Below are 44,526 nucleotides of genomic sequence, written 5' to 3' on the forward strand. Positions count from 1 at the left end.
GGCGGCCTGACGTTCGGCCTCGCGCCGTGCGGCGGCTTCGGCGGCCTGATGTTCAGCCTCGCGCCGTGCGGCGGCTTCGGCGGCCTGACGTTCGGCCTCGCGCCGTGCGGCGGCTTCGGCGGCCTGACGTTCGGCCTCGCGCCGTGCGGCGGCTTCGGCGGCCTGACGTTCGGCCTCGCGTCGTGCGGCGGCTTCGGCGGCCTGACGTTCGGCCTCGCGCCGTGCGGCGGCTTCGGCGGCCTGGCGTTCGGCCTCGCGTCGTGCGGCGGCTTCGGCGGCCTGACGTTCGGCCTCGCGCCGTGCGGCGGCTTCGGCCGCTTCGCGCTCGGCTTTTTCAGTCGCCTGGCGCTCGGCCAATCGACGTGCAGCGGCTGCCGCTGCCTGGCGTGCAGCATTGTCGGCAGCTTGACGTTCGGCTTCGCGGGCGGCTTGCGCACTCGCTTCCCGCTCAGCTCGCTCAGACGCTGAACGGCGAGCGACGAGAAAACGGATCAGAATAATACCCACTAATACAGCAACGGCGATCAACAGCAAGGTCTGAATCATGGTCATTGAACTGGTCCCTTCATCCTGGGCATTCACAAACATCGGCATCTGCCGATACACATTCGGCCGCTGTTCCATGCCTTGGCCGATGCGGCAACTTCATCCCTATCAACATGATAAAACGAATAACCAGGCAGTTGGGAGATCGATGGGCGATGAATCGGCAGACACCGATGAATAATACGGCCACATCTGTGCATGGCGGTGAGGCCCGGAAACTGAGAGAATCCGCCTTTGCGAAAAATATCAGCCAATCGGAAGCCATCGAATCGGCGCTGATCGACCCCAGTGAACATCTCGGGATGGGCAGCAAATCCCGGGTCATATACTGCTTTCGCACTCGACATACGAGTGCGGGCAGAGGAGGTATCAATGGCACCACAAAGCACTTCTGCCGACGTTTCACCGATCGACGAGATCATCGTCGAAATGCGCACCGGGCGTATGGTGGTTCTGGTGGACGAGGAAGATCGAGAAAATGAGGGCGACCTGGTGCTGGCTGCCGAGCATGTCACTCCCGAAGCGATCAACTTCATGGCCCGCTTTGGTCGTGGCCTGATCTGCCTGACGCTGACCGAGGCGCGCTGCCGGCAACTGGGCCTGGTGCCGATGGCACGCGACAACAAGAGTCCTTACAGCACGGCATTCACGGTTTCGATCGAAGCAGCCGAAGGCGTGACCACGGGTATCTCGGCACACGACCGCGCGCTGACCATTGTCGCCGCGGTGTCCCGCAACGCACGACCAGACGATATCGTGCAGCCAGGCCATGTCTTCCCGATCATGGCTCGCCCCGGCGGCGTCCTGGTGCGCGCCGGCCACACCGAAGCCGGCTGCGATCTGGCGCTGTTGGCCGGGCTCGAACCGGCGGCGGTGATCTGCGAAATCCTCAAGGAAGATGGCAGCATGGCTCGCCTTGACGATCTCGTCGCGTTTGCCCGTGCGCATGGCCTGAAGATTGGCACCATCGCCGATCTGATTCATTACCGGAGTCGGCACGAGACGCTGGTCGAGCGCACCCTCTCCAAACAGGTCGAGTCTGTGCACGGCGAATTCACCCTGCATGCCTATACTGACTGCACCTCGAACGAAGTGCACCTGGCACTGACCAAGGGAGAAATTCGCCCCGACAAGGAGACGCTGGTGCGCGTCCATGAACCGTTGTCGGTTGTCGATTTCCTCGATCCAAGGGGGGGGCGGCATACTTTTTCACTGCAGGTTGCACAGGCTGCGCTGGCGCGAGTGGACGCTGGCGTGATCGTGTTGCTGCATCGTCCCGAAAGCGGCCAGGACTTGCTCGCGCTACTCCGTGAACCGATCTCTGGAAAACCTCCGGCAACACGCTGGGACCCCCGCATCTACGGCATTGGCGCGCAGATTCTGCGCGACCTCGGCGTTGGCAAGATGAAACTCCTCTCAAGCCCGCGCCGGATGCCTAGCATGACCGGTTTTGACCTTGAAGTGACAGGTCACATCGCCACGCCGGCTGACCTTGAAAGACTCTAATGGGCACTCCGAAAAAACTTGCGAACATGCCTGCCATGGCACGTTACGAAAACATCTGTGAGTACGCCGCTTCGCTCAAGGGCGACGGACTGGCGATTGGCGTGGTCATGAGCCGCTTCAACCAGGACATCGGCGAAGGCCTGCTCAGCGCCTGTACGAGCGAACTGAAGCGTCTGGGTGTCGCCGAGGGCAGCATCCGCATCGCTACCGTCCCGGGCGCTCTGGAACTTCCTCTGGCTCTGCAGGGCATGGCAGGCAGCGGTCGTTTCCAGGCCCTGATCGCACTGGGTGCGGTGATTCGCGGCGAAACCTACCATTTCGAGATCGTCTCCAATGATTCCTGCCGGGCGCTGATGGAAGTGCAGTTGAAGAGCGGTATCCCGATTGCCAACGGTATTCTGACCTGTGAAGACGACGATCAGGCGCTCGCCCGCATGCAGCAGAAGGGGGTTGACTGCGCACAGGCCGCTGTCGAGATGGCCAATCTGCTGCGCGCACTCGGAGAATCCTCATGATGGCCGAGCAGTCGCCAACAACGCCAGCCGGCAAACCGGCTGTACCCAGGTCGCCACGCCGTCGGGCTCGTGAGTTCGTCCTGCAGGGACTCTATCAGTGGCGGGTGAGCGGTAACGACGAAGCTGCGATTGAAGCGCATCTGCGTGATATTGACGATTTCGACAAGGCCGACCGTGAATTCTTCGTCGGACTGCTGCGTGGCGTGCTCGCGCAGCGTCAGATTCTTGAGGAAAGACTGCAAGCCTATCTCGATCGTCCCTTCAACGACCTCTCACCGATCGAAGCCTGCGTTTTGCTGGCGGGTGCTTTCGAGTTGAGCAATTACCCGCAAACGCCGTATCGGGTGATCATCAACGAGTCGATCGAGTTGGCCAAAGGTTACGGTGGAACCGACGGCCACAAGTACGTGAACGGCGTCCTCGACAGACTCGCTGCCGGCTTGCGTCCGGCCGAGGTCGAAGCCAAGCGGACGGCGCGTGTCAAGGGCCGTCAAGTGGCGCGTTGAGGTACGGAATACCAGGCCCGGAAGCAGTGATGCCCAGCGAATTTGAACTGATCCGGAATCATTTCGTGCGACCGACGCCGCAAACAATTCTCGGTCCCGGCGACGACTGCGCGCTGATCGCTCCCGCACCGGGAATGCAGTTGGCGATCACCACTGACATGCTGATCACCGGCACCCATTTCCTGCCGGATACGGACCCCTGCCAGCTTGGCTGGAAAACTCTGGCAGTCAATCTCTCCGATCTTGCCGCGATGGGGGCCAGGCCACGCTGGGTCTTGCTTGCCGGTAGCCTGCCGGAAGTGAGCGAGCCATGGATCGCTGCCTTTGCCGACGGACTCTTTGCCTGCGCCAGGCACTACGGCGTCGATGTCATTGGGGGCGACACGACACGTGGCTCGCTCGCGTTCTGCCTGACGGCCATCGGGGAGATTCCCGCCGGCACGGCACTGCGCCGTGACCAGGCCTTGCTCGATGACGACCTCTGGGTTTCCGGGCAACCCGGCCTCGCGGCCCTGGGTCTGGCGCACCTGCAGGGGCGAACCATGCTCGCCGAACCACTGATCAAACCCTGCTTGGCTGCCCTGCAGCGGCCACTGGCGCGCGTCGAACTGGGGTTTGAGCTACGCCGGCGTGGTCTGGCGCATGCTGCCATCGATGTCTCCGATGGTCTGCTCGCCGATCTTGGCCACATCCTCGAAAGGTCGGCGGTTGCCGCCGAGCTTTTTTTGGCGCAATTACCACCGTTACCGGCGACAGCAGACCCCGTGCTGGCCCGCCAATGCCAGCTCGCCGGCGGTGACGATTACGAACTGGTGTTCTCCGCGGCACCCGCAAAGCGCGCCGAAATTACCGCCCTCGCCGACCAGCTGGCTTTGCCGCTCTGGCGTTGTGGCCGGGTCGTCGGCGCCGCCCCCGGCCAGTTGACGCTGTTCGACGACCAGGGACGGGTGGTGCCGATCAACGACAAGGGTTACGATCACTTTGGCTAGTCCGCCTTCACTTCAATTCCTGCTGGCACATCCCGCGCATTTGGTTGCCTGTGGTTTTGGCAGTGGCCTGTCGCCACTTGCGCCGGGAACGGTAGGCACCCTTTTCGCCTGGCTTGCATTCCCCTGGCTACGTTCGTCGATGAGCGATTTCGAACTGCTCGGGTTTCTCCTGCTCTGTTTCATCGGCGGCGTGCTGGCGGTTCACAAGACCGGTGTCGATCTCGGGGTCATTGATCACGGCAGTATCGTCTGGGACGAAATCGTTCCCTTCTGGCTGGTACTGTTGTTCTGCCCGCCGCACTGGCCATGGCAGGCTACCGCCTTCTGCCTGTTCCGCTTCTTCGACATCGTCAAACTACAACCGGCGCGCTACTTCGATGAGAAGGTCAAGAACGGCTTTGGTGTGATGTGTGACGACCTGATGGCGGCGGGATATACGCTGCTGGTTCTGGCCATCCTGCGCTTCGTACGTACATGAGCCGGCACGATCAAGCCTCCCTGGAAACGCTGGCCACTGCAGTCGGTCAGTTGCTGCTGGCGAATGGCGAGCGCCTGGCGACAGCCGAATCCTGTACCGGCGGCTGGCTGGGACAGTGCCTGACCGCGGTCGCCGGGAGTTCTGCTTGGTTCGAACGTGGTTTCATTACTTATTCCAATGACGCCAAGATCGAGCTTCTCGGTGTTACCGCAGACACCCTCGCTGCGCACGGCGCAGTCAGCGAAGCAACTGCCATGGCGATGGCCCTGGGCACACTACAGCGCAGCCGTGCCGACTGGGCGCTGGCCATCACGGGCGTCGCAGGTCCGGGCGGGGGAGGGCCAGGCCGTCCAGTCGGTACCGTCTGCTTTGCCTGGGCCGGGCCGGATGGGCATGTTGTTTCATCTACTCGTCATTTTCAGGGTAACCGCGAGTCGGTGCGGGCGCAATCGGTTGCGCATGCCCTGCTCGGGCTTCTCGAACAGGCCGGGAGCCGTCTGGTCTGACGATTTCGACAGCGGTCTGCCGCTTCGCCTGGATGAGCCACTGCACCTGTCATTTCGGTGAATCAACTCCGCCATATAATAAGAGGATTCACCCGAATGTGCCTTCCCCTCAAGCCCAATGCGCGCAGGCATCATGAACGCATCTGTTTTCCGGTTATTGCGACTCCCTTGGCTCCTGCCGATCCTGCTTTGTCCTGCCGGAATGGTCGAGGCGGTGGCGCTTGGCAAGATGACCGTGCTGTCAAGCCTTGGATCGCGCTTCGAAGCCGAGGTACCCCTTCTTGATGTATCGGCCGACAAGCAACCGCTGGCCGAATGTTTCCATCTTGGCCAGAAGAGCCAGGCCGGCGAGAGCGTGGGGGTGCCGCTGCTGGTTCGCGGTCGCCTTACCATTGAGCAGCGCGGCGCTGGGCTGCATTTGCATATTGTTTCCGACCAGGTCGTCAACGAACCGGTATTGCAGGTCAATGTGCATGCCGGTTGCGGCGCCGAGGTGGTACGCAAGTATCTGCTGCTGATCGATCCTCCCCTGGCCAGGAAACCTGCGGTGGGCCTGCCGGCCATTCGTGCGGCAGCGGTCCCTGAGCCGGAGCCGGTTTTCCGATCGCGGCCGGCCGCCGGCCTGCAGCCCGGCAACAGCCGGCAAGTGCTGTCGGCAGTGCGGCCTGTCGCGAATCCCGGCGCAGGCGCTGCGGGCGATACGCCATCCAGCTTGCGACCGGAACGGCCACTTTCCCGGAAACCCTCCTCTGGTTCTGGCGCAATCGACCGCCTGCTCCTTTCCGGCGGTACCGACCGCCATCTGTCCGGGATCGCCGACGACCTGCCCTTGCGTTTGAGTACCAGACTATCGGTTCAACTACTGAACAAGATGACTGAGAGTCAGCGTTCGATGTTGCGTATCGAGTACCAGCTCTTGTCGGCACTGCACACGCAAGCCGAACAGCAACTGGCTGTTGCGGAACAGGTTCGGCGGCTGGATGCGACGCTCAACGATCTGCAGAGGAAGAACCTGGGTCAGGGCGGGCAGCAGACACTCGTCGCCGCGGCGATACCGGCCAGCGCGCCCGTGCAGTCGGCCACCGCGCCAACCCGGATGACGGCACTGCCGGTAGCGCAAGTGACCGAGAAAACGGATTGGTGGCTTGAGGGCGGGCTGCTGTTCGGGCTGGTTGTCGGTTTGACCTGGTTCCTTCGCCGCCGCTCCGGCAACGCTTCCCGCTTGTCGGAAGTAGCTGACCCGACGCTTCCGCCGGGCGATTTCAGTGCAGCTGTCGACAGAAATCGCCCACCCATTCGGCTCGCAGAGCACCCGGTGATTGTTGCCGAGGGCAAGCCCAGGATGGATGCTCCACTGATTCCGGATGGTGTTACGAGCGACTTGGTGGCACGCGACGACGATGAAGTGACGGCGGTACTGCAACTTGCCGAAATCATGATCTCTTTCGGACGCGTCACGGGCGCTGCACAGGTTTTGGAAGAGTTCATCGAACAAAAGCCGACGCTCGCAGTGACTCCCTGGTTGAAACTGCTCGAGGTTTACCGGCAAAACGAGCAGCGTGAGGCCTTCGAAGTGCTCGGAGTGCGGCTCAAACGCCACTTCAATGTCGCTGCAGCGGATTGGGAAAGTGCTGGGGAACTCGTTGAACCGGTCTTCGCTGCCAGCGATGAACAGCCCGGGTCGATTGATCAACTGCTGGCGCGCCTTCCCAGGGTCGGGCAATTGCCGCATATCAGGGTCGCGGTGACACGTACCTGGGGTTCTTCCGAGTGCCTGGCCTACCTGCACGGACTCTTGCGCGACAACCGCGATGGCGAGCGCAGAGGCTTTCCTCTGGGTACCGCGCGTGAATTGCTGTTTCTGATCGACCTTCTCGAAAAGCATCTCGCGCGCCAGACCTGATGCTCGCAGGCAGAATGACCGCGTACGCTGGTCATTTTCATAGGGCTGTATATAATCACATATTTTTTCGGCGATGCGGATGTGGACATGATCTGCGTGGTCGAACGTGGGATAATCCCTCTCATTCAAGAAAAAGGACAGGCAACAATGAACGACAACAAGTCGAAGGCGCTGGCTGCTGCGTTGGCCCAGATCGAAAAGCAGTTTGGCAAGGGTTCGATCATGAAGATGGGCGAGGGGAGCGTCGTAACCGACCTCTCGGTGGTTTCCACCGGCTCACTGGGACTCGATATCGCACTGGGCATCGGCGGTTTGCCGCGTGGCCGCGTGGTCGAGATTTATGGCCCGGAATCCTCGGGCAAGACGACCCTGGCCCTGCAGGTGATTGCCGAAATGCAGAAACTCGGAGGAACGGCCGCCTTCATCGATGCCGAGCATGCGCTCGATCCGGGCTATGCCCAGAAATTGGGTGTGGATCTTGATGAGCTGCTGATCTCCCAGCCGGACACCGGCGAACAGGCTCTGGAAATCGCCGACATGCTGGTGCGCTCGGCCAGTGTCGATGTGGTGGTGATCGATTCGGTTGCAGCACTCGTACCGAAAGCAGAGATCGACGGCGAAATGGGCGACTCACTGCCTGGTCTGCAAGCTCGTCTGATGAGTCAGGCGCTGCGCAAGCTGACGGCCAACATCAACCGCACCAATACCCTGGTCATTTTCATCAACCAGATTCGGATGAAAATCGGCGTCATGTTCGGCAGTCCGGAAGTGACCACCGGCGGCAACGCCCTCAAGTTTTACGCTTCGGTACGCCTCGACATCCGCCGCATTGGCAGCATCAAGAAGGGGGATGAAGTCATTGGCAACGAAACCCGGGTCAAGGTCGTCAAGAACAAGGTTGCTCCCCCTTTCCGCGAAGCCATATTCGATATCCTTTACGGCGAAGGAACCTCGCGCGAAGGCGAGATCATCGAACTTGGGGTACTGCATAAACTGGTCGACAAATCGGGATCCTGGTACGCCTACAATGGCGAGAAGATTGGCCAGGGCAAGGACAATGCCCGCGAATATCTCAAGAGCAGGCCGCAAATCGCGGAAGAAATCGAGGCCAGAATCCGTGCCGCGGTGAAAGTCCCATCCCCTGTAGCGGCTATCGCTTCATAAGGGTTCGACGATGCGGGACGCTTTGCGCGAACGGGCTCTGCGCTTGCTCGCCCGCCGTGAATACACGCGTCAGGAACTGTCGCACAAGATTACCCTCTTTGCTGAATCGGCGGAGCAGCTGGAGGCCCTGCTCGACGATCTGACGAACAGGCATCTGCTTTCCGATCAACGTTACGCGGAAGCGCGGCGCAATTCGCGAGCGCCGCACCTGGGTGACGCGCGTCTGGCGTACGAACTCCGTTCCAAAGGAGTGGCTGCTGAACTGGTGTGCGCGACACTGGCCGCTGGAGAAGACGAATTGACGCGCGCACGCCGAGTCTGGCAGCGGCGCTTTGGCAGTCTGGCTGATGTGGGGGATGCTGCCGGGCAAGCTCGGCAAATACGCTTTCTGGCCGGGCGGGGATTTTCAGGCGAGACCATTCGGCGCTTGCTGAGCAGCAGCGCCACTCTTGAAGACGATTGAGCCATGTCAGACCAACAGAGCACACTGTCGACCCATCACCTTCACAAGCGCTACAAGTCCCGTACGGTGGTCCATGATGTTTCCTTCGAAGTGGTCAGCGGAGAGGTGGTCGGGTTGCTCGGTCCGAACGGTGCAGGCAAGACGACGTGTTTCTATATGGTGGTCGGCCTGGTCGCGTGTGATGGCGGCGACGTTCATCTCGACAACGAAAAGCTGACTCACTTGCCGATACACCAGCGCGCTCGCCTGGGTGTTTCTTATCTTCCGCAGGAGGCTTCCGTCTTTCGCAAGCTGACGGTCAGTGAGAACATCCGCGCTGTGCTCGAATTACAAAAGTTGTCAGCAGATGAAATCGCAGGCCGTACGGATGATCTGCTCGAAGAGTTGCACATCAGTCACCTGCACGCCAGTCCCTCAACTTCCTTGTCCGGAGGGGAGCGGAGGCGAGTTGAAATCGCACGTGCACTGGCCAGTAGTCCACGTTTCATTCTGCTCGACGAGCCTTTCGCCGGCGTCGACCCGATCGCTGTGCTCGACATCCAGAAGATCATCCGCTTCCTCAAGGAACGCGGGATCGGGGTGCTGATTACCGACCACAACGTTCGCGAAACGCTGGGGATCTGTGACCACGCGTACATCATCAACGAAGGGAGTGTCCTTGCCGCTGGCCGGCCCGACGAAATCATTTATAATGAAAACGTTCGAAAGGTGTACCTGGGTGAGAATTTTCGCCTCTGAACCCGACGCCCTTCAGCCATAATTCGAGAACCAGACGGGCAACTCCCTTGCCAATGCGGTGGCTTACCCGGTTCCGTGCATGAAACCATCCCTCCAGCTCAGGCTTTCGCAGCATCTTGCGTTGACCCCGCAACTGCAGCAATCGATCCGATTGCTGCAGTTGTCGACGATCGAACTCGAACACGAACTGGAAAAGTACCTGCTTGATAACCCGCTGCTCGAACGGGCAGAGGAATACCCTACGCTTGCGGCGGCGCATGGCGAAAGTGGTGAGGGCGTTTTTCCAGAAACGGAAGGGGGCGACACGCCAGGTGAGCGCCCCTCTGCTGAAGACGAAGGCTGGCTGGACGACCATCCTGCCTCCTTTGGTTCCTCTGGTTCCTTCGATGACGAAGATGGCGAGAGCGACTATCAGGACATCCAGGCAAGCACGCTCTCGCTGCGCGAGCACTTGTTGTGGCAGCTTGGTCTGATGACGCTCTCCGACCGTGACCGTGTGCTGGTTCGCTGCCTGGTGGAAGCACTGGACGATGACGGCTACCTGACCCAGTCGCTCGATGAACTGGTTGAAGTCATGCCCGTCGAACTGGAGATTGCACCGGAAGAACTGCGGATCGCGCTCAATCATCTGCAGTGCTTTGATCCAACCGGCGTCGGCGCGCGCAGCGCGCAGGAGTGCCTGCTGCTGCAACTCGAGGCACTGCCAATGGATGGCACCTGTACGCTGGCACAGGAGATCGTGCGCACACATCTGGAACTGCTGGCCAGCCATGATTTTGCCAAGATCAAAAAGCTGACGGGTTGTGAGGATGATGCCCTGCGCGCAGCACACTTGCTGATCTGCAGCCTGAATCCACGGCCTGGAGCCGCATACGCTTGTCCTGAAACCCGTTACATCACCCCTGATGTGGTAGTCCGCAAAGTCCGCGGACAGTGGTCGGTCAATGTCAATGCCGACGCCTTTCCGCGATTGCGGATCAACAGTCTCTACGCCCAGATTCTATCCAGGCAGCGTGGATCGGGCCTCGCCGGGCAACTCCAGGAAGCGCGCTGGCTGATCAGGAACGTACAGCAACGGTTTGACACAATCCTGCGTGTAGCGCAGGCTATTGTGGAACGTCAGCGCCAATTTCTCGATCACGGAGAAGTCGCGATGCGGCCGCTGGTCCTGCGCGAAATTGCCGAAGCCCTGGGTCTGCATGAATCAACCATCTCGCGGGTGACGACTCAGAAGTACATGGCGACCCCGCGCGGGATTTTTGAATTGAAATATTTTTTTGGCAGCCACGTCAGCACGGAAGCTGGCGGGGCCTGTTCGGCAACGGCCATTCGTGCATTGATCAAGCAGATGATCAGCGCTGAAGAGCCTAGCAAGCCTCTCTCGGATAGCCAGATATCCGAGGTTCTTGGTCAGCAGGGCATTGTCGTGGCACGGCGCACAATTGCAAAATACCGTGAAGCGCTCAGTATCCCGCCGGTCAATTTACGCAAGTCCATTTAGAAGAAGGAGTCACATCATGAATCTGCAAGTCAGTGGACACCGCCTCGAGATCACCCCGGCCCTACGCGATTACGTCACCGGCAAGCTCGAACGAATCATTCGTCATTTTGATAACCTGATAGACGTAAACGTGATTCTGTCGGTGGATAAACTGAACCAGAAAGCCGAAGTGACAGTTCATCTCGCTGGCAAGGATGTCTACGTGGAGTCGGTGGACGAAGACCTTTATGCAGCCGTGGATGGTCTGGTCGACAAGCTGGAGCGTCAGGTCCAGAAGTACAAGCAGAAGTTGCAGGACCACCATCGCGGAAACAAGATTACCGATCACATCGTCGCCGAGTGATGTGAGTGTAGTTTGCCCACGGACTAGGCGGCAAGCCCGCTCGTCCGTGCGCTTCCTTTTTTATTAATCCACGTCCGCTTTTTCGGGTTTTTGTCGCATGAGCCAGATCACCCAACTACTCCCCCTCGAAAACATCATTCTTGATCTCGACGCGAGCAGCAAGAAACGCGTCTTTGAACACGCGGGGCTTCTTTTCGAAAATTATCTGGGCATTGCCCGCAGTACGGTGTTCGACAGTCTGTTTGCACGCGAGAAGCTCGGCTCGACCGGTCTCGGTCAGGGAGTGGCCATCCCTCATGGCCGGATCAAGGGATTGAAAGATGCCACGGGCGCTTTCCTGCGACTTGCTGCACCGGTACCCTTTGATTCTCCCGATGGCAAGCCGGTCTCACTGCTCTTTATCCTGCTTGTCCCGGAAGTGGCGACCGAGCAACACCTGCAAATCCTCTCCGAACTGGCACAACACTTTTCCGACCGCAATTGCCGCGAAGCCCTTTCCAAGGCCGCCAACCCGAGTAGCATTCTTCAGCTCTTTGCCGACTGAGCATGAACGCCCGGCGTCAATCCAGCGTAGCCCAGCTTTATGAGGATCATCGCGACAAACTAAAGCTTTCCTGGGTCATTGCCGTCGGCATTGACCGAGCGATCGAACTCAAGGAACAGGGCTATTTTGGCGCTGACGTCGTTGGCCACCTCAACCTGATTCATCCGGAGCGGCTACAAGTAATCGGTCGCGCCGAACAAGCCTGGGGCTACCGTGTGACCCCGGAGCGTCTGCGCTCGCAGGTGAAGGAACTGATGGCTGCCAAGCCCCCGGCGCTGATTATCGCTGACGATCTTGAGATCCTGCCGGCGATTCATGAAGCCTGCGAGGCTACGCAGACCCCCCTGTTTGTCAGTCCGAAGCCCTGCTCGGCGGTAATCGAGCTGTTGCGTATCTATCTTTCCCGTCGGTTGGCCGGTTCGACATCAGTGCACGGCGTGCTGATGGATGTTTTCGGGATGGGGGTTCTGATTACCGGCGATTCTGGAGTCGGCAAAAGCGAACTCGCTCTGGAACTGATCTCGCGCGGTCACGGTCTGGTTGCTGATGATGTCGTCGAGCTGGCCTGTATCGCACCGACCACGATCGAGGGGCGCTGTCCGAGCATGCTGCGGGACTATCTTGAAGTCCGTGGTCTAGGCCTCCTCAACATTCGCACCATCTTCGGGGAAACTGCTTCGCGCCGGAAGATGAAACTGAAGCTGATCGCCCACTTGCAAAAGCAGATCAGTGGTTCGGATGGTCCGCGTCTGCCTCTGGACGCGCAAAACCAGGAAATTCTTGGCGTGCCCATACGCAAAGTGGTCATTCCCGTCGCTGCCGGGAGAAACATTGCGGTTCTCCTCGAGGCGGCGGTACGCAATAGCATTCTTCAGCTTCGCGGCATCGACAGCATGGGAGATTTCATTAACCGCCAGCAGCAGGCGCTTCTTGACGACGACTTGTAGCAATGGCTTAATCACCAGCTTGCTCACCCCCAAGGAGAGCCATGCCCGGCCTGTGATCTGCAGCCGAATCCATCAGCCAAAGGCAAGCCACGTAACCATGGTGGTGGCGCTTGAGCCGCTTGGCCAGACGCTGCTCGGCTTCCCGATGCGTGGCGCAGAGATCGTTCAGGAACGCATGGCAGGCTGCCCAGCGACCTTCCGGTGTGCGCAACACGACGACCGGGCGACCGCCGTCAAGAGTGGCGACCAGGCAAGGCCAATCACTTTCCACCCAGGAGGCGGTAACCAGATCCATCGCCTCGTGGCGTGGTATGCATAAAGCGACCAAGGCATCTATGGGGGAATCACGTTCGATACAAACGATCGCTGGAAAATAGCCGTGACCAGATCGGTGGGTGGATGTGTTCATGATGGTGAACTTCTAGCATCCTTGGCTACACTTGTAAATTCCCGACCGTGCACAGAAGCATTCTTCAATTACCTGGGTTTCACCGCATGCAAGTCACGGATTTCGATGTTCTTATCGTTGGTGGCGGCCTCGCCGGTCTTTCTCTGGCCTGCGCACTGCGCGACACGCGCCTCGGGGTTGCCTTGGTCGAACAGCGCCCGCCACGGCCTGCTCCAGGCTGGGATGCGCGTGTTTACGCGATTTCTCCGGCCAATGCTGACTTCCTGCGGGCAATCGGGGTCTGGAAGCACCTGCCGACAGAGCGCATGGCGCCAATTTCAGCCATGAAAATCTTTGGCGACAGTCATGCAGAACTCGATTTTTCGGCTTATGAGACCGGTGTTCCAGAACTCGGCTGGATTCTTGAATCATCGCTGATGGCCTGCGAACTCTGGGAAAGCATCAAACGTCAGGGCAACCTTACCCTGCTTTGCCCGGCCTCGCCCAAAGTCCTGGAAATGAGTTCTGGGGCCGCTCAACTGACTCTTGCTGACGGTCGATCATTATCTGCCCGGCTGCTCGTCGGCGCTGATGGGCGAGATTCCTGGGTCCGTGAAGTTCTGGGCGTGCGGACGATCAATACGCCCTACGGCGAGATGGGACTGGTTGCCAATTTCGAGTGCCAGCGTCCGCATCACGGCATTGCACGCCAATGGTTTCGCCACGACGGGGTGCTGGCCTGGTTGCCGATGGCGGGTCATCGCCTTTCCATCGTCTGGTCTACGCCTGACGAAAACGCGCTGGCCATGCTGGCACTGCCAGCCGAGGAACTATGCGCCCAGGTTGCCGCCGCCGGCAATCACGAACTGGGTGCTTTCCGGTTACTGACTCCCGCGACAGCCTTTCCGTTACGTCTGATGCAGGTGCCCCGGATCGTTGCCCCGCGGCTGGCACTGCTTGGCGACGCGGCACATGGCATTCACCCGCTTTCCGGGCACGGTATCAATCTCGGCTACCAGGATGCGAAGGCTCTGGCCGGTCTGCTGGTGGCCACGCCGGATTGGCAGGACATCGGGAGCGAGCGCCTGCTGGCTCGCTATCAACGACAAAGGCGCGAGGAAACGCTGCTCCTGCAGACCATTACGCATGCCCTGCACCAACTCTTCCGGCAGACCTTGCCCGGACTCAAGCCTTTGCGCAATTTCGGAATGAACCTGACCAATGCTTTACCCGTCCTAAAAAATCTACTTGTGCGCTACGCCATTGGCGCATTCTGATGCCTTCCCTTTACCCGGAGAAATTACCGATGTATAAACGATTCGTACCGTTTGCGCTCGCCTCAGTTCTCAGCCTGTCTGCTCTCGCGGACGAAGCCAGCGTCAAGAAAGCGGTGGAAGGCAAGCTCGAACGTGCGGTGAGCAGCGTCACCAAGACCCCGTACCTGGGTCTCTACGAAGTCTACGTCGATGGCCAGATTGTCTATACCGACGAGAAGGTTTCAGCGCTGCTCCTGGGGGCTCTGATCGATGCCAAGACGATGAAGAACGTGACCGACGAGCGGATGCAGAAGCTGAACGCAATCAAGTTTTCTGACTTGCCGTTGACGCTGGCGGTGAAGCAGGTGCGTGGTGATGGCAAACGTGTTTTCGCCACTTTCGAGGATCCGAACTGCGGTTACTGCAAGAAATTGGCCAGGGATATCGCCCGGCTCGACAATGTGACGATTTACACTTTTCTTTATCCGATCCTCTCGCCGGATTCACTGGAGAAATCGAATCAGATCTGGTGTGCCGCAGACAAGGCCAAGGCCTGGAATGACTGGATGATCGATGGCAAGGCTCCCACAGGCAAAGGGGATTGCGATACCAGCGCGGTCAGGAAAACCATCGAGACCGGCCGCAAGTTGGCGATCAATGGTACGCCGACGGTTTTCTTCGCGGATGGGGAGCGGATCCCCGGAGCTGTGCCGCTGGCCAGGATTGAACAGAAACTCTCACAAGTCCAGGCCCAGGGCAAATAGCGCATATACGACCGTTGGAGGCACGGGGGACCGGCGCTTGCAGAAAACGGTATTCAGTGACCTCTAACAGGAAAAACCTGCCGACCGTAGTTGATCGAAAGGGAACTGATCAACGGGTATTCCGCCAACTGCCTGGCAATCTCGCGCTCAGCCTTGCTGACTCCGGCAGGGTCACCAAGGGACTGGCGAGGCAGGAGTAACTCGGCTTCGATGCGGCCATTGAGATAGTGCAGGATGACTCGCCGGGGTTCCGGAAGATCGGTGAGGATGGGGGCCAGCTCCATCATCAGTTCGCTGCGGTCGGGCATGCTCTGGAGTCGGCTGTCGTGGTTCAGATCGTCCTCGACGTCGACATGAACGAGCACATCTGAAACTGAAGAGTGGCTGTCGAGGACGCGCTTGCGGGTCATTTCGGCGATACGGTGACCTTCCGAAACACTGATGCGTGCGTCGACACAGACATGTGCATCGACCAGTGAGCGATGCGCCATGCGACGGGTGCGCAGTTCGTGGAGATTTCTGACACCGGGGGTGTCAATGATCACTTGGCGGATGCTGTCGACTTCCTCGACCGACAAGCCGGTGTCGATCAGTTCCAGGACGGCATCCCAGGCGAATACTACGCCCATCCGGACGATCATGAAGCCGACGATGACTGCGGCCACCGAGTCGGCAAAGTTGTAGCCCATCAGATTGCCGACGATTCCCAGGGCCACCACCAGTGACGAAGCGGCGTCGGAGCGGGCATGCCAGGCGTTGGCGATCAGCATCGGTGAGCGCAGGCGCTCACCGACATGCAGCATGTAGCGGAACAGACCCTCCTTCGCCGCCAGCGCAAGGATCGCCGTCCATAACGCCAGTTGCTGTACCGGCGGCAAGTTGTCGAGGTTTTGCAGTTTGACCCCGGCGCCCCAGATGATGCCGGCGCCAGTGACTGCCAGAATCGCGCCAAGCGCAAACGATGCCGCCGTTTCAATGCGGGCATGGCCGTAGGGATGGCGTTCGTCGGCAGGATCCTTGCTGTGGTGAGCGGCGAAGAGCACCAGGAAATCACAGACCAGATCGGACAGCGAATGCAGGCCATCGGCGATCAAACCTTGGGAATGGGCAACGATGCCGGCGACAACCTGCGCGCTGGTCAGGAAAATATTCACGACCACGCTGATCCAGGTGACACGCTGTGTCATACCGTGCCGCCCTGGGTCGTCGAATGAGATTTCAGGCGTGTCGTGACGGTTGCCCATGACTTGGCTCCTTTCTGATCAACCGCTCGGCAGCCAGTCCCGAGCGAGTGGTGCACTGTTCAATGGCCGAGCGAACTCACTACCTGCGAGAAGGTTTGTGCGATTTCCGCTGACTGTGCAAGTCCCATCTCACGTTCGATCCTGGACAGGGAAAAGATGCCACAGAGGATGTGATTGTCTTCTTCATCGTGGTCTACGACCAGACAATAAGGCGTTCCCAATTCCTTCAGGGTCGCCACGACGTTGCCGACTCTGGCCGTGTGCACATCCCTGAGATGCATCACTTCGACTTCATCATGTTGTTTGATCATCACATCGCCGACCACCAGTTCGCCGGGACGGACACCCATCGTATGGGCTATGGCCAGCGGCCGGTGGCCCCTGGTCCCGGCTTCGGTGACGATCCCCTGCAACTGCCGCTGCCCGTCGGCCACCAGCAGATAATGCACATGGCACAGCGCCATGATTTTGTTGGCATCGTCAAGCGAGGCATCGCGTGCAATCGTGATCGGCGTCATGTGCTGAAAATCGGTCATGACTCGCTGCGCCGGAGAATTGGCATCAACCGGAGCGACCGTTGTTGCCATTCTCGGGAGGTAACAGGGGACGCCTCTCTTGAGCCGGGTCCAGGGTAAGGGCTTGAAACGAGTATCTGGCATTTCCGGACTCCTTCTGATCAATGGTAATTCGAGGATTAAAGCACTGTGCCGGATTTCTGACAAGCACTGGCTGTGCTGGCAGCGGGTGCTTGCGGTTTGGCGTCGACGGCCGGTCGGGCGTTGCCGCGGCCGGCTTCGAATTGCCCAAAAAGAGGGGTCTTTCCGGTATAATCCTGCGGCTTGCAAAGAACCAAGCGGGAGGGCTGTGTGCTCGTCCCGCTTTTGCGTATCTACAGCTTGGACTGGCGGCAAACTCAACCGCAGCCACCACAGGAGTCCTTCGTGTCCTTGTTACCCACTCTTCCGCCGGCGATTCTCGCACTGGCCGACGGCACGATTTTCCGCGGCCTGGCGATCGGCGCCGGAGGCTGTACCAGCGGTGAAGTCGTGTTCAACACGGCGATGACGGGCTATCAGGAAATACTGACCGATCCCTCGTACTGTCGTCAGATCGTCACCCTAACCTACCCGCATATCGGCAACGTTGGCTGCAATGCCGAGGACTTCGAATCGCTTGGTAACCATGCTGCCGGGCTGGTGATTCGTGACCTGCCGGTTCGGGCAGCGAATTGGCGGCTGCAGGAGACGCTGTCAGAGTATCTGCAGAAACATGGCATCGTTGCGATTGCCGGTATCGACACGCGCAAGCTGACCCGTTTGCTGCGGGAAAAGGGCGCGCAGGCGGGCTGCATCATGGCCGTCGAGGTCGATGACCGGCGCGCGCTTGCCGAAGCAGTTGCTTTCCCCGGTCTCGCCGGAATGGACCTTGCCAGGGTGGTCAGTGTTCAGTCGTCCTACGATTGGACAGGCGGGCAATGGCGCCTGGGTGGCTATGGCGCTGCGCCGTCGCCGCTGTGGCATGTCGTTGCCTACGATTTTGGTGTCAAACACAACATTCTGCGTTTGCTGGCGGCACGTGGCTGTCGGGTGACGGTGGTGCCAGCCCAGACTACGGCGGCAGAAGTTCTCGGGCTGCAGCCGAACGGGGTGTTCCTTTCGAATGGACCCGGTGACCCTGAGCCTTGCGATTACGCGATCACTGCGATTCGTGAAATCCTGGCCAGACGCGTACCGACTTTCGGGATCTGCCTGGGTCACCAGTTGCTGGCGCTCGCTTCGGGTGCCAGGACGATGAAAATGAAGTTTGGCCATCACGGCGCCAACCACCCGGTCAAGGATCTCCAGACAGGGCAGGTCCTGATTACCAGCCAGAATCATGGCTTTGCGGTGGACGTCGAGACCCTGCCGGCCAACCTGCTGGCAACGCACGTGTCGCTGTTTGACGGATCCCTGCAGGGCCTGGCGCGTAGCGATCTGCCGGCCTTTTCCTTTCAGGGCCACCCGGAAGCCAGTCCAGGGCCGCACGATATCGCCTACCTGTTCGATCGCTTTATCAAGATGATGCAAGACGAAAAGGCGAAACATGCCCAAACGCACTGACCTCAAGAGCATTCTGATCATCGGCGCTGGTCCGATCGTCATCGGACAGGCCTGTGAGTTTGATTATTCCGGTGCACAAGCCTGCAAGGCACTGCGCGAGGAAGGCTACCGGGTGATTCTGGTGAACTCCAATCCGGCCACGATCATGACCGATCCGGAAATGGCGGATGTCACCTATATCGAGCCGATCAACTGGAGAGTCGTCGAGAAAATCATCAGCAAGGAGCGTCCTGATGCGCTGCTGCCGACCATGGGTGGGCAAACAGCGCTGAATTGTGCGCTTGATCTGGCCAGGCATGGCGTTCTCGAACGCTTTGGCGTCGAGATGATCGGGGCCACCAGGGAAGCCATCGACAAGGCCGAGGACCGTGAAAAATTCAAGGCGGCGATGACCCGCATTGGTCTCGGGTCGGCTCGTTCGGCGATGGCGCATTCGCTGGAGGAGGCACTGCAGGTGCAGGCGATGATCGGCTATCCGGCAATCATCCGGCCATCGTTCACCATGGGCGGTTCGGGTGGCGGCATTGCCTACAACCAGGAAGAATTCGTCGAAATCTGCAAACGCGGACTTGAAGCCAGCCCGACCAGCGAGTTGCTGATCGAGGAGTCACTGATCGGCTGGAAAGAGTTCGAGATGGAAGTGGTGCGCGATCGCAAGGACAACTGCATCATCGTCTGTGCGATCGAGAACCTCGACCCGATGGGGGTGCACACCGGGGACTCGATTACCGTGGCACCGGCGCAGACGCTGACCGACAAGGAATACCAGATCATGCGCAACGCCTCGGTAGCGGTGTTGCGCGAAGTGGGCGTCGATACCGGCGGCTCGAACGTCCAGTTCGCAATCTGCCCTCAGACCGGGCGGATGATCGTCATCGAGATGAACCCGCGTGTTTCGCGTTCTTCGGCACTGGCGTCAAAGGCCACCGGCTTCCCGATTGCCAAGGTGGCGGCAAAGTTGGCGGTGGGCCATACGCTCGATGAACTGGCTAACGACATCACTGGTGGCAAGACCCCGGCCTCTTTCGAGCCGTCGATCGATTATGTGGTCACCAAGGTGCCCCGTTTCGCCTTCGAAAAATTCCCCGAGGCCGATTCGCGGCTGACCACACAGATGAAATCGGTGGGTGAGGTCATGGCCATCGGGCGAACTTTCCAGGAATCGTTGCAAAAAGCCTTGCGCGGCCTCGAGATCGGCGTCGACGGCTTCGATGAACGCAGTGTCGACCGCGAAGAAATCGAGATGGCACTCAGCGAGGCGCGCCCGGAACGTCTCTGGTACGTTGCCGATGCCTTCCGGATCGGTCTGAACCTGAACGAAATTCATCGGCTGACGGCCATCGATCCGTGGTTTCTGGCGCAGATCGAAGATCTTTACAAGAAAGCGGAACGTATCCGCGGCAGGCCGCTCGCTTCCCTGTCGCGCGACGAATTGTGGTATCTCAAACGTGCCGGTTTTTCGGACAAACGGCTGGCGACCCTGATGCGGACGACGCAGACGGCCGTTCGTGAGCGCCGCCATGCGTTGCAAATCCGCCCGGTCTTCAAGCGTGTCGATACCTGCGCGGCCGAGTTTGCCACCGATACCGCTTATCTTTACTCCACCTATGAGGAAGAGTGCGAGGCGAATCCCGGCGATCGGAAAAAAATCATGGTTCTCGGGGGCGGCCCGAATCGCATCGGCCAGGGAATCGAGTTCGACTATTGCTGCGTGCATGCGGCGCTCGCGCTGCGTGCCGACGGTTACGAGACGATCATGGTCAACTGCAATCCGGAAACGGTATCCACGGACTATGATACTTCCGACCGCCTTTACTTCGAACCGCTGACGCTCGAGGACGTGCTGGAAATCGTCGCCGTGGAGAAACCGCTGGGGGTCATCGTTCAGTATGGCGGACAGACGCCGCTGAAGCTGGCGCGTGACCTTGAAGCCAACGGCGTACCGATCATCGGCACTAGCCCGGACATGATCGACGCGGCCGAAGATCGCGAGCGATTCCAGAAGCTGCTTCAGGATCTTGGCCTCAGACAACCGGCCAACCGGACTGCCCGCACCGAACCCGAGGCGTTGCGCCTGGCAGCCGAAATCGGCTATCCCCTGGTGGTTCGTCCCTCGTATGTACTCGGTGGCCGGGCAATGGAAATCGTCCATGAGGAGCGCGACCTTGAACGCTACATGCGTGAAGCCGTCAAGGTTTCCAACGATTCACCGGTATTGCTCGACCGTTTCCTGAACGATGCCTGCGAGGTGGACGTCGATGCCCTTTGCGACGGCCAGGAAGTTCTCATCGGTGGAGTGATGGAGCATATCGAACAGGCCGGCGTGCATTCCGGTGATTCTGCGTGTTCGCTGCCTCCCTATTCGCTGTCCACCGAGTTGCAGGATGAACTGCGCCGGCAGACGCGGCTGATGGCCATGGGGCTGAAGGTCTGTGGTCTGATGAATGTCCAGTTCGCGATCCAGAGAGGGAGGGTTTTTGTCCTTGAAGTCAACCCTCGCGCATCGCGTACGGTCCCTTTTGTTTCCAAGGCCACTGGGCTACAGCTCGCAAAGATCGCTGCCCGCTGCATGGTCGGGCAATCGCTTGCCAGCCAGGGGCTCTTTCAGGAAATCGTCCCGAATTATTTCTCGGTCAAGGAAGCCGTTTTTCCCTTCGCCAAGTTCCGCGGCGTCGATACCATTCTTGGCCCCGAAATGAAGTCGACAGGGGAGGTGATGGGAGTTGGACTCAGCTTTTCCGAAGCCTTTGTCAAGAGCCAGTCGGCGGCCAGCGTCCGCCTCCCGAGTTCGGGGCAGGTGTTCATCAGCGTCAAGGAGTCGGACAAGCCGAAGGCGGTGAATATTGCCCGTGAACTGCAGGCGGCAGGGTTCACGCTGATTGCCACACGCGGTACGGCGGCGGCCATTGCGGCAGCGGGAATTGCCGTAACGCCGGTAAACAAAGTGACCGAAGGGCGTCCACATGTGGTCGACATGATCAAGAACAACGAGATTGTCCTGATCATCAATACCGTGGACGAAAAGCGCAAGGCCATCAGCGACTCTCGCTCGATCCGCACCTCTGGCCTGGCGGCACGGGTGACGATCTATACGACGATCTGGGGTGCGGAAGCGGCTGCAGATGGAATCAGGAATCGTGGCGAACTGGTCGTCTATCCGATACAGGATTTGCACGCACAACTGAATCAGATTGGTTAACCGATGGAACCGTCGAATCCGCCGATCAGGTGGGTGCCGGCAGTTTGGCAGTGAATGAGATGAGCAAAATACCTGTAACCGTCAATGGCGCCGAGAAACTCCGCGCCGAACTGCATAAGCTGAAAACCGTCGAACGGCCACGCGCCATCGCGGCGATTGCCGAGGCGCGTTCGCACGGCGATCTCTCGGAGAATGCCGAGTACGATGCCGCCAAGGAGCGGCAGGGATTCGTCGAAGGCCGCATCAAGGAAATCGAGAGCAAACTCGCGAATGCACAGATCATCGATCCGAAGCTGCTCGACGCCGATGGACGTTGCGTTTTCGGGGCAACGCTCGATCTCGAGGACCAGGAAACCGGCCTCAGCGTCAGTTATCAGATTGTGGGTGAGGACGAGGCCGACATCAAGGCGGGCAAAATTTCGATCAACTCACCGATCGCCCGTGCGCTGATCGGTAAATTTGCCGGTGACATCGCTGAGGTGCAGGCTCCCGGTGGTATTCGCGAGTACGAAATCGTCGAAGTACGCTACGAGTAGGCGACCCCATGCGACGCCTCGCAGATGCCCTGTACGACGTGATGCTGACCCTCTGGGTGGGTGGCCTGTGGGCGATCGGCTATCTCGTGGCGCCGACGCTGTTCGTCGTGCTGGGTAGCGACCGTCAAACGGCAGGCATGCTTGCCGGCAAGCTCTTCGAACTGATGGGCTGGGTGGGCTTGGCCTGTGCAAGCTACCTGTTGTTGTTCATGTTGCTGCGTAGTGGCAGCGCGGTCATGCGGCGCTGGCGCTTCTGGTTGTTGCTGTTGATGCTCGTGCTTACCGCGGTCAGTCTGTTCGGACTGCAACCGCTGTTGGCGCAGCTCAAAGCCGACGCCTTGCCGCGCGAAGTGATGGAGAGCGTGTTGCGGAACCGTTTCGCCGCCTGGCATGGCGTGTCGAGCATCCTCTACCTCGTTCAGAGCGTACTTGGCTTGCTGCTCGTGACCAGTGCCGGGCGTGGCGCCCGGTAAGGTCGTGTGCTGGAAGAAAGACTCGCGCTGTTCCGGAGACGCTTTCTCTGGCGACTTCCAGTGGCAGCGGGATCAGCGCTGCGAACCCTCCTGGAGGCTGCGTTTTCTGGAGCGCTGATCAATGGGTCTTGAGCGCGCTCTGGTCGCTTGGGCTGATTTGTCTGCCGGCGGACGCCAGATTACCAGAAGTTTTCCAATATGCTGGACTGGCGCTGCGTCGAGCTGGTCACAAAGTATCGAAAGAAATTGCTCTCGGACTTCCCGGTCATCGTGATAGACCCGGATCTTGATCAGTCCGTGGCTGGCGAGACTGACATTGATCTCCTTGACGACCGACTCGGAGAGACCCCTGTGGCTGATCGAGACCACGGGATGCAGGGAATGCGTACGGGCACGCAAGGCGCGGCGCTCGTCGGAACTGAGGTTGAGCATGCAGGATACCTTTTTTGAAGTCTCCATTTTAACGGTTTTCGGCGAATGAATCGAAGTCGATCGAGCAATGCCTGGCTGCGTGAGCACGTCAACGACGCCTATGTGCAGCGGGCGAGGGCTGAAGGCTTCCGCTCGCGCGCCGCTTACAAGCTGGTCGAGATCGATGACAAGGACCATCTGATCCATCCTGGCGACGTCATCGTCGACCTGGGGGCAACTCCTGGAGGCTGGTCGCAGGTCGCAGCGAAGAGAATACAGGGCCAAGGTCGTGTCATCGCCGTCGATCTGCTGGAGATGGTGCCTTTGCGCGGCGTGACCTTTGTTCGGGGTGATTTCCGCGAGCAGGAAGTGCTCGATATTCTCGGAAATCTGCTGGGGACTGAAAAAGTCGGGCTTGTTCTTTCCGACATGTCGCCTAATATATCTGGCGTCTCGGCCTGCGACCAGGCCCGCGGCATGTACCTCGCCGAGCTGGCTCTGGAGTTCGCTCGTAACTGGCTGAAACCAGACGGCGCTTTTCTGGTCAAATTTTTTCAGGGTCATCACTTTGCCGATTTCCTGTCGGAGATGCGCAAGAACTTTAAATTGGTATCCGCGCGCAAGCCGGACGCATCACGCGATCGCAGTCCGGAAGTCTATTTGCTGGGCAGGATCCTGAAAGCGTGAACGTGTCATCGATGTCGCTTGTACTTCAGCAGGCGCGAATCGGTTTAGAATGTATAAGTGTGAACTTGTGGAATGGCAAGGTTTCGCGAGAAATCCCGGACCAGGCAACGTGGAAGAGGTGAAGCATTGAATAACATGTTCAAGAATCTGGCAGTCTGGCTGGTGATCGGTCTCGTTTTGATGACGGTGTTCAACCAGTTCAACAATCGCCAGGTAACCCAGTCGTCGATGGAGTACTCACAGTTTATCGAGGAAGTGGGCAAGGGAACGATCGCCAAGGTGGTCATCGAGGGTCGTGTGCTCAAGGCAACGACGACTGACGGCCGCAAACTGACCAGCTACGCGCCACCCGATCTGTGGATGGTTTCCGATCTGCTCAAACATGGGGTCAAGATCGAGGCCAAGCCCGAGGAAGAGCAATCGTTCCTGATGAGCATCTTCGTCAGCTGGTTCCCGATGTTGCTCTTGATCGGCGTGTGGATTTTCTTCATGCGCCAGATGCAGGGCGGCGGACGCGGCGGTGCCTTTTCGTTCGGCAAGAGCAAGGCACGGCTGCTCGACGAGTCGACCAATACGATCACGTTTGCTGACGTCGCCGGGTGTGACGAGGCCAAGGAAGAAGTATCGGAACTCGTTGATTTTCTGCGCGATCCGTCGAAATTCCAGAAACTCGGCGGGCGTATCCCGAAGGGCGTGTTGCTGGTTGGCAACCCCGGTACTGGCAAGACCTTGCTTGCCAAGGCGATTGCCGGCGAGGCCAAGGTGCCTTTCTTCTCGATTTCTGGTTCCGACTTCGTCGAGATGTTCGTCGGTGTCGGTGCGGCGCGCGTTCGCGACATGTTCGAGAACGCCAAAAAACATGCTCCCTGCATCATCTTCATCGATGAGCTGGATGCGGTGGGTCGTCAGCGCGGTGCCGGACTTGGCGGTGGCAATGACGAACGCGAGCAGACGCTCAACCAGATGCTGGTCGAGATGGACGGCTTCGAGGCCAGTGTCGGGGTCATCGTGATCGCTGCCACCAACCGTCCCGACGTACTCGACCCGGCGCTGATGCGTCCGGGACGTTTCGACCGTCAGGTGGTCGTCCCGCTTCCCGATATCCGTGGGCGCGAACAGATTCTCGTGGTGCATATGCGCAAGGTGCCGCTGTCCCCCGACGTCAAGGCGGACATCATCGCCCGCGGGACACCCGGATTTTCCGGGGCTGACCTGGCCAACCTAGTTAACGAAGCGGCCCTGTTCGCGGCGCGTGGCAACAAGCGCCTGGTCGACATGGAAGACTTCGAAAAGGCCAAGGACAAGATCATGATGGGTGCCGAGCGCCGCAGCATGGTCATGAACGAAGACGAGAGACGCAATACGGCTTATCACGAATCCGGGCACGCAGTGGTTGCCAAGCTGATGCCGAAATCCGATCCCGTACATAAGGTGACCATCATCCCGCGCGGTCGTGCGCTCGGCCTGACCATGCAATTGCCGGAAGAGGATCGCTACGCTTACGACCGCGTCTATCTGATGAGTCGGATTGCCGTGCTGTTCGGTGGGCGCATCGCTGAAGAGCTGTTCATGAACCAGATGACCACTGGTGCTTCGAACGACTTTGAACGGGCAACACAAATGGCCCGTGATATGGTCACCCGTTATGGTATGTCCGATGCACTGGGTCCGATGGTTTATGGGGAAAACGATGGTGAAGTTTTCCTCGGGCGCTCGGTCACCACGCACAAGAACATGTCCGAAGCGACGATGGAGAAGGTCGACGCGGAAATCCGCCGGATCATCGACGAGCAGTATGCTCTGGCACGTCGATTGCTCGATAGTCATCGCGACAAGGTCGAAGCGATGGCTGCGGCATTGCTCGAACTGGAAACGATCGACGCCGACCAGATCAACGACATCATGGAAGGCAAGCCGCCAAGACCACCCAAACAGCCACCGGCGCCGTCGTCGAACAAGCCGGATCACAATGCGCCGGACGCTGCCCCCAGCGCAACCGCTCCGGCCTGAGTGGCGTAGCGGGAGGAAGCCACTGGCCCGCCAACGGCAAGTTGATCTGACACCTGTTCCGCTTTTCCGATGCTGCTTCGCTGCGGGAATCATAGACTCTCTCTTGCCCGCCCGCTGGTGATGGGAATCGTCAATCTGACAGAGGATTCGTTGTCCGGTGACGGTTTGGCGAACGATACTGCCAGGGCCATCGAGCACGCTCACCGACAGATTGGCGAAGGTGCGGATATCCTCGATATCGGGGCCGAATCGTCGCGTCCAGGTGCCGTGCCGACAAGTGTTGAAGATGAACTCGGTCGCCTGCTGCCGGTGCTGGACGCCCTGGCTGGCTGTGGCGTGCCGATTTCGGTCGACACCTATAAGCCTGAGGTGATGCGCGCGGCGCTGCTGCACGGCGCTTCGATGATCAATGACATTTACGCGCTGCGTATGCCCGGCGCACTCGCAGCGGTAGCCGATAGCGATTGTGCAATCTGCCTGATGCACATGCGCGGCGAGCCATTGACGATGCAGGAGAATCCCGTCTACACCGACGTCGTTACCGAGGTCCGGGACTTCCTACATAGCCGCCTTACCCTGGCCAGAACAGCCGGGATCGCGAGTGATCGTCTGGTCCTTGATCCGGGCTTTGGCTTTGGCAAGACATTGCACCACAACCTCGAAATGCTGCGTCGCTTCGCCGAGTTGACGCTGACCGGACTGCCTGTGCTGGCGGGCATATCACGCAAATCGATGCTCGGCGCCATCACTGCGCGGATGGTCGAAGACCGCCTGGCGGCCAGCGTCGCCGCCGCTTTGCTGGCCGCGCAACGCGGTGCGCGCCTGTTGCGTGTTCACGATGTCGCGCAGACACGCGACGCCCTGGCCGTCTGGCTCGCGGTGGAAAATCAATAATCCGTGCAGTGCTTGTGCCTTACTTGACAGTCGGTTCTCCAGTGTTTGCGTAGAATAGCGATGATTCAACAGACGTCGACTCATCTGCGCTCAGAGGGAGAGAAAATCGTGACAAGAAAGTATTTTGGAACTGACGGCGTGCGCGGTCGTGTTGGGGAAATCCCGATCACGCCGGATTTTGTCATGCGTCTCGGACATGCGACAGGACGGGTGCTCGCCGCACGCGACACTGCGCGCAGTCATGTCAAGGCGGGAGAGCGTCCGGCGATCCTGATCGGGAAGGATACGCGTATTTCCGGTTACATGCTGGAGGCGGCGCTGGAAGCCGGATTTTCTGCGGCGGGTGTCGATGTCTGCCTGGTTGGGCCAATGCCCACGCCGGCGATTGCTTACCTCACTCGTGCACTGCGCTTGCAGGCGGGAATCGTCATTTCCGCTTCACACAACCCATATTACGACAACGGTATTAAATTCTTCTCGGCAGCGGGCACCAAGCTGCCCGATGACATGGAATCGGAGATTGAAGCTGCGCTCGACGAACCGCTGACTTGTGTACCTTCGGCCGGTCTTGGCCGGGCACGGAGAATCGATGATGCGGATGGCCGCTATATCGAGTTCTGCAAGAGCACTTTTCCGTTTGAGATGGACCTGCGAGGGTTGAAAATCGTGGTCGACTGCGCAAACGGTGCGGCTTACCACATCGCACCGCATGTCTTCCACGAATTGGGCGCCGAGGTGACCAGCATCGGCAGCGAACCGAATGGCCTTAACATCAACCAGGAAGTCGGTGCGACGGCACCTGCTGCCTTGCGTGACGCTGTCGTGGCTCAAGGTGCCGACCTCGGGATTGCTCTGGACGGAGATGCAGACCGGGTGATGATGGTTGACGCAGTCGGCAATCTCTACGATGGCGATCAACTCCTGTTTGCGGTGGTGCGGGGCCGGCTACGTCAAGGCCACGTCGCGGGTGTCGTCGGTACCCTGATGAGCAATCTTGCGCTTGAGCATGCGCTGGCTGAGTTCAAGGTGCCTTTCGTTCGTGCCAATGTCGGCGACCGATACGTGATGGACATGCTGCGGCAGAAAGGCTGGCTTTATGGTGGGGAGAATTCGGGGCACATTCTCTGTCTCGACCGGCATACCACCGGCGATGGCATCGTTTCCGCCCTGCAGGTGCTTTCTGTCTTGCGCGAAGAGGGCTGCGATCTCCAACAACTTCTCGGGAATCTGAAGCTCTATCCACAAAAGCTGATCAATGTGGCGTTGAGCAAGGGCTTCCCCTGGAAAGACCACCCGTTGATCGGATCGACGCAGCGCGAGGTGGAGAGTGAACTCAATGGCTGTGGGCGGGTACTTCTGCGTGCTTCAGGGACTGAACCGCTGCTGCGCGTGATGGTGGAGGGTCAGGACTCGGCAACCGTCTGCCGAGCGGCTGAGAAGCTGGCGGCCGCCGTGCGGGAAGCCGTCTCCTCGTGAACGGGTCGGGTTGCAACGCGTGCGCCTGGAGACAGTTGGCCTGAAACAGGGTATCGAGATGGCCATTTTTCAAAGGGTGCGAATGAAAGTGTTGATCGAGATGCCTTGTTCGATCAAGATGCGTTGGCATCGGTGATCACTCCTCACCCGCGAGAGGGAGGGCATATCGGGAACTCCCAACACTTTCATTCACACCCGCGCGGCACAGCCGACAAGTTTGCTAAACTCCGCGACGGGTAGCGTGCTGGTTTGGATCTGCGCGGATGCTGCCGTGGTCGGTTGCTGTACGGCCCTTCTCCGAAGAACAGGAGTGGATGATGAGTTCAGTGCGTCAGTGGTGGATCGTGCTGCTCGCCTTGTTGCTGGCGGGAACGGCTCGCGCCGAGGATCTGGTGATCCCCGGCAGCGGCAATCCGGAATATGTGCTCGACCAACTGGCCAGGGCGTTCAATGCACGACAGGCGCAGCACCGCATCGTCATCCCGCCGTCCACGGGCACCGCCGGCGCGCTGCGCGATGTCGGCGAGGGCATTTCCAGTGTCGGGCGCGTCGGACGGCTCCTCAAGGACGAAGAACGCAAACAGGGTTTCGTTTTTATTTCCCTCGGGCGTGACCCGGTGGTCATCGTCGGCGGCGCTGGCGTGACCGTTCGAAGCCTCAGCGCAGCGCAATTGGTCGACATCTACAGCGGCAGGATCACCAACTGGGGCGAATTGGGGGGCAAGGCCGCTCCGATTCGTGCCGTCGGACGCGAAAACTCCGACGCCAGCCGCCAGGCGATCGCCAAGGTCATCAAACCCTTCCAGGAAATCACTTTCGGGCCGGGAGTCAAGACCGTGCACCTGGACCCCCAGTTGATCGCGCTGCTCGACCGTTACCCGAGCAGCCTGGGTATGCTCAATCGATCGGCGCTGGCCGCGTGCACCACCCGGGTCGTACACCTGGCGCTCGACGGCGTCGATCCGACCCCGGAAAATCTCGAGAAGGGAAGCTACCCGGCCTGGGTCGAACTCGGCCTGATTCACAAGCCCAACGGATTGACACCTGCCGCCAGGGCTTTCCTGGATTTCATTCGCTCGCCCGAGGGCCAGCGCATCGTGCGCCAGCACGGCATCCTGCCGCCGGGGATGGCGGGCTGAGCGAAGACCCGTCGAACGCTCCGGATGCAACGCGGCCTCTTTTCCCGTTTCTCTCTCCACTTCACGCTGGTGCTGATTTTCGCCTTGCTGGCGGGACTGGCGCAGTGGACGGCTTTCCGGGTTTCCGGGGATACCCTGCAGGCCACGGTGGACGCTCAGGAGATCGAGGAGATTCAGACCGTCGGCCGCGTTCTCCAGGAACTCCTGGCCGAGCATGCACAGCGCGCCCGCTTGACGGCCCGGCTGATCGCGCGTGGGGACAGTCTGGGAAGGCATTTTTCCAGCTCACAGGGTGGAGACGCTGCCAAGACGCTTCGTCAGTCTCTGGATAACGCCAGGGTGGTCAGCGAGCTTGGCCTCATCGAGGTGACCGATGATCGGGAAATCGTCCTCTACCGGAGCGATGACGCGGGATCGGGTGGCGATCGATCGTCAGCCTGGGGGGTCTTCGAAGCCTTGCAAGGCGAGAGCATTTTGGCCAGCGAACTCGAAGCCGGTACCTTGACGGTACGCGCGATCGAACCGATCCGCTCGCAAGGGCAGGTGGTCGGTACGATCGGCGTGGGTGTCCAGGTCGACTCGGCGCTGTTTCAGAAGCTCGGCCGGGAACTCGCCACCGAGCTTTTTCTGGTCGCCCGAACCGGGCAAGTGCTGGCTGCTTCGACGACCCGGCCGCGCAGTCTTGACCCCTCCCTGGTCCAGGAGGCACTGACCCAGAAGATCCCGGTCTTTCGCCAGTCCCGTGAGTCGCACGAGACGGTCGGCTACCTGCCGCTGATGATCGTCGACAGTGCCTATGTGGTGGTGGCCGTCCTGGACGGTTCGACGGCCTACCAGCGGCTGGACGAGGGCCAGGAACGCGCCGTCATCTACACCCTGGTCATCTTCATGGGTTGCAGTTTGCTGGCAATTCTGTTGCTGCGTTGGACATTGCACCCCCTGTACGCGCTGCGCGACAAGGCAGAAGGACTGGCGCGGGAACTCACCGGCAGCGGCATCACTGCGAAATCGGGGAACGAGGTGCAGGTCGTGGTCAATGTTCTTGAAACCCTGACCAGTCGCCTGGTGGCACGCAACACCGAATTGCTGGAAGCCAAACAGGTCGCCGAGGCCGCGAGCCACGCCAAGTCGAAGTTTCTCTCGAACATGAGCCACGAAATCCGCACACCGCTCAACGGGATTCTGGGGATGGCCGAGATTCTCGAGCGTACGCCGCTCAACGCCGAGCAGGACCGCTATGTGCGCGCCATCGGCAGCGCCGGACGGGCACTGCATGAGTTGCTGGGCGACATTCTCGACCTGGCGAAGATCGAGGCGGGTAGGTTGGTCATCGAACAGACCGATTTCGACCTCCAGGCCCTGCTTGGCCAGCTTGTCGACATCTTCCGGGAACTCGCGTCGACCCGCGGCAACATCCTGGTCACCGATTTTCGTCTCCCCGACCGGTTGGCCCTGAACGGCGACCCGACGCGTCTGCGCCAGATTCTGTCCAACCTGATCAGCAACGCCATCAAGTTCAGCGAAGGAGGAACGATCACCCTCGGCGTTTCCCCGCTCAACCCGCGTCCCGACGACGACCGACTCTGGTTGCGCTGCAGTGTCCGCGATACCGGCATCGGTATTGCTCCCGAGGCGATCGCCGGCCTGTTCCAGCCTTTCGTCCAGGCCGACCAGTCGACGACCCGTCGCTTTGGCGGCAGCGGGCTTGGCCTGGTGATCTGCAGGCACTTTGTCGAATTGATGGGGGGCACGATCCGTGTAGACAGCACCCTCGGGCAGGGCAGCACCTTTACCATCGACCTGCCTTTTGCCAGGGCGGTGGCGCCGCTGGCCGAACCGACGACCGCCGCCCGGAGCGTCGACAAGATCAGGGCCCGCATTCTGGTGGCAGAGGACAACCCGGTCAATCAGGTCGTGATCGAGGCCATTCTGGGGCAGCTTGGCGCTACCGTCACGATCGCCGAAAATGGCGCGCTGGCGGTGGAGGCTTTGCAGCAGTCGGCGTTCGATCTGGTCCTGATGGACTGTCAGATGCCGGTCATGGACGGTTACGGGGCGACGGCAGCGATCCGCGCTCTGCCGCCGCCATGGTCGCGGGTGCCGATCGTCGCGCTCACCGCCAACGCCCTGCCCGAGGATCGCCAGCGCTGCCTCGACGCCGGCATGAACGACTATCTCAGCAAGCCGGTTCGCATCCAGCCATTGCTGGCCTGTCTGCTGCACTGGCTGCCTGCCGGCGCCAGTGCTTCGGTGGCGGCTTCGCCGCCGCCTGCCACACTGCCGGCTTCGCCGTCGCCTGCCGCGTTGCCGGTTCAGACCAGCTCAGCCCCGACATCCTTGCTCGACCGCAGCGCCCTGGTCGACAATCCGAGCTTCAACCATCCCGGCACGGGCAAGCTGGTGGAGCGGGTGATCGCCCTGTATCTGGATGACACCCCGAAGCTCATCGCCACCCTCCGCACGCGTCTGCCGGAGCCGGCCTGGCCGGAAGTCACGCGCGCTGCCCACAGTCTGAAGTCGTCGAGTGCCGCGATTGGCCTCGCGAGTATTTCAGCCCGCGCCGCCCACATCGAAGCCCTCGCTCGCCAGCAGGACGCAGCCGAAGTGGCCACAGCACTGCCCGGACTCGAAGCGGAGTTTGCGCAGGCCGTCCCGGAACTGCGCGCCGAACTCGAACGACTGACCGGCAAATCGCCAGTCACCTAACGGTCAGCTCTCCTCCAGACCCCGATCATGAAAGTCATGACCGTTGCCCTCTCCCCCGACTCCTCCCCCGCAAGTGGGGAGGGGAGATTCGTGAGCCGCTGACGCGACTTTCCTTAACGGTTGAAAGTATGAAGATCCTGATCACCCCCCTCACCGCAGCCGATGTCGATGCCGTCTCTGCACTGGCACGCCGGATCTGGCAGCAGACCTACCCTGGGATCATCAGCCAGGCGCAGATCGACTTCATGCTCGAACAGCGCTACCACCGGCAGCGCCTGCTCGACGAGTTGACCATGCCGGATCTCTGGTGGGATCAGCTCCGGGTCGATGGCCAACTGGCCGGTTTTTCGTCCTGCCTGCGGGTCGACGGCGGCAAGGAAATGAAACTCGACAAGATCTACGTCGATCCGGCAAGGCAGCGCCTGGGCCTCGGCGCCCGGCTCATTGCGCAGGTGGCCGAGCGCGCGCTGGCGCTTGGTTGTGGGACACTGATTCTGGCGGTCAACAAGCGGAATCAGGCCGCCATCGCTGCTTATCGCAAGCATGGCTTTGCCGTTCGCGAATCAGTGTGCGTCGATATTGGCCAGGGATTCGTCATGGACGACTTTATAATGGCGAAACCGTTGCTTGGGCACCCTGCCGAATCCTGAACCAACGGTCATGGCGAATAAAACGCCCCCCAATGATGAAAGCTTTGACGCCATGACCGTTTCCCTCTCCCCCAACCCTCTCCCGCTGGCGGGAGAGGGGAGCGTTATGAGTCGCTGCGCAACTTTCACGGTAAGATGAAACTGAACTTCACCAAGATGCAGGGGCTCGGCAATGACTTTGTCGTGCTCGACGGGATTCGCCAGGCGCTCGAACTGACGCGCGAGCAACTGCGCTTCCTGGCCGACCGCCATTTCGGCATTGGCTGCGACCAGGTGCTGCTGGTCGAAGCGGGCACGCGGCCCGATGTCGATTTCCGCTATCGCATCTTCAATGGCGATGGTGGCGAGGTCGAGCAGTGCGGCAACGGCGCACGCTGCTTCGCCCACTTTGTCCATCAACAGGGGCTGACGAGGAAACGCGAGATCCGCGTCGAAACGATGCGCGGCGTGATCGTTCCGCGCCTCGAGGAGGACGGTTCGGTGACCGTCGACATGGGGGTGCCGGTATTTGCCCCCGACAAGATTCCCTTCGTCAGCGACCGCGACGATCTTTTGCAGCCACTCCGGGTCGCCGACGAGGAATGGGCCGTGACCGCTGTCGGCATGGGCAATCCGCACGCCGTGCAAGTGGTTGCCGACGTCGACAGCGCACCAGTCGAGCGGCTGGGGCCACTGATCGAATCGCACCCGCGTTTCCCGCAACGCGTCAACGCCGGTTTCATGCAGGTGCTCGACCGGCACGCGATTCGCCTGCGGGTTTTCGAACGTGGCGCGGGTGAAACGCTGGCCTGCGGCAGCGGCGCCTGCGCTGCCGTGGTCGCCGGTATCGCGCGCGGCCTGCTCGATTCGCCGGTGCGCGTCGAAACCCGCGGTGGCGATCTGAGCATCGTCTGGAATGGCCAGGGAACACCGGTATCGATGACCGGTCCTGCGCTTACTGTATTCAACGGAGAAATCGAGTTATGAGGTCGGAAGAAGTCGCGCGTTACCTGCAGGACAATCCCAAGTTTTTCGAGGAACACGCTGATCTGGTCTCCAACATGGTGGTTCCGCACCCGTATGCGGGGCGGACGATCTCGATCACCGAACGTCAGATGCTGGCGCTGCGCGACAAGAACCGGCACCTCGAAGGCAAGATGGGCGAGTTGCTGCAGTTTGCCGAGGAAAACGACGCGATCAGCGAGAAAATGCACCGGCTGGCGGTGGGTCTGATCATCGCCAGGAGTTTTCAGGCGGTGCTGCACACCCTGAATTTCCACCTGCGTGACGATTTTGCCGTCCCGCACGTGGCTCTGCGCCTCTGGCATCGTCCGGAAGGCAGCGACGAGCTGCCCGAATTCGCCGAGGTCAGCCAGGAACTGCAGGCGTTTGCAGAAACGCTGACGCAACCCTACTGTGGTTCGACGGCGGGTTTCGAAACCTCATCGTGGTTCGGTGAGGCGTCGCTGCATGTCCGTTCACAAGGCCTGATCGCGATGCACCACGGGAGCGCCACGATCGGCATGATTGCCCTCGGCAGCGAAGATCACGAGCGTTTCTACGCAGGCATGGGGACTGTCTACCTCGTGCGTCTCGGTGAAATGTCGGCGGCGGCGCTGACGCGTGTCCTGCGCTGAAACGACCTCGATGGCTGCCCGCGCGCGCGCGGCCAGCGTCAGCGCCTACCTTGACGAACTGGCGCAGCAGCGGCGGCTGTCGGCGCACACGGTCAGGAATTATCGGCGTGATCTCGATCTGCTCTGCGACCTGAGCAACGGCTTGCCGAAGGATTTGCCGGGCGAATCGCCCACCGGTTCGCGCGCTGAATGCTCCGATGCCTCCGGCTTCGACGCCCTGCAGACGCATCACATCCGCCGCTTCGTCGCGCAGTTGCACGCGCGCGGGCTCGGTGGCCGCTCGCTTGGGCGCACGCTCTCGGCCTGGCGCGGTTTTTATCGCTGGCTTGGCCAGCGCGGCATGGCCACGCAGAATCCCGTGGATGGCGTGCGGCCGCCGCGGAGCCCCAGGGCCTTGCCGAAAGTGCTGTCGCCTGACGAAGCGAACCGCTTGCTGGAAACGAATCCGGAAAACCTGTTGGCGGTTCGTGATCAGGCGATCTTCGAGTTGTTCTATTCTTCGGGCTTGCGCCTGGCCGAACTCGCAGCCCTCGACCTCGCCTCTCTTGACGATCTATTGGCTGGCGAGGTGCGCGTCCTCGGCAAGCGCAGCAAGCTGCGCATCGTTCCCGTGGGGAGCAAGGCCAGGGAGGCAGTGGCGCTGTGGGCTGCGCAGCGCGCCCGCCTGGCGGCGGCCGACGAGGCGGCGCTGTTCGTTGGCCAGCACGGCAAACGCCTGGGCATGCGCATGATCCAGCAACGCCTGCAGCGGCGTGGGCTGGTACAGGGCCTGCCGGCACGGGTGCATCCGCACATGCTGCGCCACTCCTTCGCCTCGCACGTGCTGCAGTCCTCGGGCGATCTGCGGGCGGTGCAGGAGATGCTCGGTCATGCCAGCATCGCCTCGACACAGGTCTACACGCATCTTGATTTCCAGCATTTGGCGGCCGTTTACGACCAGGCGCATCCACGCGCCAAACGCAAGCCGGAGTGACACGCAAGGCGGCCAGGCCAGTTCAGCCCGGTCATCGCCACCCTTCTGGATCATCGGCAGGCTTTTCAGAGGCCGTCGCACTGCTTGCTTGCGGAGGGCATTCCGACGCCGGAGGGGGTCTGGGATGGCCTCGTTTCAACCGGGGTTGGCCGTCAGCCGCCGCAGACCAGTGACGAAGCGCGCCAGCGTCGGTGACAGTGCGCCGCGTGGCAGCATGACCTCGATCAGCCGGAATTTGCCTCGTGTCGCGTGTGCCTCGGCGAGTGCGCGCTTCAGTTCGCGCCGCGTGCTGACCCGCACGCCTTCGCCGCCCATGGCCGGAGCCATGTCGGCGAAGTGCCAGTCGTCGAGGTCGTTGAAACCCGATTGCGGCTGGAAGGTCCGCAGCATCTCCCACGACTGGTTGTTGAAGACGATCACGATCGGGTCGAAGCCGAAACGCCGGCAGTTGCCGAGTTCCCAGCCGGTCATCTGGAAAGCCCCGTCACCGACCAGAATCAGTGTGCGCTCGCCGGATGCCGCCTGCAGTCCGATGCCGGCCGGCACGCCGAAGCCCATGGTTGCGTAATAGCCGGGGGCAACGAGTTCGGTGTTGGCGATGTCCATCGCCGTGAACAGGCAGTCGCCGATGTCCGAGGCGATCGGCATGCGGCCCTGGTCGCGCATCAGGTCGTTGACTGCGGTGGCGATGTCGAGTGGCATCAATGGCGTGTCATCGTCAAGCAGGTCGAAGGGGTAGTCCTGCTTCTTGACCTCGAAGTATCGGTTGGACGGCACGGTTCGTGCCAGCAGGGCGTCGACGAGTGATTCGAGACCGATCGCATCGTAGGTGTGGTAGCCCATTGAGACACGGCCATCGAGCGCCTGGATGGTCTTGCGCAGGTCAATCTTCTTGTCGGATACGCCGAAGTTGGTGTCGGAAATGATCACGCCGAGCAGAAACAGTCCGTCGGAAGACTCGACGGCCTGGGTCACATCCGGCGCTCCGGCGATGCCAAGGTAGGTGCCCATCAGCGGTGCATTGGCCGCAGCCAGCAGGCCACGCCCCATGAAACTGGTGACTACCGGCAGGGCAAGTCGGCGGGCCAGTTCGGCGGCCTTGGCCTCCAGGCCGAAACGCCGGACCTCGACACCGACCATCAGGACTGGCATTGTGGCGGCGGCCAGCCGGCCGAGGATCTCGTCGACACAGGCGGCGAGTGCGTCGGGGTCGGGTCCGGCGGGTTCGATCGTGGGTGTCGTCGCGCAGGGTGCGCCCACCATGTCCCGCGGCAGTTCGATGTAGACGGGTCGCGAATGCCGGCGGCAACTCGCCAGCACGCGCGCGATGTCGGTCGGTGCGCGAGCCGGGTCGTCGAGACGTACCTGGTCGCAGGTGATTTCGCGGTAGATCTGGAACTGCGAGTCGAGCGTCTTCGCCTGATGGTGGAGCAGCAGCCCCGAGCGCGCATCGTTCTTGCCGGGGCCGCCGGACAGGATGACCAGCGGCGACTTCTCGGCAAAGGCCGAGGCGACGGCATTGACCATGTTGAGCGCCCCCGCGCCATAGGTGACCGCGGCGACGCCGAGCGTGCCGTGAAAGCGCGCCGACGCATCGGCTGCGAAACCGACGCCGGGTTCGTGCGAGAGCGTATAGAGCGGCAGGATACGGCTTTCCTCGATGATGCGGAAATAGGGCAGGGCAAAATCGCCGGGGATGCCGAAGATTTCATGGGCGCCATGCGCTTTCAGGGCATGCAGCAGGGATTCGGTGATGTTCATGCGGACTCCTCGCAAAAGACCTGCAATTTAATCAGGCGTGGAACGTTCATCGTGGCTTTCTGCCAATACTGTACCGAGAAACCGCCATTAATGGATAGAATCCCCGTTCCACCTTTCGGGAGGCTGTTCATGAATACCCTGCGCGTCTATGCGATCGACGGCATCGTGCCCGTGGTCGACCCGACGGCCTTCGTCCATCCGACCGCCGTCCTGATCGGTGATGTCATCGTCGGCCCGGGCTGCTATGTCGGCCCCTGCGCCAGCTTGCGCGGCGATTTCGGGCGGCTGATCCTCGAACGCGGCGCCAACCTCCAGGATACCTGTGTCATGCATGGCTTTCCCGGTACCGACACCGTCGTTGGCGAAGACGGCCACATCGGCCACGGTGCCGTGCTGCACGGTTGCCGTGTCGAAAGGAACGCGCTGGTCGGCATGAATGCAGTGATCATGGACAACGCCCTCATCGGCGAGTCCGCGATGATTGCCGCCTGCGCCTTCGTCAAGGCCGGCGTCGAGATCCCGCCGCGCAGCCTCGCCGCCGGTATTCCGGCCAGGGTCATCCGCCTCCTCTCCGATGAGGAGAGGGCGTGGAAGGTTGAAGGTACCCACACCTACCAGGATCTTGCCCGTCGCTGCCTGACCACGATGGTCGAATGCGAGCCGCTGCGCGCAGCCGAACCCGACCGCCCGCGCATCCACATCCCGGACGTGATCCCGCTGGTCGAACTGAAAAAGCGCTGATTTGATGATGCGCGAGCATGACCAGACCGACCCCGGCCGTATTCGCCACAGGCGTGTCGCCGAACCGGCTAACGGCCATGACTTTCGAGGCACCCCCGATCATGAAAGTCATGACCGTTTCCCCTCTCCCGCAAGTGGAGAGGGGAGATTCGTGAGTCGCTGACGCGACTTTCACATTAAGCGATATGTCGCCAGTATGCAGCCAGCCGTTGCGTAGCGTCGTGGCTGTCGCTTGCGGGTTGCGCTAGTAGCCCTGCATCACGGTTTCGTCGCGCTCGAGCACTTCGCCGGTGGCACCGGCGCAAGGGCGGGTCGTCGGCATCGGCGACGACCACCTCGATGACGCTGTGCAGGTCCTGCGCTCAGCCCTGATCGGCGAGCAGGAAGTCCTGGACGATGCGTACCTGCGATTCTTCGAGGAACATCGGGGCATGGCCAACTGCCGGCACTTCGACGAGCTTTGCACGCGGTCCACGGGTCGTCATCTCAGTGGCGGTATCGTGCAGCAGGATGTCCGATTGCGCACCGCGCAGGACCAGCGTTGGGCAGCGGATGGCGTCGTACATCGGCCAGAGGTTGATCTCCTTGGCCTCAAGGAAGGCCTTCTGGTAGGGCTGGGCGATTGCGCGGTCATAGTTCATCTCAATGCCGCCGTCAGGCTTCGCCCGCGTGCCGACGACGGTCATGAAGCGCCACTGCGCGTCAGTGAGGGCGCCGAACGGCGCACACACGACGCGCACATAGGCTTCTGCCTCGGCCAGATCGGCGAAATCCGGAGCCTTGCCGAGATATTCACCAATTCGCTGCAGGGCGTCGATACCGATCGTTGGCCCGACGTCGTTGAGCACCAGTCGACTGATCGGCGAGCCCGGCAGGCTCGCCAGGAACATGCCGATCAGGCCGCCCATCGAACTTCCCAGCCAGTGTACCGAGTCCACCGCAAGGCGGGCGATCAGCGTCATCATGTCGTTGGCGTAGACCGGCACGCCGTAGTCATCGGCGAAGAATAAGCGATCGCTGCGGCCACGCCCGACGACGTCCGGGCAGACGACCCGGTAATCGTCGGCCAGGGCGTTGGCCAGGACATCGAAATCGCGGCCGTTGCGGGTCAGGCCGTGCGCGCAGATCAGGACGCGTGGATTGGCCGGGTTGCCCCACTCGACGTAAGCCATGCGGTGTAGGCCATGCGGCCCCAGGCAACGTACCGAGCCTTCGCGCATCTCGTGCAAACGGCCGCCGGCCGCCTGGCCGGGCCGTGAGGTCACTACCAGTTCTTCGAATTCCTTGAGTATCGCCATGTTCGAGCCCCGATGTCGTTCAGTTATTCGGATCGATCCTTGCAACTCCCTGATCTCCTGTCTGGCGGGCAGTGCGCGGGCCTGAAAGCCGTAGCCGTCATCGCCCTGCAGCCGGGTCGGGAAATTCAATGATGCCATCGAGAGTATCCTCGCATCGGGCAAGCGAAGTCAATCGTCAGTTGCCGGCGAGCGCATCATTACCAGAGATTCCGCCCATCCCAGAAGCACTCAGGGGAGGGGTTGGGGGAGAGGGAAACGGTCATGACTTTCATGATTGGGGGGGGCCTGGAAAAGTCATGACCGTTTGGTGCGATTGGACGGATCGTTCTTCCGCCCAGGTCCAACCAGGGAGCGGTGCAGGCAAGGGATGCCCAGGCGGCGAGAGCCGATGGCATGCTCAAGGTCATCGCAGGCAGCGAAATCGAGCGGGGTGCGATTCCGGCCTGGCTTGATGCCGGATCGGGTAGCCGTCATTTTTTCGTAACATGACGGGCCTATTCTCCGATCGCCGATCCCACTTCCCAATGCGAGCACAGACTCATGAGTGATCACCTCAGCAAGCAGTTCGACCGCGAACTTGAATACATCAGCAGCCGAATTCTGCAGATGGGTACCCTGGTCGAAAGACAGGTGCTGGTGGCGATCGAGGCCTTCAGTACCGGGAGCGCCGAGGCAAGCCAGCAGGTGATTGACGGTGAACGCCAGGTCGATGCCGACGAGGTCGGTATCGACGAGGACTGCACGCTGCTGATTGCCCGCCGGCAACTCGCGGCGGGCGATTTGCGCTTGATTCTGGCCATCCTGCGGATCGTGACCGACCTCGAGCGGATCGGCGACAAGGCCTGCGAGATTGCCCGCATGTCGCGAGCGCTGCGTCTGGACGGCGCTCACTACCTCCCGCGATTGACCGACCTCGACCATTGCGGACGGCTCGCCACCGATATGCTGCGGGCGGCGCTCGACTCGTTGGCCCGTCGGGATGTCGAGGCGGCTCGCCGGGTCATCGGTACGGACGCGGCCGTCGATACCGCCTTCAATACCATCCTGCGGCAACTCCTGACCTACATGCTGGAAGACCCGCGCACGATCAGCGAAGCGCTCGACATCCTCTGGATCGCCAAGGCCATCGAACGGATTGGCGATCACGCGACCAATATCGCCGAGGACGTGATCTACATCGTCAGCGGCATCGACATTCGGCACACGCTTCCCAAGCCCACTGACGAGGCCTGACGCCGACAGGTGGCTGCTGAGGCTGGCCGTCATCCTCTCGCAATGATCAACCCTCAGACTGCCGCCACCCCCTATGACCCCCCGACTGTCCGGAGATTGAAAATGCCTACCCATCGCACGCTGCGCAAGTTGTCTGTTCTGACTGCCACCCTGTTCCTGACGTTCTCCGCACTGGCTGCCGACATCACCGGTGCCGGCGCCACTTTTCCCTACGCGGTCTACACCAAGTGGGCCGAGGCGTATCAGACGGCGACCAGGAACCGGGTGAACTATCAGGGCATCGGTTCTTCCGGCGGCGTCAAGCAGATCAAGGCCAGGACCGTAGACTTCGGCGGCACCGACGCTCCACTGAGCGAATCCGATCTCGATGCCGCCGGACTGGTACAGGTCCCGACCGTGATGGGCGGCGTGACCCTGGTGATCAATGTTCCCGGCATCGAGTCCGGCAAACTGAAACTCGACGGCCCCACGCTTGCCGATCTCTTCCGGGGCGCCATCAGGAAGTGGAACGACCCGGCCATCGTCAACCTGAACCCTGGCCTCAAGCTGCCCGATCTGGCGATTACCGTGGCTTTCCGTTCCGACGGATCGGGGACCACCTTCGTTTTTTCGAATTATCTGGCCCGGCAGTCGGCGTCGTTCAAGAACGAGGTCGGTGCCGGTAATACGGTGAACTGGCCCACCAATGGCGTTGGCGGCAAGGGCAACCCCGGCGTTGCCGCCAACGTGCAGAAGATTGCCGGCGCCATTGGCTATGTCGATATCGCCGATGCCACGAAAAACAAGATGACCTTCGTGGCCCTGAAGAACAAGTCCGGCCACTATATCGTGCCAACCCAGGACGCCATCGAGGCCGCCGCCGCCGGCGCCAACTTCAAGGTCAGGGGCATGGCTCCCGACCTGCTTGACCAGGCTCACAAGGATGCCTGGCCGATCACCAGTGCGACCTACATTCTTGCCTACGAGAAGGGGGCCGACGCTGCCAAGCAGAAAGGCGTGGTCGACTTCTTTGGCTGGGCATTGAACAACGGCCAGAAGATGGCCGAGGATCTGGGTTTCGTGCCGCTACCTGCGAGCGTGGTGAAGATGGTCGAAACCGAGATGAAGAACATCAAATAAGGTTTGTAGTCGAATCCTGCCCGCAAACCGTTCTTGCGGCGACCTTTGGAAACCGCCCTTCCACGTGAGGAATGATCGCATGACCGCAGTGATGTCCACCCGCAGACCCGTCAGGTCCGATCTCCAGGCCAGACAGATCAGAAAGTTCAAGCTGCAGGACACCCTCTTTCATCAACTGACCCTGCTGTTCGCCCTGATTGTCCTGGCCGCACTCGCAGGCATATTGATCGCCCTGGCTCTTGAAGCGCTACCGGCGTTCAGGGAATTCGGTGCGGCTTTCCTGTGGACCAATGCCTGGAACGTGCCAGAAGAGCAGTTCGGCGCGCTCAGCGCCGTCTACGGCACCGTGGTGACCTCGGCCATTGCGCTGTTCATCGCCGTACCGGTCAGTTTCGGCATCGCCCTGTTTCTCACCGAAACCTGCCCGGTCTGGCTGCGTCGTCCGCTCGGCACGGCCATCGAACTGCTGGCCGGGGTGCCTTCGATCATCTATGGCATCTGGGGGTTGTTCGTGTTTGCGCCATGGTTTGCCAGAGAGGTGCAACCGCATCTGCAAACGCTTTTCGGCGACCTGCCGGTGATCGGCGGCTGGTTTGCCGGTCCGCCGATCGGCGTCGGTATTCTCGCCGCCGGCATCGTACTGTCGCTGATGGTGATTCCCTTCGTGGCCTCGGTGATGCGTGACGTCTTCGAAACGGTGCCGGCACAACTCAAGGAATCGGCGTATGGTCTCGGTTGCACCACCTGGGAAGTCGTCACTGGCGTGGTCCTGCCCTACACCCGCGTCGGCGTCATTGGTGGCATCATGCTGGGCCTGGGCCGCGCGCTCGGAGAAACGATGGCCGTCACCTTCGTGATCGGCAACGCCAACCGCATCGTCGGCAGCCTGTTCGCGCCGGGAACCTCGATCGCCTCGACGCTGGCCAATGAATTCGGTGAAGCCGACCCCGGCCTGCATATTTCCGCCTTGTTCGCCCTCGGCCTGGTCCTTTTCGTCATCACCTTCGTGGTGCTGGCAATTTCGCGCTGGTTGATCCGGCGCGGCCTTGCCAGGCAAGGCCAGTGAAAGGGGGAGAACGGTCATGAATCGCTATTCTCGCCGCATTCTGACCAACCGCATCGGCATGGGCCTGTCGATGCTGGCGATGGCCTTCGGTCTGCTCGCCCTGCTGTGGATTCTCTGGACCCTGTTCTATAACGGCTTCGCAGCGCTGAGCTGGGATTTGTTCACTCACGACACGCCGGCACCCGGCAGTGAAGGCGGCGGACTGCGCAATGCCATCGTCGGCAGCCTGCTGATCGTTGGCGTCACTGCTCTGGTCTCGACGCCGGTCGGAATTCTCGCCGGCATCTACCTGGCCGAATTCGGTGGCAAATCCCGATTCGCTGCCGCGACCCGTTTCGTCACCGACATCATGCTGTCGGCGCCTTCGATCGTCGTCGGACTGTTCGTCTATGCTCTGGCGGTGGCGACCCTGGGCGGTTTTTCCGGCTGGGCGGGGTCGCTGGCCCTGTCGCTGATCGCCATTCCGGTGGTCGTGCGAACGACCGAGAACATGCTGCTGCTGGTGCCCGGCAGTCTGCGTGAGGCGGCGTTCGCGGTCGGCGCGCCGCACTGGCAGGTGTCCTTGAAAGTCACCCTGCGCGCGGTCAAGGCGGGTGTACTGACCGGCATTCTGCTGGCCATCGCCCGCGTCACCGGAGAAACCGCGCCGCTCTTGTTTACCGCGCTGAACAACCAGTTCTACAGTACCGACATGTCGCAACCGATGGGCAACCTGCCGGTGGTGATCTTCCAGTTCGCGATGAGCCCCTACGACAACTGGGTGAACCTGGCGTGGGGCGGTGCGCTGCTGATTGCCCTGATGGTGCTCGCGATCAACATCGTCGCACGCGTCCTGTTTCGCAAGAAATCCTCAGACTAGACCCGGAGTTTCCCATGTCCGCCCCTCAATACCCTGTCGAAGGCGAAGCCATTCTGGCAGTCCGCGACCTGAGTTTCTATTACGGCGACTTTCGTGGCCTCAACAAGGTTTCCCTGGACATCGCGCAAAACAAGGTCACGGCTTTCATCGGCCCTTCCGGTTGCGGCAAGTCCACCCTGCTGAGGACCTTCAACCGCATGTACGATCTCTATCCTGGCCAGCGCGCGGAAGGGCAGATCCTCTTCCATGGCAGTAACCTGCTCGACAGGAAGCAGGATGTGAATCTGCTGCGCGCCAGGATTGGCATGGTCTTCCAGAAGCCGACGCCGTTTCCGATGACCCTCTACGAAAACATCGCTTTTGGTGTGCGGCTCTACGAACCCCTGGCAAAATCCGACATGGACGAGCGCGTCGAATGGGCGCTGCGCAAGGCGGCATTGTGGGAAGAAACCCGGAACAAGTTGCAGCAGAGTGGGCTGTCGCTGTCGGGGGGGCAGCAGCAGCGCTTGTGTATCGCTCGCACGATCGCGGTCAAACCCGATGTGGTGCTGCTGGATGAACCCACTTCCGCGCTGGACCCGCTGTCCACCGCCAAGATCGAGGAATTGATCAATGAACTCAAGTCCGATTACTCGATTGCCATCGTCACCCACAACATGCAACAGGCGGCGCGCATCTCCGATTACACGGCATTCATGTATCTCGGTGAATTGATCGAATTTGGCAATACCCGGGAGCTGTTCGTCAAGCCGAAAAAGCAGCAGACCGAGGACTACATTACCGGGCGCTTCGGCTGATGCCCTCCGGCTCGTCAGACCTGCCGTCATCCGGCAGTCACATTGCCCTCGTATCCTGCAGGCGTGATTCCCATTTCGAAATATGAGGCCAGCCCCATGAGCAGTCATCTCAGCAAGCAGTTCGATCTCGAACTGGAAGGTATCCGTACCCGCGTCCTGCAGATGGGTGGCCTGGTCGAGAGGCAGTTGATGGCGGCGATCGACGCCTTCAGCACCGGCAATATCGAGGCCATGCAGGAAGTCGTCCGGACGGACGCTGAAGTGGATGCTTACGAAGTTGGCATCGATGAGGACTGCACCCTGCTCATCGCACGCCGGCAACCCGCCGCTTGCGATCTGCGGTTGGTGATGGCCATCTCGCGGATTGTCACCGACCTCGAGCGCAGCGGCGACAAGGCGGCCAAGATCGCCAACAAGTCGCGCAAGCTGCATCGGGTCAGCGGGCAGCGCATCCCGCGACTGTCCGATCTTCATCATTGCGG

The 44,526-nt window shown here is 60.8% G+C and carries 43 protein-coding genes and 1 pseudogene; 38 read left to right on the plus strand and 6 right to left on the minus strand.

The window, feature by feature from the left end; all coding sequences use genetic code 11:
* The 15 genes and pseudogenes from V5B39_RS11705 to hprK all read left to right on the plus strand — a co-directional run.
* Nucleotides 1-468: pseudogene (locus tag V5B39_RS11705) on the plus strand (hypothetical protein); the annotation flags it as partial.
* A 450-nt stretch (nt 469-918) separates the two neighbouring features.
* The gene (gene ribBA / locus V5B39_RS11710; RefSeq protein WP_332343073.1) at nt 919-2,052 is read left to right on the plus strand and encodes a bifunctional 3,4-dihydroxy-2-butanone-4-phosphate synthase/GTP cyclohydrolase II; all 1,134 of its coding nucleotides are present in this window, start codon (nt 919-921) and stop codon (nt 2,050-2,052) included.
* 35 nt (nt 2,053-2,087) lie between these two features.
* The gene (ribH, locus tag V5B39_RS11715) at nt 2,088-2,567 is read left to right on the plus strand and encodes a 6,7-dimethyl-8-ribityllumazine synthase (protein ID WP_332343074.1); all 480 of its coding nucleotides are present in this window, start codon (nt 2,088-2,090) and stop codon (nt 2,565-2,567) included.
* Entirely contained in the window at nt 2,567-3,073 is a 507-nt protein-coding gene (nusB, locus tag V5B39_RS11720; RefSeq protein WP_332343110.1) for a transcription antitermination factor NusB, read from the plus strand. The genes ribH and nusB overlap by 1 nt, the downstream gene beginning before the upstream one ends.
* Before the next feature lie 29 nt (nt 3,074-3,102).
* Entirely contained in the window at nt 3,103-4,062 is a 960-nt protein-coding gene (gene thiL / locus V5B39_RS11725; protein WP_332343075.1) for a thiamine-phosphate kinase, read from the plus strand.
* Nucleotides 4,049-4,540 carry a phosphatidylglycerophosphatase A family protein gene (locus V5B39_RS11730; RefSeq protein ID WP_332343111.1) on the plus strand — a complete coding sequence of 164 codons (492 nt, stop codon included), beginning with the start codon at nt 4,049-4,051 and terminating at the stop codon, nt 4,538-4,540. Before thiL ends, V5B39_RS11730 begins: the two co-directional genes overlap by 14 nt.
* Nucleotides 4,537-5,046 (plus strand): CinA family protein, encoded by a 510-nt coding sequence (locus V5B39_RS11735; RefSeq protein WP_332343076.1) that lies wholly within the window; start codon nt 4,537-4,539, stop codon nt 5,044-5,046. The genes V5B39_RS11730 and V5B39_RS11735 overlap by 4 nt, the downstream gene beginning before the upstream one ends.
* 133 nt (nt 5,047-5,179) lie before the next feature.
* Nucleotides 5,180-6,949 (plus strand): type IV pilus assembly protein FimV, encoded by a 1,770-nt coding sequence (locus tag V5B39_RS11740; protein WP_332343077.1) that lies wholly within the window; start codon nt 5,180-5,182, stop codon nt 6,947-6,949.
* A 147-nt stretch (nt 6,950-7,096) separates the two neighbouring features.
* Nucleotides 7,097-8,113 carry a recombinase RecA gene (recA, locus tag V5B39_RS11745; protein WP_332343078.1) on the plus strand — a complete coding sequence of 339 codons (1,017 nt, stop codon included), beginning with the start codon at nt 7,097-7,099 and terminating at the stop codon, nt 8,111-8,113.
* 10 nt (nt 8,114-8,123) lie between these two features.
* On the plus strand, nt 8,124-8,576 hold the full coding sequence (locus V5B39_RS11750; protein WP_332343079.1) for a regulatory protein RecX: 453 nt from the start codon (nt 8,124-8,126) through the stop codon (nt 8,574-8,576).
* 3 nt (nt 8,577-8,579) lie between these two features.
* Nucleotides 8,580-9,314 (plus strand): LPS export ABC transporter ATP-binding protein, encoded by a 735-nt coding sequence (lptB, locus tag V5B39_RS11755; RefSeq protein ID WP_332343080.1) that lies wholly within the window; start codon nt 8,580-8,582, stop codon nt 9,312-9,314.
* A 79-nt stretch (nt 9,315-9,393) separates the two neighbouring features.
* A complete protein-coding gene (locus tag V5B39_RS11760; RefSeq protein ID WP_332343081.1) occupies nt 9,394-10,815 on the plus strand; it encodes an RNA polymerase factor sigma-54 in 1,422 nt (473 codons plus the stop codon).
* Nucleotides 10,816-10,831: 16 nt separating this feature from the next.
* Complete coding sequence (hpf, locus tag V5B39_RS11765) at nt 10,832-11,158, plus strand: ribosome hibernation-promoting factor, HPF/YfiA family (protein WP_034918439.1); 327 nt, start codon at nt 10,832-10,834, stop codon at nt 11,156-11,158.
* Between the two features lie 97 nt (nt 11,159-11,255).
* The gene (ptsN, locus tag V5B39_RS11770) at nt 11,256-11,702 is read left to right on the plus strand and encodes a PTS IIA-like nitrogen regulatory protein PtsN (RefSeq protein WP_332343082.1); all 447 of its coding nucleotides are present in this window, start codon (nt 11,256-11,258) and stop codon (nt 11,700-11,702) included.
* Between the two features lie 2 nt (nt 11,703-11,704).
* Complete coding sequence (gene hprK, locus V5B39_RS11775) at nt 11,705-12,649, plus strand: HPr(Ser) kinase/phosphatase (protein WP_332343083.1); 945 nt, start codon at nt 11,705-11,707, stop codon at nt 12,647-12,649.
* 7 nt (nt 12,650-12,656) lie between these two features.
* Here hprK and V5B39_RS11780 read toward each other — a convergent pair whose 3' ends face one another.
* A complete protein-coding gene (locus V5B39_RS11780; protein WP_332343084.1) occupies nt 12,657-13,058 on the minus strand; it encodes a hypothetical protein in 402 nt (133 codons plus the stop codon).
* Between the two features lie 86 nt (nt 13,059-13,144).
* On the opposite strand from V5B39_RS11780, the gene V5B39_RS11785 reads away from it, so the two are divergent.
* Both V5B39_RS11785 and V5B39_RS11790 read left to right on the plus strand, forming a co-directional pair.
* Nucleotides 13,145-14,314: a UbiH/UbiF family hydroxylase gene (locus V5B39_RS11785; protein ID WP_332343085.1), complete on the plus strand. Its 1,170-nt coding sequence runs from the start codon at nt 13,145-13,147 to the stop codon at nt 14,312-14,314.
* A gap of 29 nt (nt 14,315-14,343) precedes the next feature.
* Nucleotides 14,344-15,057 (plus strand): DsbC family protein, encoded by a 714-nt coding sequence (locus tag V5B39_RS11790; RefSeq protein WP_332343086.1) that lies wholly within the window; start codon nt 14,344-14,346, stop codon nt 15,055-15,057.
* A gap of 53 nt (nt 15,058-15,110) precedes the next feature.
* Here the strand turns inward: V5B39_RS11790 and V5B39_RS11795 are convergent, their stop codons facing one another.
* Nucleotides 15,111-16,301 carry a cation diffusion facilitator family transporter gene (locus V5B39_RS11795; protein ID WP_332343087.1) on the minus strand — a complete coding sequence of 397 codons (1,191 nt, stop codon included), beginning with the start codon at nt 16,299-16,301 and terminating at the stop codon, nt 15,111-15,113.
* Nucleotides 16,302-16,360: 59 nt separating this feature from the next.
* The gene (locus tag V5B39_RS11800; RefSeq protein WP_332343088.1) at nt 16,361-16,837 is read right to left on the minus strand and encodes a CBS domain-containing protein; all 477 of its coding nucleotides are present in this window, start codon (nt 16,835-16,837) and stop codon (nt 16,361-16,363) included.
* 411 nt (nt 16,838-17,248) lie between these two features.
* Between V5B39_RS11800 and carA the strand changes: the two genes are divergently transcribed.
* From carA to V5B39_RS11820, 4 genes are read left to right on the plus strand one after another with little or no spacing between them, the layout of a single operon-like run.
* Nucleotides 17,249-18,400, plus strand: coding sequence for a glutamine-hydrolyzing carbamoyl-phosphate synthase small subunit (gene carA / locus V5B39_RS11805; RefSeq protein ID WP_332343112.1), 1,152 nt, complete (start codon nt 17,249-17,251; stop codon nt 18,398-18,400).
* Entirely contained in the window at nt 18,384-21,599 is a 3,216-nt protein-coding gene (carB, locus tag V5B39_RS11810) for a carbamoyl-phosphate synthase large subunit (RefSeq protein WP_332343089.1), read from the plus strand. The genes carA and carB overlap by 17 nt, the downstream gene beginning before the upstream one ends.
* Before the next feature lie 59 nt (nt 21,600-21,658).
* Nucleotides 21,659-22,135 carry a transcription elongation factor GreA gene (gene greA / locus V5B39_RS11815; protein ID WP_332343090.1) on the plus strand — a complete coding sequence of 159 codons (477 nt, stop codon included), beginning with the start codon at nt 21,659-21,661 and terminating at the stop codon, nt 22,133-22,135.
* 8 nt (nt 22,136-22,143) lie between these two features.
* Complete coding sequence (locus V5B39_RS11820; RefSeq protein WP_332343091.1) at nt 22,144-22,608, plus strand: DUF4149 domain-containing protein; 465 nt, start codon at nt 22,144-22,146, stop codon at nt 22,606-22,608.
* A 72-nt stretch (nt 22,609-22,680) separates the two neighbouring features.
* On the opposite strand, the gene V5B39_RS11825 is transcribed toward V5B39_RS11820, so the two are convergent.
* On the minus strand, nt 22,681-23,040 hold the full coding sequence (locus V5B39_RS11825; RefSeq protein WP_332343092.1) for a YhbY family RNA-binding protein: 360 nt from the start codon (nt 23,038-23,040) through the stop codon (nt 22,681-22,683).
* 45 nt (nt 23,041-23,085) lie between these two features.
* Here V5B39_RS11825 and V5B39_RS11830 point away from each other — a divergent pair, with 45 nt between their 5' ends.
* The 10 genes from V5B39_RS11830 to xerC all read left to right on the plus strand — a co-directional run bounded on the left by V5B39_RS11830 (nt 23,086) and on the right by xerC (nt 35,170).
* Complete coding sequence (locus V5B39_RS11830; protein WP_332343093.1) at nt 23,086-23,706, plus strand: RlmE family RNA methyltransferase; 621 nt, start codon at nt 23,086-23,088, stop codon at nt 23,704-23,706.
* Between the two features lie 126 nt (nt 23,707-23,832).
* Nucleotides 23,833-25,716, plus strand: a complete 1,884-nt coding sequence (ftsH, locus tag V5B39_RS11835; RefSeq protein WP_332343094.1) for an ATP-dependent zinc metalloprotease FtsH — start codon at nt 23,833-23,835, stop codon at nt 25,714-25,716.
* Nucleotides 25,717-25,785: 69 nt separating this feature from the next.
* Nucleotides 25,786-26,610, plus strand: a complete 825-nt coding sequence (gene folP / locus V5B39_RS11840; protein WP_332343095.1) for a dihydropteroate synthase — start codon at nt 25,786-25,788, stop codon at nt 26,608-26,610.
* 108 nt (nt 26,611-26,718) lie between these two features.
* Nucleotides 26,719-28,086, plus strand: coding sequence for a phosphoglucosamine mutase (gene glmM / locus V5B39_RS11845; protein WP_332343096.1), 1,368 nt, complete (start codon nt 26,719-26,721; stop codon nt 28,084-28,086).
* Between the two features lie 317 nt (nt 28,087-28,403).
* Nucleotides 28,404-29,225, plus strand: a complete 822-nt coding sequence (locus V5B39_RS11850) for a substrate-binding domain-containing protein (RefSeq protein ID WP_332343097.1) — start codon at nt 28,404-28,406, stop codon at nt 29,223-29,225.
* A 24-nt stretch (nt 29,226-29,249) separates the two neighbouring features.
* Nucleotides 29,250-31,931 carry an ATP-binding protein gene (locus V5B39_RS11855; protein WP_332343098.1) on the plus strand — a complete coding sequence of 894 codons (2,682 nt, stop codon included), beginning with the start codon at nt 29,250-29,252 and terminating at the stop codon, nt 31,929-31,931.
* Between the two features lie 128 nt (nt 31,932-32,059).
* Nucleotides 32,060-32,581, plus strand: coding sequence for a GNAT family N-acetyltransferase (locus tag V5B39_RS11860; RefSeq protein ID WP_332343099.1), 522 nt, complete (start codon nt 32,060-32,062; stop codon nt 32,579-32,581).
* Between the two features lie 135 nt (nt 32,582-32,716).
* A complete protein-coding gene (gene dapF / locus V5B39_RS11865; protein WP_332343100.1) occupies nt 32,717-33,547 on the plus strand; it encodes a diaminopimelate epimerase in 831 nt (276 codons plus the stop codon).
* Nucleotides 33,544-34,197 carry a DUF484 family protein gene (locus tag V5B39_RS11870; RefSeq protein WP_332343101.1) on the plus strand — a complete coding sequence of 218 codons (654 nt, stop codon included), beginning with the start codon at nt 33,544-33,546 and terminating at the stop codon, nt 34,195-34,197. The genes dapF and V5B39_RS11870 overlap by 4 nt, the downstream gene beginning before the upstream one ends.
* 10 nt (nt 34,198-34,207) lie before the next feature.
* Nucleotides 34,208-35,170: a tyrosine recombinase XerC gene (gene xerC, locus V5B39_RS11875; protein WP_332343113.1), complete on the plus strand. Its 963-nt coding sequence runs from the start codon at nt 34,208-34,210 to the stop codon at nt 35,168-35,170.
* 135 nt (nt 35,171-35,305) lie between these two features.
* On the opposite strand, the gene ipdC is transcribed toward xerC, so the two are convergent.
* A complete protein-coding gene (gene ipdC, locus V5B39_RS11880; RefSeq protein ID WP_332343102.1) occupies nt 35,306-36,931 on the minus strand; it encodes an indolepyruvate/phenylpyruvate decarboxylase in 1,626 nt (541 codons plus the stop codon).
* Between the two features lie 129 nt (nt 36,932-37,060).
* Between ipdC and paaY the strand changes: the two genes are divergently transcribed.
* Complete coding sequence (paaY, locus tag V5B39_RS11885) at nt 37,061-37,672, plus strand: phenylacetic acid degradation protein PaaY (RefSeq protein ID WP_332343103.1); 612 nt, start codon at nt 37,061-37,063, stop codon at nt 37,670-37,672.
* 362 nt (nt 37,673-38,034) lie between these two features.
* On the opposite strand, the gene V5B39_RS11890 is transcribed toward paaY, so the two are convergent.
* Nucleotides 38,035-38,970, minus strand: coding sequence for an alpha/beta fold hydrolase (locus V5B39_RS11890; protein ID WP_434735688.1), 936 nt, complete (start codon nt 38,968-38,970; stop codon nt 38,035-38,037).
* 540 nt (nt 38,971-39,510) lie between these two features.
* Here V5B39_RS11890 and phoU point away from each other — a divergent pair.
* The 6 genes from phoU to V5B39_RS11920 form a co-directional block, all read left to right on the plus strand.
* Complete coding sequence (gene phoU / locus V5B39_RS11895) at nt 39,511-40,203, plus strand: phosphate signaling complex protein PhoU (protein ID WP_332343104.1); 693 nt, start codon at nt 39,511-39,513, stop codon at nt 40,201-40,203.
* Nucleotides 40,204-40,305: 102 nt separating this feature from the next.
* Nucleotides 40,306-41,322, plus strand: a complete 1,017-nt coding sequence (gene pstS, locus V5B39_RS11900; protein ID WP_332343105.1) for a phosphate ABC transporter substrate-binding protein PstS — start codon at nt 40,306-40,308, stop codon at nt 41,320-41,322.
* Nucleotides 41,323-41,401: 79 nt separating this feature from the next.
* Nucleotides 41,402-42,388: a phosphate ABC transporter permease subunit PstC gene (gene pstC, locus V5B39_RS11905; protein WP_332343106.1), complete on the plus strand. Its 987-nt coding sequence runs from the start codon at nt 41,402-41,404 to the stop codon at nt 42,386-42,388.
* Nucleotides 42,389-42,404: 16 nt separating this feature from the next.
* Nucleotides 42,405-43,247: a phosphate ABC transporter permease PstA gene (gene pstA, locus V5B39_RS11910; protein WP_332343107.1), complete on the plus strand. Its 843-nt coding sequence runs from the start codon at nt 42,405-42,407 to the stop codon at nt 43,245-43,247.
* A gap of 14 nt (nt 43,248-43,261) precedes the next feature.
* Nucleotides 43,262-44,044 carry a phosphate ABC transporter ATP-binding protein PstB gene (pstB, locus tag V5B39_RS11915; protein ID WP_332343108.1) on the plus strand — a complete coding sequence of 261 codons (783 nt, stop codon included), beginning with the start codon at nt 43,262-43,264 and terminating at the stop codon, nt 44,042-44,044.
* 96 nt (nt 44,045-44,140) lie between these two features.
* Nucleotides 44,141-44,526, plus strand: a 386-nt coding sequence (locus V5B39_RS11920; protein ID WP_332343109.1) for a PhoU domain-containing protein, incomplete at its 3' end; no start/stop codon positions are given.

It is taken from the genome of Accumulibacter sp., assembly GCF_036625275.1.
GTDB lineage: Bacteria > Pseudomonadota > Gammaproteobacteria > Burkholderiales > Rhodocyclaceae > Accumulibacter.

Bases quoted from the DNA above. Each gene is read 5' to 3' on its own strand.
- ribBA (WP_332343073.1), top strand. From the start codon at position 919: ATGGCACCACAAAGCACTTCTGCCGACGTTTCACCGATCGACGAGATC.
- ribH (WP_332343074.1), top strand. From the start codon at position 2,088: ATGGCACGTTACGAAAACATCTGTGAGTACGCCGCTTCGCTCAAGGGC.
- nusB (WP_332343110.1), top strand. From the start codon at position 2,567: ATGGCCGAGCAGTCGCCAACAACGCCAGCCGGCAAACCGGCTGTACCC.
- thiL (WP_332343075.1), top strand. From the start codon at position 3,103: ATGCCCAGCGAATTTGAACTGATCCGGAATCATTTCGTGCGACCGACG.
- V5B39_RS11735 (WP_332343076.1), top strand. From the start codon at position 4,537: ATGAGCCGGCACGATCAAGCCTCCCTGGAAACGCTGGCCACTGCAGTC.
- V5B39_RS11740 (WP_332343077.1), top strand. From the start codon at position 5,180: ATGAACGCATCTGTTTTCCGGTTATTGCGACTCCCTTGGCTCCTGCCG.
- recA (WP_332343078.1), top strand. From the start codon at position 7,097: ATGAACGACAACAAGTCGAAGGCGCTGGCTGCTGCGTTGGCCCAGATC.
- V5B39_RS11750 (WP_332343079.1), top strand. From the start codon at position 8,124: ATGCGGGACGCTTTGCGCGAACGGGCTCTGCGCTTGCTCGCCCGCCGT.
- lptB (WP_332343080.1), top strand. From the start codon at position 8,580: ATGTCAGACCAACAGAGCACACTGTCGACCCATCACCTTCACAAGCGC.
- V5B39_RS11760 (WP_332343081.1), top strand. From the start codon at position 9,394: ATGAAACCATCCCTCCAGCTCAGGCTTTCGCAGCATCTTGCGTTGACC.
- hpf (WP_034918439.1), top strand. From the start codon at position 10,832: ATGAATCTGCAAGTCAGTGGACACCGCCTCGAGATCACCCCGGCCCTA.
- ptsN (WP_332343082.1), top strand. From the start codon at position 11,256: ATGAGCCAGATCACCCAACTACTCCCCCTCGAAAACATCATTCTTGAT.
- hprK (WP_332343083.1), top strand. From the start codon at position 11,705: ATGAACGCCCGGCGTCAATCCAGCGTAGCCCAGCTTTATGAGGATCAT.
- V5B39_RS11780 (WP_332343084.1), bottom strand. From the start codon at position 13,058: ATGAACACATCCACCCACCGATCTGGTCACGGCTATTTTCCAGCGATC.
- V5B39_RS11785 (WP_332343085.1), top strand. From the start codon at position 13,145: ATGCAAGTCACGGATTTCGATGTTCTTATCGTTGGTGGCGGCCTCGCC.
- V5B39_RS11790 (WP_332343086.1), top strand. From the start codon at position 14,344: ATGTATAAACGATTCGTACCGTTTGCGCTCGCCTCAGTTCTCAGCCTG.
- V5B39_RS11795 (WP_332343087.1), bottom strand. From the start codon at position 16,301: ATGGGCAACCGTCACGACACGCCTGAAATCTCATTCGACGACCCAGGG.
- V5B39_RS11800 (WP_332343088.1), bottom strand. From the start codon at position 16,837: ATGACCGATTTTCAGCACATGACGCCGATCACGATTGCACGCGATGCC.
- carB (WP_332343089.1), top strand. From the start codon at position 18,384: ATGCCCAAACGCACTGACCTCAAGAGCATTCTGATCATCGGCGCTGGT.
- greA (WP_332343090.1), top strand. From the start codon at position 21,659: ATGAGCAAAATACCTGTAACCGTCAATGGCGCCGAGAAACTCCGCGCC.
- V5B39_RS11820 (WP_332343091.1), top strand. From the start codon at position 22,144: ATGCGACGCCTCGCAGATGCCCTGTACGACGTGATGCTGACCCTCTGG.
- V5B39_RS11825 (WP_332343092.1), bottom strand. From the start codon at position 23,040: ATGCTCAACCTCAGTTCCGACGAGCGCCGCGCCTTGCGTGCCCGTACG.
- V5B39_RS11830 (WP_332343093.1), top strand. From the start codon at position 23,086: ATGAATCGAAGTCGATCGAGCAATGCCTGGCTGCGTGAGCACGTCAAC.
- folP (WP_332343095.1), top strand. From the start codon at position 25,786: ATGCTGCTTCGCTGCGGGAATCATAGACTCTCTCTTGCCCGCCCGCTG.
- V5B39_RS11850 (WP_332343097.1), top strand. From the start codon at position 28,404: ATGAGTTCAGTGCGTCAGTGGTGGATCGTGCTGCTCGCCTTGTTGCTG.
- V5B39_RS11855 (WP_332343098.1), top strand. From the start codon at position 29,250: ATGCAACGCGGCCTCTTTTCCCGTTTCTCTCTCCACTTCACGCTGGTG.
- V5B39_RS11860 (WP_332343099.1), top strand. From the start codon at position 32,060: ATGAAGATCCTGATCACCCCCCTCACCGCAGCCGATGTCGATGCCGTC.
- dapF (WP_332343100.1), top strand. From the start codon at position 32,717: ATGAAACTGAACTTCACCAAGATGCAGGGGCTCGGCAATGACTTTGTC.
- V5B39_RS11870 (WP_332343101.1), top strand. From the start codon at position 33,544: ATGAGGTCGGAAGAAGTCGCGCGTTACCTGCAGGACAATCCCAAGTTT.
- xerC (WP_332343113.1), top strand. From the start codon at position 34,208: ATGGCTGCCCGCGCGCGCGCGGCCAGCGTCAGCGCCTACCTTGACGAA.
- ipdC (WP_332343102.1), bottom strand. From the start codon at position 36,931: ATGAACATCACCGAATCCCTGCTGCATGCCCTGAAAGCGCATGGCGCC.
- paaY (WP_332343103.1), top strand. From the start codon at position 37,061: ATGAATACCCTGCGCGTCTATGCGATCGACGGCATCGTGCCCGTGGTC.
- V5B39_RS11890 (WP_434735688.1), bottom strand. From the start codon at position 38,970: ATGGCGATACTCAAGGAATTCGAAGAACTGGTAGTGACCTCACGGCCC.
- phoU (WP_332343104.1), top strand. From the start codon at position 39,511: ATGAGTGATCACCTCAGCAAGCAGTTCGACCGCGAACTTGAATACATC.
- pstS (WP_332343105.1), top strand. From the start codon at position 40,306: ATGCCTACCCATCGCACGCTGCGCAAGTTGTCTGTTCTGACTGCCACC.
- pstC (WP_332343106.1), top strand. From the start codon at position 41,402: ATGACCGCAGTGATGTCCACCCGCAGACCCGTCAGGTCCGATCTCCAG.
- pstA (WP_332343107.1), top strand. From the start codon at position 42,405: ATGAATCGCTATTCTCGCCGCATTCTGACCAACCGCATCGGCATGGGC.
- pstB (WP_332343108.1), top strand. From the start codon at position 43,262: ATGTCCGCCCCTCAATACCCTGTCGAAGGCGAAGCCATTCTGGCAGTC.